We start from the raw sequence: 56,247 nt of genomic DNA, 5'->3' as shown, positions 1-56,247 counted from the left end.
TCTTGCAGCTCGATATGATGGGCCAAAACGAGGGTCATGGCTGTCAGATACATCTGCTGGCCGTGGCAATCAAGATTCGTTCTGAAACGCAATGAACAGGAGGGCGGCACTAGGGATTGCGGTATCAGCCAAAGTCGCGCCTTGATTGGAACCAGAAGGGGCGTCAGACTCGCTGGCAAAAGGGAGCGTTATGAATCCGGACGAACAGATCGAGACCAAAGATGCGCTGGCCGAAAGCACGGCTGAGGCGATTGAGCTGGGGCAGCAGCTGTGGGACTTCCTGACCAATACGGCTGAGGTTCTGCTGCGCCCCTGGAATGCCTATCAGCTCGGGATCGCAGCAGGTCTGCTGGTGTTGGCCGCGGTTTTGGCCAAACCCATCGCAGGGGCTTTTCACGATTGGCTGCGTGGTCGCACTGGCTGGCCGCGTTGGCGTATGCGGGCGGGGCTTGTCTTGCACAAGCGTATTCGCGGCATCCTTTTTGTTTTGCTGATCTGGACCACGGTTCTGATCATGCAGGATATCACCTGGCCCAGCAGATCACGCCTATTGGTGGTGATCGCAAACCTATCCCTGGCCTGGTTGATCGTGTCTTTCGCGACGCGGCTTGTTGCCAATCCGCTCCTGCGAAAGCTGGTAAAATATGGCGCCTGGACCTGGGTCACGCTGCGCATCCTCGGAATTACGGCTGAAGCAACGGCGTTTCTTGACAGCGTGGCGATTGATTTTGGGGATCTGAGGATCTCGTTGTTCTTGATTGTTCAGGCGGTGGTCATTCTCGGTGTCATGCTTACGCTTGCGCGCGCGATTTCATCCGTTGCCGCGAACCGGATCCGTAACAATCCGGACATCTCACCGTCAATGCAGGTTCTGGGCGCCAAGCTGGCGCAGATCCTGCTGCTTGGCGGTGCCTTCTTTATTGGGTTGAAGGCGATCGGAATCGACCTGACGGGTCTCGCGGTCCTGTCTGGTGCCATCGGTGTCGGCCTTGGTTTTGGCCTGCAAAAGGTCGTATCCAATCTGGTGTCGGGCCTCATCATTCTGCTGGATAAATCCATCAAGCCGGGGGATGTAATCTCGCTGGGCGAGACCTTCGGCTGGATCAATTCTCTCGGCGCGCGCTACGTGTCGGTGGTGACCCGTGATGGGCGAGAATATCTGATCCCGAACGAGGATTTCATCACCAATGAGGTGGTCAACTGGTCCCATACGGACCGATTCGTGCGGCTGGATCTGAATTTTGGCACCGGCTACAGCGATGACCCGCATGAGGTGCGCCGGGTTGCAATTGAGGCCGCCAAGACCGTGGGGCGTGTGCTGAGTGGCGGCAATCGCGCGCCCGTCTGTCACATCGTCGGATTTGGGGACAGCAGTGTGGATTATGTTCTGCGGTTCTGGATCAGCGATCCGACAGGCGGGCTCACCAACATCCGCGGCAATGTCTATCTGGCGCTCTGGGATGCCTTCAAAGATGCCGGAATCTCAATCCCCTTCCCGCAGCGGGAGGTGCGCGTGTTGAACGAGGCCCTGCCTGTGGCAATGCAGGACTGAGACGCGTTCTGACAGGGGAGGCGGGTCAGGCACGTCGTTATTTCACGCTGACCTTACGCCTGCACAGCGCGCATAGCAGCCGGCCATCAAGGTTCATTGAAAAACCGCATATGGCTTGCTACATTAAGGCAACCCCAGCGCCGGGGGACCGGCGGCGCGTTACAAGGAGGACAATGTCCTGTCACCCGAACCTCAGGCGGCCCCAGATGCTGGCCGCGGAGTGGCCGTAATGGCTACCAAATCACAGCCAACCAGCGATGAGCTGCTGGCGCGTGTTCTTTCCTCGCTGAATGACGACAAGGCTGAAGACGTCGTGCAGATCGACCTGCGCGGCAAAACGGCTATTGGCGATCACATGGTTATTGCCTCGGGCCGCTCGACCCGTCAGGTGGCGTCTATGGCTGAAAAGCTGGCTGACCGGCTGAAGCAGGAATACGGCATGGTCTGCAAGGTCGAAGGCAAAGACACCGGCGACTGGGTGCTGATCGATACCGGCGATATTATCGTCCATCTGTTCCGCCCGGAAGTGCGCGAATTCTATCAGCTCGAAAAAATGTGGCTGCCTGCGGGCACGTCACCCGCCCAGAGCGAGAACTGATCCCAGACCGGATCCGGTTCCATCAGATCGGCCCGTGCAGAGCGCAGCATGCGCCTGGCGCGGGCCTGTATCGAAAGTGTCCTCATGAAAGTTCATTTCTGTGTGGTCGGGCGCCTACGGGCCAGCCCGGAAAAGCAGCTGATCGACGACTATATTGAGCGCTTCGACCGCAGCGGTCGGGCGCTTGGTCTTGGGCCCTGTCGCATTACCGAAGTCGAGGACAAGAAAAACGCAGGCATGGCCGCCGAGGCGGAACTGCTGCGCAAGGCAATCCCCAAGGGGGCTGTCATCTGCACATTGGACGAACGCGGCAAATTGCTGAGTTCACCTGATTTCTCAAAACGTCTTGCCGATTGGCGCGATACCGGTCGCCAGGATGTTGCCTTTGTGATCGGGGGTGCGGATGGGATTGATCCCAGCCTGCGCGCTGAGGCGGATTTCTCGATCTCTTTGGGAAAGATGGTCTGGCCGCATATGCTGGTGCGGGTGCTTCTGGCGGAACAGATCTACCGCGCCGCGACCATACTAGCAGGCAGCCCGTATCACCGGGTCTAACCTCTGCGCCCCTCCCCGCAAGTCACGCCATTGCTGGCGTCAGCAGGAGGAGCAGGCAAGTGGCAGCACATAGGTTGCTTCGGACCAGCCATCTACATTGCACCGGGCTTGGATCAGAACGGTGTCTATTCCCTTCGGTATTGTCACACCAGCCAATGATCTGGTGAAGGGCTGTTCGTTCACGTGCGGATGGGCCAGCTCGCGCAGGCCCAGCACTTTGCCGTCTGTGTCCAGCACACGCCAGCCATCTGCATAGTGATCCCAGCCGCTGTCCGGATGGGTTAGCGTGACACTTATGCGCCAGCTGTTGCCGGTCTGCTGCGCGGTCGCGTCGCTTATATGGGGATCATCGGCCAGCGCCACCGCAGGCAGCCAAATCAGAGAGAGAAGAGTGATGCATCGGATCATGGCCTGAGTATAGGCGTGAAGCGCATACCGTCGCTGTCACATCTGCGTGTTGCCCCGGTCGGCGCCTGCGGTGACGTCTGGCACAGGTGGGGTCGTATTCGCGGGCACACGCTGCAAAATGCTGCGTGATTGTGAAGCAAACTCGCGGCGGTAGAGCACGGCAAAGGTCACCAGGGCGGCTGCAATCAGCGCCCAGGACCCGATCAGCCAAGCCACGGCGGCAAGGGCGAAATAGGTCGATCGCATGGCGCGGTTGAAACTACGTGCCGCGGTGATGCTGAGATCCGCAGCCTGACTGGCACGGGGGTAGGCTTGCGCGTCTGCGTCAGTGTTGGGCACCGCCGCCATCAGTACAAAACAGTAACCGAACAAACGGTGCGCCCAGACATATTTCAGAAACGCGTTCGACAGCAGCAATAGCACCATCAGGATTTTGACATCCCAGACAAAGGCTGGCGCGCTCTCCAGACTCAGATCTTGTGCGACGCCGGCCAATTGATCTGTATTGCCAATCAGCGCAAGCCCGCCGCCAATTGCGATCATTGAGGCGGAGGCAAAGAACGCACTGCCTTGCCGCAGATTTGAGATCAGCTGCGCGTCAAAGATCCTCGGCTCGCGTTGCACCATCTGAATCATCCAGGCATGCCGGAACTCAGCCATCAGGCCAGAGACTGACGGATACTCTGCCTTGGCATTTTCGATGCGCCATCCAATGCCAAGCCAGCACAGGATCAAAAACACGCAAGCTGCCAGATCAGCAGGTGAAAACAGGGTGATACGGTCGAGCAGGGTCATGTGCTGACCCTAGCTGTGGAACTGCGGACTTGCCAGTTGTGAAAATTGGTAATATTAGTTTACCAAATCATGCATCCACAGGAGAGCCCCATGGAGATGCCCATCCCAGATCAGACAGTGTTGTCACAGAAGACGGAGTTGGCATTGCGGCTTGCGGCGGTCTTGCCGGATGATGCGCTGGTTCAGGACCCGGCGGAGACCCGCGCCTATGAATGCGATGCGCTGACGGCATATAAATGTCCGCCGATGCTGGTTGTCCTGCCGCGCACGACCAAGGAAGTCTCCGATGTGCTGCGAATCTGCCATGCGGCTGGTGTTCCGGTGGTGCCGCGCGGCGCGGGCACGTCACTTGCCGGTGGCGCTCTGCCGACAGCTGATTGCGTGATCCTTGGTGTCGCGCGGATGAATGCTGTGCTGGAGACGGATTACGACAACCGCATTATCCGGGTGCAGACCGGGCGCACCAATCTGAGCGTATCAGGCGCGGTGGAGGAGGAAGAGTTTTTCTATGCGCCGGATCCATCGTCGCAGTTGGCTTGTGCGATTGCGGGCAATATCGCGATGAACTCCGGCGGTGCCCATTGTCTGAAATATGGCGTCACCACCAACAACCTGATGGGGGTGACCATGGTGATGATGGATGGCACCGTGGTGGAAATCGGCGGCGCCCATCTGGATGCTGGTGGGCTGGATCTGCTGGGTGTGATCTGTGGCAGTGAGGGACAGCTGGGGGTGGTGACCGAAGCCACCCTGCGCATTTTGCGCAAACCCGAAGGTGCGCGTCCGGTGCTGATTGGCTATGACAGCAACGAAGTAGCCGGTGCCTGCGTCAGCGACATCATCAAGGCAGGCGTGTTGCCGGTCGCGATTGAGTTCATGGACCGACCTTGCATTGAGGCCTGTGAAGCCTTTGCCAAGGCGGGTTATCCGATGTGCGAAGCCTTGCTGATCGTCGAAGTCGAAGGCAGCGATGCGGAAATCGATCACCAGTTGCGGCTGATCACTGAAATCGCCCGCTCCCACAATCCGGTGGAACTGCGCGAGGCCCGCGACAGCGATGAGGCTGCCCGCATCTGGTTGGGCCGGAAATCGGCCTTTGGTGCGATGGGGCAGATCAATGACTACATGTGTCTGGACGGCACAATTCCGGTCACATCGCTGCCCCATGTGCTGCGCCGCATCGGAGAGATGAGCAAGGAATTTGGTCTGGATGTCGCCAATGTGTTTCACGCGGGCGATGGCAATATGCATCCTTTGATCCTGTTTGATGCCAACAAACCCGGCGATCTGGAAACCTGCGAGGCCTTCGGCGCTGAAATCCTGAAACTCTGTGTGGAGGTCGGTGGCTGCCTGACGGGGGAACATGGTGTCGGGATCGAAAAGCGTGATTTGATGCTGGATCAATATGGCGTTGCGGATATCGAGGCACAGCTGCGGGTGAAGGATGTGTTCGACCCGAAGTGGCTGCTGAACCCGGCCAAGGTCTTCCCCCTCTCGACCACGCAAAGCCGCCGAACCCCGGCAGTGACACCCCTGTAACAGTGGCCATATGGCAGACCCTGTGCGGGTCTGCAGCGGGGGCTTTGCCCCCACGACCCCCAGAGTATTTCGGAAAGGTGAAAGCATGACACCTCAGAGTGAGGCCGAGCTGGCCCAGATCATAGCAGGGGCAACAGCGCCTCTGGCTGTCAGCGGCGGTGGCACCCGCGGTCTGTCGACGGGCGGTGAGACGCTCAGTGTGGCGGGTCTCAACGGCGTCACACTTTATGAGCCCGGGGCCCTGACACTGGTTGTGCAGGCAGGCACATCGGTGGAGGAGGTGCAGGCGCTGTTGGCGGGGGAAAATCAGCGGCTGGCCTTTGAGCCGATGGATCATCGCGGGTTGCTTGGAACCAAAGGAACGCCGACGATAGGCGGGGTGTTTGCGGCCAATGTCTCTGGCCCCCGACGTATCCAATGCGGCGCGGCACGGGATTTCCTGCTGGGGGTGCGCTTTGTCGACGGGCGTGGCGAGGTGCTGAGCAATGGCGGCCGGGTGATGAAGAACGTGACCGGTTACGACCTCGTGAAGCTGATGGCGGGTTCTCATGGCACCCTGGGGGTATTGAGCGAGGTGTCGCTGAAGGTTCTGCCGTGTTCGGAGGCCTGCGCGACGGTGACAGTGCATGTGGCTGATCTGACGTCGGCGGTCGCCGCGATGTCGACGGCGCTCGGCTCGCCCTATGATGTGACCGGCGCGGCCTATGATCCGGCTACAGCTATGGTTCATATTCGGGTTGAGGGGTTTGAGGCCTCCGTCACCTATCGCGCGGAGGCTCTCAAAATGGCGCTTGGTAAATTTGGAGAGGTGAGCCTTGCCCTTGGTGCCGGGGATGCATTGTGGGAAGGGATCCGCGATGTCGCGGCGTTTCATGACCGACCGGGGGATGTCTGGCGAATCTCGGTCAAGCCGTCGGATGCAGTTGCACTGGCGCCTGCGCTGGAGGCGGAGGGTTTGCTGTTCGACTGGGGCGGAGGGCTGATCTGGGCGCTGGTTCCGGCAGGGAGGGATCTGCGGTCCCGGTTGACGGTGCCGGGTTACGCGACTTTGGTGCGCGCCAGCGCGCAGACACGGGCGGAGCTAGGCCAGTTCCAGCCGCAACCGGGGCCACTCGCCGCGATATCGGGGGGGCTGCGACGCCAATTTGACCCGCGTGGCATTCTTAATCCGGGACTGATGGGGTAGACGATGCAGACGACATTCAGTGAAAAGCAGCTGCGCGATCCGGGTACCCAGCGCGCAAATGAAATCCTCAGGTCCTGTGTGCATTGCGGCTTCTGCACGGCGACCTGCCCGACATATCAGGTGCTGGGCGATGAGTTGGACAGCCCACGCGGCCGCATCTACCTGATCAAGGATATGCTGGAAAACGAACGGGTGCCGGATGCCAAAACCGTCAAGCATATTGACCGCTGCCTCAGCTGTCTGGCCTGCATGACCACCTGCCCGTCTGGGGTGCATTACATGCACCTTGTGGATCATGCGCGCGCCTATATCGACAAACACTATAACCGGCCTTGGAGTGATCGTGCCCTGCGCTGGCTTCTGGCGCGGATCCTTCCGTATCCGGGGCGGTTTCGTCTTGCTTTGATCGGGGCCAAGCTGACACAGCCCTTTAAAAGGCTGGTACCTGATGCCCGTTTGCGTGCCATGCTGGATATGGTGCCGAGGCATATCCCACCGGTGAGCCGCAATGATGACCCGCAAAGCTTTGCCGCCAAAGCACCGCGCAGAAAACGCGTTGCCCTGATGACAGGCTGTGCGCAAAAGGCACTCAACACCGATATCAATGACGCCACCATCCGTCTGCTGACCCGGCTGGGGTGTGAGGTGGTTGTCGCCGCGGGGGCGGGCTGCTGCGGCGCGCTGACCCATCACATGGGGCGCGAGGAAGAAAGCCACGCGACCGCTGCGAAGAACATCCGCGCCTGGACCGATGAAATTGACGGGCAGGGGCTGGACGCCATTGTTGTCAACACCTCGGGCTGCGGCACAACAGTCAAGGACTATGGCCATATGTTCCGCAATGACGCACTGGCGGAGGATGCGGCGCGGGTCTCTGCCCTTGCTATGGATATCTCTGAGTTATTGATGCAACTGGACCTGCCCGAGGGTGCGCATAAGGAAACAACGGTGGCCTATCACGCGGCCTGTTCCCTGCAGCATGGGCAGCAGATCAAGACATACCCGAAGACGCTCCTGAAGCGCGCGGGCTTTACGGTGGTAGAGCCCGCTGACAGTCACCTCTGCTGCGGCTCGGCCGGGACCTATAATCTGCTGCAGCCGGAAATTTCGGCTGAGTTGAAGGCACGCAAGGTAAAGACACTGGAAGCCAAGCACCCGGATCTGATCGCCGCGGGCAATATTGGCTGTATGATGCAGATCGGCTCCGCTACGGATATCCCGATCCTGCATACGGTGGAGTTGTTGGATTGGGCAACCGGAGGTCCGAAACCACGGGCGCTGGCGGCGGGTGGGCCGGGTGCAGATCCCCGCGCGGGAGAGATCCCGATCCTGAGATGATGCTGATCGGCAAGAAGTCGCTGCCAACCACCCACAGGCCGGGTGCATTCCGGATCCTGCTGCCGTAATTTTGCCCCAAGCAAAGCATACCCTGAAACGGGAGCGATTGGGACATGGGGCTGGCAAGGCGATGAGCGTAAAGAAACCGATCCGGCAGCGGACGCTGTCACTGGCGGCAGCGCTGCTCTCTGTCGGACTGGCCTGTGTTGCAGCGCCGAAAGGTGCGAGCGCTGATGACAGCCGCCTGCAACGGCTGGAAACCACAGAGGCTGGGCGCGATTGGCAGGCGGTCGGTCGGCTTGACGTTAACGGAGAAGGCTTTTGTACCGGCGCATTGATTGCGCCTGATCTGGTGCTGACAGCGGCGCATTGTCTTTATGACCGCGACAGCCGTACCCGGATCGCACCGCAGACCATCGAATTTCTTGCGGGATGGCGCAACGGGCGCGCCTCGGCCTATCGCAGCATCCGCCAGGCGGTCATCCATCCCAGCTATATCTACGATGGCAAAGTATCGACAGACCGGGTGCGCAACGATATCGCACTGCTGCAGTTGCAACGGCCCATTCGCAATACCACTGTGACACCCTTTGAAACCGACCAACGTCCGCAAAAAGGCGCGCGGATTGGTGTGGTGTCCTATGCACACGACCGCTCGGAGGCTCCGTCGCTGCAGGATGTCTGTGCAGTGATGGCCCGGCAGGAGGGCGTGTTGGTGATGTCCTGCGATGTGGACTATGGCTCTTCCGGGGCGCCGGTGTTTTCCTTTGACGCAGGGCGCCCCAAGATCGTGTCGGTGGTCTCTGCCAAGGCGGAGGTCTCCGGTCAGCAGGTCGCGCTTGGGTCTGCTCTGGCAGAGGAATTGGCGCTGTTGCGTGCGCAGCTCACCGGCAGCCGGATCGGCGGCCAAATGCCCCCCGGAGTTGGTCGCGTGAAAGTGGGTGAACGTCGGAGCAATTCCGGCGCAAAGTTCATCAGCCAATGAGACTTTGCGCGCTTGTCCTGACTGTAGTGACGGCGTTCTATGCGACTGTGGCAGCGGCACAGGAGGCCGGGTTACGTCGTCTAACCGACCGCGATGACCTTCTGGGTTGGGAGGCGGTCGGGCGGCTGGAGCTGAACGGGCAGGGGTTTTGCACCGGAACGCTGATTGCCCCGGATCTGGTGTTGACTGCGGCGCATTGTGTCTATGGTCAGGGCCATACCCTGCGCCCGGCTGACCAGATCACTTTTCGCGCGGGCCTGCGTGACGGGGTGGCAATTGCCGAGCGCCGGGCACTGCAGATTGCAGCGCATCCCGGGTTTCGACCGGGCGGGCGGCTTGATCTTGAGAACATCCGCCACGATGTCGCATTGATCCGTCTGGCGGCCCCTGTGACCAGCGGATCGGCGAATGCCTTCGCGCTGCATTCCGGTCAGAACTATGGCAGCGATATATCGGTGACGTCCTACGGGATGGGCCGTGCCGAGGCTTTGTCGCGCCAGCGCCATTGCAATCTGATGGCTGAGCGCGCGGATGTGATGATGATCGACTGCAACGTCACTTTCGGCTCCTCCGGTGCACCAGTGTTCTCGCAGGTGGGGGGACGCGGGCGTATTCTGGCGCTGATTTCCGGCGGTGGCCTATACGGTGGAAAGCAGGTGGCCTTTGGCATGAAACTGCCGCAGAGGGTGGCCGAGCTGAAAGCACAGCTGCGCCGCAATCCAGTGGCGGCACCGGATCGGCGCATTAAGCGTATCCGCGTGGGCAGCGGTACGTCGGCAGGCGGCGCGAAATTTGTCCGCCCCGGCGGCTAAGCCACCTCTTGAACCGGCAGTTTCAATCCTTATCTCAATTCTGTTCGGGTCGCCGATGATCGGGATCCGACAGTCCAAACGCCTGTCCCTGATGGGAGGGCACGTAGAAATCGCTCACGAATGAGGATGACACATGCGTAGTTTTGATTTTGCACCGCTGCACCGGGCCACCATTGGCTTTGACCAGATTGCCGACCTGATGGATCGCGCCCTGAGCTCTGACGTCGCGCAGCCGAGCTACCCCCCTTACAACATCGAAAAAACCGCCGCAGATGCCTATCGTATCTCGATTGCCGTTGCTGGCTTCTCCGAGGCTGATCTGGGTGTCGAGGTGAAGGAAAACGCGCTGGTCGTTTCGGCGAAGAAGTCCGAAGACGACAGCGACCGCACTTACCTGCATCGCGGCATCGCCACCCGCGCGTTTGAGCGTCGGTTCACTTTGGCCGATCATGTGCGCGTCACCGGTGCAAGCCACTCCGACGGCATGCTGCACATTGATCTGCAGCGCGAGGTGCCCGAGGCACTGAAACCGCGCCGGATTGAAATCTCAACCGGCAAGGCGCCGGAACTGGACGCCAAGACCGTCAACTGATGCTGCGCTGATCTTCCTGATCTGACAGCTTTGAACGCAGCAGCCCCCCGATGCTATCGGGGGGCTGTTTTGATATATGCCTGGCACTCTGAGTGGATGAGATCAGTTGACTGTCGGCGTGTTCATCTGACCGATGGAAAAGAACATCGTCTCGCCGGAGGCATCATCGATCCCATCATTGTCGGTTATGATGAAACCTTCTCCCTCGGCGGTGATAGCCAGCCCTTCGACCTTATCCAGAACATAGCCGCCGGTCGCTTTCAGATCCGACAGCAGATCGCGCACCAGCTCCTTGTTGACCACCGGGAGTGGCCCGCCGAGCGGCGCTGGTGTCATCTCAGCGAGGGAAACGCGGTAGACCTTTTTGGTCACAGCGCGGAAGTCATGCTGGTTGTCGCGCTCAATGACATAGACATAGTCGCCATGGGCCACGATCTCTGACAGGCCGACCCAACCGGTGTCGGGCTCTGCCTTGGGATAGTGAACCGCGCCCCATTCCTTGGTTTCCAAGTTGTAGGACACCAGTTTGACGTGGTTCTTCGGGTCGTCTTTCCATTCGCGCTGAACGGCCATCCAGAGCGTGTCGCCCACTTTGGTGATGCCTTCAAAGCCAAAGCGGCGCTCGACGGCCATCAGCTCGGCTGGCAGACCGATTTCGCCCTTTTTGGCTTTGATCAGCCCATCTTTGTTGACGTGGTAGATCGCATGGGGAACGAGCCGGTCTCTGCGCCCTTCAGAGGCGACGTAAAACCCACCTTTGCCGTCCAGTGTGATGCCTTCCAGATCCAGTTTCTGGGCCGGGTTGCCGTCCTGCCGATGGATGCGGATCACGTCGACGATACGCGCAGGTGTCTGACTGGGGTCAATCTTGAAGATCGAGGGCTGGAAGCCGTAGAAGCTGTCGTTGACCGCATAGATCATACCGTCAGCATCTGCGACCATCCCGGAGAGCGCGCCCCAGCCGATCAGCTCATCCGCGTCGGCAGAAGTCAAATGCGGATAGGTCGGTGCACCGTTCTGCAATTCATACATCATGACATGGGCGCGTGGGCCTTTGTCTTCGATCAGATCCTTCTCATTGGCCGAGACCAGCAGACTGCGTTCCGGGATGACAGCGTATCCTTCTGGCCCAACGCCAGAGGGCAGCAGTTGGGTTAGAACCGGATTGGTGGGGTCTGTAACATCATAGACCCCCACCACTGATGCGCGTTCTGCACCAACGAACACATAGGGCGTGCCGTCAAATTCAGCGAAGGTCACGCTTTCGGGTTCGACGCCTTTGGAATCAGAGCGTTTGTCCGGGTAGTGGCCGATCTGCACGATGGCATGTTCAAAGGAGGTGCCGCTGTCATAAACGACGGTGCCGTCTTTGTTATAGATCGTCCAGCCGCGAGAGCCGCCGTTGTAATCGCCTTCGTTTGCAGTGGCGAAGTGGTTGTCGTCAATCCAAGTGACGGCGTCAGGCTCACGCAGGCGGCCCTTTTGGCTTTCGGTGAAGATCAATGCGCCGCGTTCGTCCGTGGCGTCGATACCTTCAAGATCAACCGCCCCCGCCGAGAAGTGGTTCTGGACCTTGCCATCCTTGGACAGGATCACAAGATGGTTGTTTTCCTGAAGAGTAACAACCGTCTCCCCAAGCCCATTGATGGAGACATACTCCGGCTCGGGATCGTCGCTGGCAATCTCCGCCAGGCCTGTAAGGCCGATTACCTTCATAGAGGCACAATCTAAGCCGCCGTTTGCGGTGTTGATCATCACCAGATTGCCAGCGGGCATTTGCGGCATCAGACCATCGTTCAGATCTTCGTCACGTTCGTTTTCAATCGCAACGGCGAGGAAGGCCCCGTCCTTGGACTTGGCAACAGAATCCGGCTGACCGCCCAGATCGCAAGAGCCGGTCTCGGCGCCAGTGCTGATGTCAAAGGCTTTCAACAGACCGGAGGGCTGTGTGTAGCTCTTGGATGTGTTCACACCGACATAGGCCGTGGTGCCAACAACAGCAACGGAGGTCGGCTCACCCGGCAGCGCGATATTTCCCTTGGGGGCCGGGTTCGCAGGATCGGTGATGTCGATCAGGCCCAGAGCCTCCAGCGGGCTGTCGGTATAGACCAGCGTCATGCCGTCCGCAGTCGCGTCGATGATTTCGGGAGAACTTTCGCGTGTGATGTCTTCACCTGCGGCCATGTTCTGGACCACGGGAAAGGACGCGATACGATTAAATGAAGTGTCTGCCTGCGCGATACCAGCGGTGAGCGCGAGGGCAGAGGTCAGGCACAAAAGGCGCGTGGACATCGGCAGCTCCAATATGGATGAATTGACTGCCTTGCTCCTGACGGGTCTGCATCAAGGTTTTGTGACGCTTTGATGTAGTTTTAATGATGTGGTGGCTGCGGCAGGGAAACCCGCCACAGCCCTTTATCCAGCCTCATACAGACATGCAGATGTATTTCATCTCAAGGTAGTCTTCGATGCCATGGTGGCTGCCTTCACGGCCCAACCCCGACTGCTTTACCCCACCAAATGGGGCTAGCTCGGTTGAGATGATGCCGGTGTTGACCCCGACAATACCGTATTCCAGCGCCTCGGCCACTTTGTAGACCCGGCTCAGATCCTTGGCGTAGAAATAGGAGGCCAGGCCAAAGATCGTGTCATTGGCCATTTCGATCACATCGTCTTCGGTATCAAACTTGAACAGCGGTGCCATCGGGCCAAAGGTCTCATCCTGAGAGAATACCATGTCCTGCGTGGCACCTGTGATGATGGTGGGCTCAAAGAATGTGCCGCCCAGCTCCGATGGATTGCCGCCCAGGATCACTTCGGCGCCTTTTTCTTTTGCATCGGCGATGTGGGATTTGACCTTTTCCACCGCTTTCTCGTTGATCAGCGGGCCAAACTGCACGCCCTCAACCAACCCGTCGCCAACCGTCATCTTGGCGACGGCCTCTTTCAGTTTTTCTGCAAAGGCATCGTAAACACCTGCCTGGACATAGATCCGATTAGCGCAGACGCAGGTCTGGCCGTTATTGCGGAACTTGCACATGATCGCGCCTTCGACTGCGGCGTCGAGGTCGGCATCATCAAACACGATGAACGGCGCGTTGCCGCCGAGTTCCATCGAACATTTCATCACGGTGTCGGCCGCCTGTCGCATCAGGATGCGCCCCACTTCGGTAGATCCGGTAAAGGTCAGCTTGCGCACGGCGTTGTTCTCGCAGAACTCTTTGCCTGTTTCCGAGGCATTGGAAGAGGTCACGACGTTGAAGACGCCCGCCGGAATGCCCGCACGGTCTGCCAGCACGGCCAACGCGGTCGCCGACAGCGGCGTTAATTCGGCAGGCCGCGCAACAAAGGCACAGCCCGCCGCCAGCGCCGGGCCCGCCTTGCGGGTGATCATCGCATTGGGGAAATTCCACGGTGTGATCGAGGCGGCCACACCGATCGGCTGTTTCAGCACCGTGATGCGCTTGTCGCGCTGATGGCCGGGAATGGTCTCGCCATAGATACGTTTGGCTTCTTCTGCAAAGAACTCAATGAAGGACGCGCCATAACCGATCTCACCGCGCGACTCGGCGAGGGGCTTGCCCATCTCGGCGGTCAGGATCACAGCCAGATCCTCTTGGTTCTCCATCATCAGATCAAACCATTTGCGCAGAACATTTGCACGTTCTTTGCCGGTCCATTTGGCCCAATCCTTCTGAGCGACTTCTGCCTGCGCGATGGCGCCGGCCACTTGCGACCGGCTGACATCCGCCACATTGGCAATCACATCGCCACGTGCCGGGTTTTTCACCTCGAATGTGCCGTCCGCGCCATCGACAAACGCCCCGCCGATATAGGCGCGGGGTTCCAGCAGGCTGGGATCGGTGAGCAGTGATTTCAGGTCAGTGGTTGCGTCGAGCATTGCGGGCCTCCCGTATATCATTTGCGAAATGCAAATCAGCTGTGACTTGATATGTCCAGAAAGATAGGTGAGTCCAGAATTTGATCAAATGTAGGGGCAAGGCGGGCACCACATCGACGTTCTGCAGGGACCGGGTCATTTGACATGTGCTGTGCCAGACTGTCAGGTAGCGGTAACAAGAAGAACAGGGAGATTGGGCATGGAGCTCGACGACGCGTATTCAAATGGCGCCTATATCGAAAATGCTGACAGCTATCCGCCGCGCTGGGCGGCCTCTGCCGAGGATTTTCGCAACGCGATGCGTGACCGGTCCCGGCTGGATGTGCCCTACGGCGAGGGGGCCAGGCACCGCTATGATCTGTTTTTTCCCGAAGATGCTGCCAAGGGGCTGATGATCTTTGTCCATGGCGGTTATTGGATGGCGTTCGATAAATCCAGTTGGTCGCATCTTGCTGTGGGGGCGTTGGCGCACGGCTATGCGGTCGCCATGCCCTCCTATGATCTTTGCCCAGAGGTACGGATTGCTGATATCACCCAACAGATCGCCTCAGCTGTCACCGCCATCGCTGCCGAGGTGGAGGGACCGATTTCGCTGGCGGGCCATTCCGCAGGCGGGCATCTGGTGGCGCGCATGTTGGACCGGGATCTTTTGCCGGAGGAGGTGGGTGAACGGATTGCGGCGGTGGTGCCGATCTCACCGCTTGCGGATCTGCGGCCTCTGCTGCGCACCACGATGAACACCAAGTTCAAGCTGGACGCAGCAAGCGCCGCCGCAGAAAGCCCAATTGACATGGAACATCGCTATCCGGCGGATGTCACAGTCTGGGTGGGCGGTGACGAGCGCCCGGCCTTTCTGGATCAGGCCGTCTGGCTGGCCGAAGCCTGGGAGGTGGATCACGTCATTGCGTTCGGCAAACATCATTTCAACGTGATCGAACCCTTGGCCGATCCCGAAAGCGATCTGGTCGCGGTCTTGGTCAAATAACCCGACCCTTCAGAAAAAAACGCACAACGCCGCAGAAATCTGCGGCGTTTGTCGTTTTTTGACCCTCTTGCGGGGATTCAGACTTGTCAGCATTGCAGCTCTGCCGCAATCTCTGCGCCGAGGGCCAGGCGATGGCGTCGCCGCATGGAGTTCATGCTGCCCTAACTCTCAAACCGTCCTGAACGCCGGGACCTTTCTTGTAAGATGGAAGGGTCGACTATGACTTCACGTCCTGAAATGTATCGTTTTCACAATGGTGAAAAGGCGCCGCTGCAATTTGCGGTCTCCGAATATGAGGCGCGGATCGCAGGCCTGCGCAAAATCATGGCAGAGACCGGCGTAACCGCCGCTGTCTTCACTTCGATGCACAATATCTCCTACTATTCGGGCTTTACCTACTGCGCTTTCGGTCGCCCCTATGGCATGGTGGTCACCGCTTCCGAGGCTGTGACCATTTCCGCCGGGATCGACGCAGGCCAGCCCTGGCGCCGGTCGTTCTGCGACAACATTACCTATACCGACTGGCAGCGTGACAACTTCTGGCGTGCGATCAAATCGGTTTCAGGCGATGGCGCGGTTGTCGGCTACGAGAGCGATCACCTGACCTTGCTGCAGAAGGCAAAACTGGAACACTTCCTGACCCCGTCGCAGCTGGTTGATCTGTATGAGCCGACCATGCGCCAGCGCATGGGCAAATCTGCTGCAGAGCTCGATATGATCCGCGCCGGTGCCGCAGTGGCAGACGTCGGCGGCTTTGCGATCCGGGACGCGGTAAAGGAAGGCGCGCGTGAGATTGATGTGGCGATGGCAGGTCGCGATGCGATGGAGCTGGAAATCGCCAAACGTTTCCCGGATGCGGAATACCGCGACAGCTGGGTCTGGTTCCAGTCCGGCATCAACACCGATGGGGCTCATAACCCGGTGACAGCCCGCACCCTGCAGCGTGGCGATATCCTGTCGCTGAACACCTTCCCGATGATCTCCGGCTATTACACTGCGCTGGAACGCACCATGTTCGTCAAGGAAGTGGACGCCGATAGTCTGCGCATCTGGGAGGCCAATGTTGCAGCCCATGAGCTGGGCATCTCGCTGCTGAAACCGGGCGCAAGTTGTGCGGAGATCACCCATCAGATCAATGCCTTCTTTGAAGAGCAGGACCTGCTGCAATACCGCACTTTCGGCTATGGCCATTCATTTGGCGTGCTGTCGCATTATTATGGTCGTGAGGCGGGGCTTGAACTGCGCGAGGACATCGACACGGTGTTGGAGCCGGGGATGGTGATCTCGATGGAGCCGATGCTGACCATCGCCGATGGCCAGCCCGGCGCAGGTGGGTACCGCGAGCATGACATTCTGATTATCCATGAGGATGACAATGAGAACATCACCAAATACCCCTACGGGCCGGAGTTTAACGTCGTCGGCTAAAGGTCTCTATTTGGCGCTATGATCAGCGGCAGGCGGGAGGCTCCCGCCTGCTCTTTGCCTCCCTGGGGGAGGCTGTCCCGGTTGGGCATGGCACCGTGCAATGCACGGTGCTTTCGTTTTTCGCCGAGAGATGTATCTGTCGCCGCGTGATCTGATCGGCAAGCGGTGGTCAGGCCGCGATACCGCCGCCGGGCCCATGTGGCAGGTCGCAAAGATTGCACCGGCGCCCTGGTTGGGGCATATGTGCGCAAAGGCGACACCTTGATCCTGCGATTATACCCCGCTTCGGGACGCTGGGAGTGTGGTGGCTCCCTGCCGTGAACAAGGAAACACCACCGCTATGCACCACCCACCGGAAAAGCGAAAATCCGAATATGCGCTGATCCAGCTGCTGCCGAATATGATGACCATTGCGGCCATCTGTGCCGGACTGTCGGCGATCCGGTTCGGGGTGCAGGGCAACTATACGCTGGCGGTACAGCTGATTCTGGCGGCGGCGATTCTGGATGGCTTTGACGGACGTCTGGCGCGGATCCTGCGTAGCGACAGCAAGATGGGTGCGGAACTCGACTCGCTGGCAGATTTTCTCAACTTCGGAGTCGCCTCGCCACTGGTGATCTACTATTGGGCCCTTCAGGACATGCGCGGTCTGGGATGGCTGGCGGTGCTGGTGTTCTCGGTCTGCTGCGTGGTGCGTCTGGCGCGGTTTAACGTGTCGACCAAGTCCGAGAAGAAAGTCACCGCAAAAAGCGTTTATTTTGAAGGGGTACCATCCCCGGCCGGCGCACTCCTTGCGATGTTGCCGATGTTCATTTCTTTTGCCTTCGCCGATGCGCCGGTCATTCCGGATATTTTGATCTGCCTTCATATGGGTGTCATCGGATTGCTTATGATCAGCCATGTGCCAACCTGGTCGCTGAAGGCAGTCAAAATTTCGCGCGAAAACGTGAAGTATTTTCTGGTCGGTTTTGCCTTTGCGGGGGCAGCTGTCCTGATTTACGCATGGATTACATTGGTGATCCTGTGCCTTGGGTATGCCGCGATGGTGGCCTGGGGATTGGTTAAAAAGAAAACGCCGGAGACCGGCGCATAAAAGAGTAAGGGTGGATAATTGGATATCAAGGCTGTTGAATCGTCGTATGCCCGTTGGGCCCCTGTCTATGACAAAACATTTGGGGCAATTACCAATGTGGGGCGTCGCCGTGCTGTCGGCTACGTCAACGAACATCGCAGCGGTCGGGTGCTGGAGGTGGGTGTCGGCACCGGTCTGTCCTTGCCACTCTATAAATCCCACCTGAAAGTCACCGGTATCGACTTCAGCGAGGATATGCTGAAAAAAGCGATGAAACGGGTGGAGGAAAACGACCTCGACCATGTGGAAACGCTGCGCCAGATGGATGCCCGCGCGCTGGATTTTCCTGATGCCACCTTCGACACTGTTTCAGCTATGCATGTGCTGTCCGTCGTACCAGACCCCGAACAGGTGATGGGTGAGATTGCCCGCGTGCTCAAGCCTGGCGGTAAAGTGGTGATCACCAATCATTTCCTGCGCGAACAGGGCGTGCTGGCGTTCCTCGAACGGGTGTCCGCGCCGTTTGCCAATGTGCTTGGCTGGCACTCGGATTTTGAGATCGACACCGTGCTGGGGGCAGATCACCTCTCGGTGGAGCACCACCAGCCGCTGCCGCCCTTTGGCCTGATGACCTTTCTGGTGCTCTCCAAAATCAAACCCGTCTGAGGCCCGACAGCGTTTCGCTGGTCAATATCTGCGGGCTGTGACCGATCGGGCTGCCGGTCGGTCTTCCCTTTGCATGGCAGCTCTGCAAAACTGCTGGCAACGGACCTGCGCGGTGCTGCGGTATGGCTGCAGTGAAGGCGGGTTTTCTTTACATTGGGGATGTAAATTTCGTTTACATTCCCCATATGACACATAAGACATTGCAGAAAGGGCACTTTATGAGCCAATCACAATTTGACGAGATGGTGCGGGCCTCACAAGCCAAGGTGAGCGAGTCGCAGCAGAAGATCACGGCGCTGACCTCGCGGATCGAAACCGCGCGGGCCAAGATTTCGGCCGGAGAAGACGCCAGCATCGACATTGAGAACGCAACGCTGGACGACGTGCACGCCCATACTGAGGTGATGAATGCCAATATCGCCGAGCTGATCATGGGGCTGGATGATGTGACCACCGCGTTCTCCAAGGATTTCGACGAGATGCGTTCGAAAACCGGCTGGGAGAGCTTTGTTGGCTTTTTCAGCCGTGGCAAATCGGATTCGATGCGCCAAGAACGGATGCGTACGGCCAGTATCGACGACAAGCTGCAGGACCTGATTGCCAAGTCTGACGTGATCGTAAAACTTCTGGAGGGTCAGCTGGCGACGCTGGAAGATCAGCGTGAAAAGGTGCAGGTGAACCTGTCGGCTACATTGGACGACCGCGAATTCACTGTGCAAGAGCTGGAGGCGGTCCGCGCTGAGATTGTGGCCCTGGATCCCCAGATCATTGAGCTGGAAAACAAAATCTCGGTTGAGCAAGACGCGGCCGCGCGCACCAAACTAGAGACCGAGCTGGCGGATCTGAATGCGAAATATAACGCGATGGTGCAGGATGAGCAGGTGAAGCTCGCCAAGTCCCAGACGCTGGAGCGCTATATCGAGAAGGGCAAGACCTGGGTCGACTCCCTGCAAAACCAGGCAGCGACGCAGATGGTGCTGATCAACAAGCTGCAGACGGACACGGCGCAGCGAGTGGTGCTGTATGACGCGCTGACCAAATCGCTGAAGACCGCACAGCAGCAGGATGTGGCGCATCGGATCAACGAGATTGGCGTGCAGACCGACAAGGAAGCCCAGACTGCAATGGCTGCGATCGGCACCGCGACCAACCAGAAAATGGCCGACATGCTGGAAAGCCATGAGGACAACATGGTGTTCGCCCGCGACGTGCTGGAGAAGAAAGCCAAGGCGGATGAACGCTTTGCCCGCCGGTTCGCCGCGATTGTCAAGAAGCACGACAAAAACCTCTATGGGGGGTGAATTTGGATTGGCTTGAGTTCCTGAATATCCCGTGTCCTCTGAACTGGTTCTGGTGGAGCGTGCTGGCGGTTGTTTTTGGAACTTTGGCTGTTCTCTATTTCGCCGTTGGCGGCCCTTATGCCGAATGGGTTGTGGCCGCGGTAGCTGGGATATTCGCAATCTTTGCCTGGGATCTTTCTAAGGACTTGGGTGAATAGCACTTTCAAAGTGGAAGAGCACCTCTAGCTAGCAGGAGCTACATGTTGTCATTGCACCTTTGGAGAAACACAGGACAGCTCCCGGCCGCGGGTTGGGGCGTAGCGCGCGCCGTTTTGCCCGGGGCAAACCTTCGGTTTGATGGGGGCGGCCGGGCGCTGTCCGCGCCGCAAGCGGCACGTCCGGGAAGGGGGAATGTATGACTGATCCCTCCCACGATCACGCCGGCCTCAGTGATACCTTCGCCTCGCGCCGGTATTTCAAGAAGTTCGAGACCATCATCCGGCACCTAACCCGGGTGTCGGCAGCGATGCAGGCGGAGGGGCGGCTGTCGAAATCGGATGTGAAGGTGCTGACTGCTTACCTCATGCGGCTCAATTTCACCTTCCGGGCGCTGTCGATGAAGTACCTGATGGCGGGGCGCGATACCGGGCGGTTTTTTGGCAGCCTGGCGATGGACAAACGCGACAGCGGGTTTCCGGTTGCGGCGGAGCTGATGACCATGGCCAATGACGCCCAGCAGGCGGAGCGGCATCTGGCGAATATGGCCAGCGAAGAACAGCTGAAGGACGATATGGTGCGCACCATCATCTCGGAGCGCACAACGCCATCAAAACTACAGTTCGCTCTGTCGCAACGGCTTTATTATCAGGAGTTGCTGAAGGGGCAGCTGTTCTGGACCCAGAACGACCCGGTCTGCGAGTGGTTAGAGAACATCGGTGAGCGGCGCCGCCGGTTTCTCTTGCATTGGGCGGCCTATGACAGCCAGGTGAACCTGCCGGTGATCTACCTGATGGAGCTGGAAGACAGCGGCAAGGTGGCGTTGCCCAAGGACGAGCGTCGCTGGCCCGAGGTGCAGGCGCATCTGATGGCACAGGCGCTGGCCGGGCTAAAGCTGGTGACCATCGCCAAGGGGTTCGACGAGGATTTTGATAACCTCCACCCCAAGCATCTGCGCCGTTTCCATGTCGGCCCGATGTATTCCTCCGCCTACACCGAACAATCCGGCCCTCTGCACCGGGTGCTGGAGGAGGCGGAGGCCCCAGCGGGTCAGGATTGGGCCCTGGCCTGGACGCTGGAGGAGTTGGAAAGCGAAGAGGTGCGCGAGGAGCGGTCGGGCTGGTTCGGCACCGTGGAGCGGGAGATCTTCGCGCTCGACCCCTTTGGCGGGCGCGGCGCGGATACCGGCGCGACCCGGACCCAGCGCGCCATCATCCTGCCGCAGCGCCCGTTTCAGGTGCTGGCAGAGCTGGACCCGCCGGGGTTCGGCGATGTGCAGAAATTCGTGGTGAGCGAAGCGGGGCAGGTGCTGCGGTACTGACGTCTGTGCTTGTGGCCGGGTGCGGGAGCCTCCGGCGGGGATATTTTTAGCCAGAAGATGGGCGGGCCGGATTTTTCGCCCGCGACGATACGAATTGAGAGGGTGAGATGAGCATTTCAGGGAATCAGATGGAACTGCGGGAAGAGGATATCCGCAAGCACTACGCGGCGGCTGCGGCGATGCTGGAGGGGTTTGACCACACCCCGCGCATTGCCAAGCCTGCGGTCGAGGGCAAGGCGCCAGAGCGATCTGCAGGGATCGGCACGCGGCGGCGATTCCGCTCGACCACGCCAGGGCTGGTCACACGCTCCACCGCGCGCCCTGACGGCGTGCATCTGATCGCCCGGATCGAGGCGGCGGATGACGATGATCCGCTGACCTCGCCGCTGCAGGCGACCCTGCAGCACGCCTTGCGCCGGGCGCTGGCGGTTTCCCTGGCGATGGGAGAGGCTTATGCGGATGTCTCGGGTCTGGGTGATCTGAAACGGGCCAATCTGGCCGGCTCGCTGGATGCGGCGCGCAAGGGCGAGTTCACCGAATTGCTGGCCGCCGAGGCGCTGCTTGCAGCGCATGTGTTTGCCAATGCCGCCGCCTATCTGCTGGCACCGCACGGGTCTGAGGCGCAGGCCGAGGTGGGCGAGGCGGAGGAGCTGCTGACGGATAACGCGCCGCTGGCCCTGCACGGGGCACTGTGGGAGCTGGACCAGAAACTGGCGCTGCATGCCCCCGATGATGTGCATCTGATTGCGGCCACCGCCGCCTATGCCGAACAGCTGATGGAGAAGGCGGCTTTACGCGCTCGATCCGCGCCGCGTCTGGAAGGTTTCACCGCCGCAGACTGGCGGGTGGAGGCGGATGACCTGACCATCAGCGGCTTTGAACCGGCGGCCAAGGCGAAATCCACCACCCTGACGATGGCGTTCAAAAAACCGCATGAGGTGGTCGGCAACCATATCGCCAAATATCAGGCCCTGCGGCTGGCTAAAATGCTGATGGCCTATGATTTCGACCGCCGCCTGAACCCCTTTGCCGAAATGGGCGGGTTCATCTTCACCTTCATGGGGGATGGCAAGCCCGGGACGGGTAAGACCACGCTCATTCAGATGATGGCCGGCCTCATCCATGATTATTGCCAGAATGCGGGTTATGCCTTCCGCTACCAGAATTTCGGCATCGACAATATCGACAGCTATCAGGGCAAATCCGGCCAGAACGCCAAATCGTTCATTCAGAACGTGATTGATCCGGGTGTGATCGGTTTTGGCACCATCGACGACATCGACCAGATCGCAGGCAAGCGCGGCGACCGCCAGTCCAGCGCGGGCCAGCAGGAGGTGACGGCGGTGTTCATGGAGGCCTTTGCCGGGGCGGGTACCGTGGTGCGCGGCAATTGCACATTTGGCATGTTCTCCAACTATCCCGAAAACGTGGATGATGCCCTGCGCCAACGGGCGGGCGCGCGGTTCCTGGTGGACGGGCCGCAGACGCGGGAGGATTACATCGACATTCTGACCCTCCTGATGGGCAAGAACCACGCGATCCCGCTGGGCGACCACGAGCTATACGGCGCGCAGGAGATCAAACAGGCCGTCGCGCGGTCATTTGAGGCGCACAACCGCCCGCAGGAGCCGGGGCTGGCAGAGGTCTTTGGCCGCGTCCATGACCAGATCGGCGAACTGGACAACCTTGCCAAGCTGGGCACCTATCTGAAGGCGATCCAGGCGGCAGATGAACGCTTCACCGGTCGCGCGATTAAGAACATCACCGATGCGGTGAAGGTCCGGGCGATGGATTTCGAGCTGCCGGATGACTGGATGGAGAACCCGGAGCTGTTCCTGTTCAAGGATTACGAGACCAAATCCGCGATGATTGGTGAACTGCGGGTGCCGATCACCATCGACATGGTGGTGCAGGAGATCAACCGCTACGCCGATAGTGAGTTCCGCTATGCCGACAAGTCGGATGAGGTGGCGATTGACAACATGGTGCGCGATTTCGGGCGGCAGGAAGAGGCCAAGCGGCGGTATCTGGAGGGGCAGGGGTGAATAGTAGGCGTTTCATTATTGAGGCTGAGGGCTTTCCTGATCTCCCGGGGATGATGCTTGCGACTGTAGACGCTTTGAAATCAATGGGCGGTTCTGCCTCAATTCACGAGTTGGACGAAAAAGTCGCTGAACTTGAGGGCGTGTCAGAGGCAGAGCAGTCATTCATGATGACCGGCTCCAATAGTAGTCAGCCGCGATTGAACTATTACCTAGCGTGGTCTCGCACGTTTCTAAAACGTGGAGGTGCCCTTGAAAATTCAGCGCGAGGTGTCTGGGCGTTGACCGAGGCGGGTTACGACATTCATAGTTATGACGAGACCAAGAAGATTGTAGACCTCGTAAATGAAGAGGAGAAAGCGCGTGCTCGCGAACGGCGCCGTCAGTCGAAACCTGCTGCAACTTCAGGAGAAAATCTGGAGCGTTTAAGCTCAGAAAATGATGGAGAGGCTACAGATCCTAGTACCGAAAGCTGGAGAGAAACACTTCTCGAAGTGCTAAAGGCGATGGATCCCGCGGCGTTCGAGCGCCTCGCTCAGCGCCTTTTGCGCGAGGCTGGGTTCACCAAAGTTGAGGTTCGCGGTAAATCGGGCGACGGCGGGATAGATGGCGTCGGCGTCCTACGGGTAAATCTTGTGTCTTTTCAAGTGTTTTTCCAATGCAAACGTTGGAAAGGAAGTGTGGGGTCCTCAGAAATTCGGGATTTTCGAGGTGCGATGATGGGAAGGGCGGACAAGGGCCTATTTATCACGACAGGTAATTTTACCGCGCAGGCATCGGATGAGGCGACGAGAGATGGCGCAACCGCCATCGATTTGATCGATGGCTCGAGACTGTGCGAGCTCTTGAAAGACAACAAGTTGGGTGTCGCGACTGAGATGATCGAAAGTGTGAAGATTGATCCCAACTGGTTCGGGACAATTTAGTAATGAAACGCCTCATCCAAAACGGTCTGATGTTCGGCAATCTTTTCCATGTGGCCTCGCCCACGCTGGTGGAGCGGTATAACCGCGCGCTGAAGCATCTGATCGGCAAAACCACAACCCTCACGGATTTCCACGTCGATATCTCCGGCTACTCGCCGGAGGTGGGCGATGAGCTGGGGGATGATCACTATCTGAACCACGCGGGCGTCAACCGGCAGTTCATCCTGCTCAGCACCGAACAGAAACGCTGCCCGCTCCTGAATGTGAAATTCTCTACCAGCCGGGACATTCTGCGCCGGTTCATTGCGGCCAATGAAAACCAGCTTTTTGCGCTGACGGCGACCGATGCAGTGGCGGGTGAGTTGGTCAATTCGGTGTTTGAGGTGGCAACGCCTGTGCAGCTCTTTGACATTCGGCAGGTCAGGGTCGAGGCGGACACCACAAGGGGCACGCTGCGGCAGGCCGACCAGCTGGCCGAACTGGTGGACCGGTTCAAGAGCGAGGAAGACGGTTGGTTTGATGATGCGCTGATCGCCGAGATGATCGAGACGGCGGAAAAAACCGGCGATGTCACCCGCAACCCGGTGCGGCTGAAGCATGAGGTGTTTGAGCAGCAGAATTTCTGGACCGCGCATTTCGGCGGGCTTTATGTGTTTCAGAATGTGGAGCACCCGGCCCTGATCGCCAGTGGGGAAAAACCCGAAGGCGTGCCGCTGGACCGGGTGTTTGACCTAACGCAGGACAATGCGGTTGCGAAGTTTCTGGAACTGAACGGGCTGGTAGAGCCGATCATCCGCGCGCGCGGCGTCGATGGCGCGGCGATCCTGCGTCAGAAGATGGGATTTCTGGCGATCAGTGTGCTGGCGGACAAGGGGATGGATCTGTCAGGTCTGTCGCGCAGCGATCTGCGGCGCATGGCGGCACGTCACGCCAGCGAGTTGCCGACCGAATTCGAAGGCATGGCAGCGATGGTCCGCTGGGCCGAAAGCGGTGGCAAATGGCCCCGGATCAAATCGGATCACCCGGCCTATTTCTACTGCCTGCGGGCCACCAACACGCCGAACCGGGATCTGGTCAATATGCTGCTGGCAGAGCTGACGCCGCTGGATTTCCGCCAGCTGTTCATCTGCCACAAGGAGGCGTTCTATCAGCAGTATCGCAATTGGCCAGAAGCGAAGAAGGACCACGTGGCGGCTTTCCTTGCGCGCGAATATGCAGTGGACAAGGCCGGCGCGCGGGCAGCCCTATTTGGTCATGAACCGGATATGAGCGGGCGCAGCACTAGCGCGCAGGATCGACCGAAGCGGCGTGAAACAGAAAGTCTGGTCGAACGGGTTGGCCCCTGGGGCGCTGTCAGCAGCAGATCTGGCAACAGGGGACGCCGCTGATGTTTGCCTTTCTGCGCCTGATGGCGATCCTTCTGGTGGTGCTGACAGTGATCTACGGCGTTGTCTCGCTCTACTCGCGCGAGGTGCGGCGGGCGAAACTGAAACGCCGCTGGGCCGAGAAGGGGTTGACCGGAGACCGTTCCGCCTTCATCCAGCGCGGGTTGCACCAATATGACAGGTCACTGCGGCGCAGACTGATCCTGTTGGTCTATGTCGTGCCACTGGGGGCCATCGCGCTCCTGGTCTATGTCATGAATTTCATGTGAGGTCGCTGATGCGTTACGTAAAATGGGTGTTCATTCTCACCATCTGGCTGCTGGCAGGGGCCTTTCTGCATTATACACTGCCGCAGAATGATGTGGTGCGCGTGGTCAAGACAGAGGTGCGCCGGGTTGATTTCGGCGAGAACTCGATCTTCTGGGCGCAGCAGGACACCGCGCAGGAAAGCGCCACCAGCGTCAACCGCGATGTGCGCTTCGTAGAGGCGTTTTTTCCCAATGGTCGGCCTATCGTTTATCGCAACGAGGATACCGGCTGGGGCTGGCCGCCGTATTTCAAGCTGGACAGCTCCAACCTGCAAGCCGAGCTGACCGATCTTGCGTCCACCAAGGCCGATCCGCAGTGGGTGCTGCTGCGCCACTATGGTTGGCGCAATGAGTTTATGTCGATCTTCCCGAATGCGGTCGCGGTGAAGCCGGTTGACGGGCCGGAGTATAGCCAGGTGAACTGGTTCAATATCATCTTCCTGACGATGTTGGCGGCTGTGGTCTGGGCGCTTTATGTGCGCTGGCGCCGCTTCCGCCGCGCGCGGATCGATCCGATGGTGGAGAATGTCGAAGACAGCCTTTACGCTGCGGGTGATGCGCTGTCAGAGCGGCGTGGCCGGTTCCGGCGCTGGCTGGATAGCTGGAAACAGAAGTAACAAACCGCGTCCGGACCATAACACCAGACTTGGGCGGCCCGCCGATAAGGTTGCCCTAGTCAGAGAAGAGATGCTCGGTCCGCGCGAGCGTCAGAGCGGCATCATGATCCAAGGCCAGAAACGGCATCAGCTGCTCGGCGATCTGCTCATTGCTGTCGCTTTCGCGGATCAGACTGTGGTGATCAAACCCCACATCACGGATACGGTCGGACTCATGCTGGATGTCATTGCGGATGGTTGGCAGCAATCGTTCCAGCGCGGCGGAGGCTGTCTGCTGCCCGGCCAGCCCGATGCGCTCGGCATGGCCTGTCAGGTAATCATCGCTGAGACTGCATTCGATCTGCAGGATGCGTGTGACGGCCCGATCAGCGCAGAAATCCTGCATCAACTCCAGCGCTGACGGATCAAGGCATATTACCAAACGGTCGGTCTCATAGTAATCAAACAACATCCGCACCAGCGCGCGACGGTGGCGGGTACGCTTCCAAAGCGTTGCCTCGATCCCGCCGAGATCGGGCATATCGGTGCCTTCCTCGTCAAAGAGATAGGCCAGTGCCGGGACGTTGCTTACCTCGCGCAGCCGGTCAATCAGCCGCTTCGCGACATGCCATTTCTTGCAGCTGATGATCAGCAATTCGCGGTTGCGCCCAAGCGTGCTTTCGGTTTCCCAGAAGCGTGGGGCAAAGCGCAGCCCGTTGCGCCCGCGCTTGGTCAAAAAACCATAAAGATTGCGCCCCTCATTGGAGATCTGAAATTCAACGCCCTGCTCGGCATAAAGCGCGCCAAGACGGGATTTCAGCTCCTGCGCCTCGGGGCTGATCTTGCGGGCGAAGAGGAAGTCCTGCCCCATCAGCATGTCGTAGTGATCATTGTAGAACTGCACCGGCATCCCGTAGTCCGAGAACATCAGCAATGTCAGCGTGCGGCTCTCGATTTCCTTCGTGGGGACCAGATGGCGCACCAGGGTCTGAAAGAAGGTTTCATCCGGGATCCAGGTGGTGCGAAAGAACCGCAGCACATCACGCCGCTCGGTCAGGAAGGACAGGATCCATTCGACGGTCCGGCGCCGCAGGCACCACCACTGGCTGCCGATCTGGATCTGCATGTCTTCAGGCAGCGCGCGGGTCAGGCCGAGGCGTTTCTGCAGGCTGTGGCTCAGATCGAACAGGCGTTTGTTTTTGCGTTCGTTGAAGACATGGCGGTAGATCAGCCGATCTTCCTTCATGCCGGTCTTGATCCAGTTGCTTTCAAAGAAATCAAAACTTTCGATATAGTCGCAATCCCGACTATCCAGCAGCTGATGGGCATATTCTGCGGTCTTGATCGCCATGCAGTCGCCTGAGACCATGTAGAAATGTGTCGCTCGCCGGAAGGTCGCAACCGCGCTTTCCAGCGCATAGAGGGTTGCCTGAACCAGCGACCATTCCCCCCAGCCGCATTTGACCCGTTTGCGGGCAAAGCAGATGTTGGGATTGTCCTTCAGGGCCGTGCGGATCTGCTGATAATCACTGGCCGGAGAGCGCCCATCGAAATGGATCGCCATATAGTCACCGGCTGCGGTTAGTCGCTCCGCCTGCTGAATAATCGCCTCTGGGTCCTTATGGCACAGCAGAACATATGCGATTTTTGCCATGACAGCGCCCCGGTGTCGTATTTTGATTGATTGTTTCCTTGATACTGACGAATTCTCACTGAATAAACCGCATTATTTCGCTTTTAACGACTAGAGTAGTACGAGGCGCCAATTGCGGCGCATGGGGACGGGGGAGAGGCAGATGGGATTTCCAGGCACCTGGATGACGGAGAGCGAAAGCGTGGTCTATCGCGTGGTGCCCAAATGTGCCTGCTCCACCATCGGTCAGATCATGTATTATTCCGACCATGGGCAGTTCTTTGACGGCGATATTCACGATGCCACTGGCGGTCTGCACAAATGGGCTCTGCCTGACAGCCAGCCGCTGATCACCAGCAATGTTCAGGCGCAGAAATCCTACGCATTCACCTGCGTGCGAAATCCTTACACCCGGGTGCTGAGTTCCTTCTTCGACAAGATCTGCGGCATCCAGCGCAATGGCAAACGCTACCGGGGCAATCTGGTGCCGCGGCTCACCTATGACTATGGGATTGAGGTGGGCGGGGATGACGGCGAAGAGCCGTTTGATCAGATCAAGAGCTTCCGCCGTTTCCTGCTGTTTGTCCGAGACACGGTGAAGTTTCGCCGCCCGATGGAGCCGGATATCCACTGGTCGGCCACGTCGGGCCATGTCTCGACCTTCATTTGTAATGGCGGCCGATACGACAAGGTGATCTGGACTGAAGCCTTCAACGAGGGCATGCAGGATGTACTGGACGCCATTGAGACGCCGCATCAGGTGGATCTGAACCAGATCCCCCGCTTCAACGAAAGCGAAGGTCACGGCCCCAAACGGGCCCACCCGGTCGAAGACTATTTTGACGATCTGTCGATGCATCTGGTCTATGAGATCTACAAGCGGGATTTCGAAGTTTTCAAATATGACTTTGAAAACCCCGCCAACAAGATGCCGGTGGGCGAGATCGACCTTGATGAGGTGCACGCCAAACTGGGCGAGTAGGCCCAACCCGACCATCGGCTCCCGCCCGGGCTGCAATCATTGACATGATCTTGTCCCGGTTGGGCGTGGCGCCGCTGGCGCGGCGCGCCTCCGGCGGGAGTATTTTGGGAAAGGTGAGGGCTTTGTGCCTTATGCGCGGGCCGGGGATCCCAGATCTTGCAGCTGGGTTTTCAATCGGGCGGGAAACAACTCAATCCCGCCAGCCTCCAGCGCATCAGGATGGAACCATCTGGCGATACATCTCTGGCCGCTGTCATCGGGCACCTCCGCCGCGAGGAAGCGGCCATCGCGCCAGGGCAGACCAATGGTTTTCACGCGAATGGACTGGGCGGGGCGCCAAATGGTCATGTCGGATCTCCTGCGGTGGGTCGACTAGGGCCGGATTTCTATGAAAGAAAAAGCCCCGACATCCAAGATGCCGGGGTCTTCCAAAGCGGACTAACTGACAGCGTCGGTTATTCGTCGTCAGGCAGGGCGCGCACGGCGCCTTTGGCCGCCGATGTGGCCAGCAGCGCATAGGCCTTCAGCGCAGTGGAGACTTTGCGTTTGCGCGGCTTGACGGGTCTCCAGCCCGCCGCGTCCTGGGCGGCACGGCGCGCGGCCAGCTCTTCGTCCGAAACTGCCAGATGGATGGTGCGGTTGGGGATGTCGATCTCGATGGTATCCCCCTGCTGAACCAGCCCGATGGTGCCGCCTTCAGCTGCCTCGGGTGAGACATGGCCAATGGAGAGGCCCGAGGTGCCGCCCGAGAAGCGGCCATCGGTCAAGAGTGCGCAGGCTTTGCCCAGCCCTTTCGACTTCAGATAGGAGGTCGGGTAGAGCATTTCCTGCATACCCGGACCGCCGCGCGGACCCTCGTAGCGGATCACGACGACATCGCCCTCTTTCACCTTGCTGGTCAGGATGTCGTTCACCGCCTGATCCTGGCTTTCGCAGACATAGGCGGAGCCGGTGAATTTCAGGATGTTATCATCCACACCAGCGGTTTTCACAATGCAGCCGTCGCGGGCGATATTGCCGAACAGCACCGCCAGGCCGCCATCCTGACTGAAGGCATGGTCCTTGGACCGGATCACGCCCCCCTCGCGGTCTGTGTCCAGCTCCTTGTAGCGGTTGGACTGCGAGAACGCTTCAGTGGTGCGCACGCCACCGGGGGCCGCTTTGAACAGCGCTTCGGCGTCAGGGTTGTTGGCGACCTTGATGTCCCATTTGGCGATGGCTTCACCCATGGTACTGGAATGCACGGTGCTGCACTCATTGTGCAACAGGCCTGCACGGCTCAGCTCTCCGAGGATGGAGAAGATGCCCCCGGCGCGATGGACGTCCTCCATATGCACATTCTCGATATTCGGCGCGACCTTGCAGAGGCAGGGGACCTTACGGCTGAGGCGGTCCATATCAGTCATGGTGAAATCGACCTTGCCCTCATTGGCGATCGCCAGAAGATGCAGCACGGTATTGGTGGACCCCCCCATCGCGATATCGAGGCTCATGGCGTTCTCAAACGCATCAAAGGTCGCGATTTCACGCGGCAGAAGACCTTTCTCCTCGCCCACATAGTGACGCTTGGTGATGTCAACGATCTTGCGGCCTGCTTCCAGGAACAGATGCTTGCGGTCGGCATGGGTGGCCAGGGTCGAGCCATTGCCCGGCAGCGCCAGACCCAGCGCCTCTGCCAGACAATTCATCGAATTTGCGGTGAACATGCCGGAGCACGACCCACAGGTCGGGCAGGCGTTTTCCTCGATGTGCTGAACCTGTTCGTCGGTCATCGTGTCGCTGGCGGCGGCAACCATGGCGTCCACCAGATCGATTTTTTTCATGTCGAGATCGGCAATGTCGATCTTGCCGGCTTCCATCGGACCACCGGAGACAAAGATCGCCGGAATGTTCAGCCGCATTGCGGCCATCAGCATGCCGGGGGTGATCTTGTCACAGTTGGAGATGCAGACCATGGCGTCCGCACAATGAGCGTTGACCATATATTCGACGCTGTCAGCGATCACCTCGCGGGAGGGCAGGGAATAGAGCATACCGTCATGGCCCATGGCGATGCCGTCATCCACAGCGATGGTGTTGAACTCCTTTGCGACGCCGCCGGCTGCCTCAACCTCGCGGGCGACCATCTGGCCCAGGTCCTTCAGGTGGACGTGGCCGGGCACGAACTGGGTGAAAGAATTGACGATGGCGATGATGGGCTTGCCGAAATCATCGTCTGTCATGCCGGTGGCGCGCCACAGGCCGCGTGCGCCGGCCATGTTGCGGCCATGGGTGGAGGTTCTGGATCGGTACATTGGCATCTGGCTGGTTCCCTTGTCTTTGCCCCTCAGGGACACGATTTGCGCAACAAAGGCAACATGTCGGGGCGGTCTTCGGTAATTATCTGGTGGTTTCTGCGAGATTTTGCAGGCTTTGGCGGGTCATGATCGGGCAGGATCTGCAGCTGTGCCCGCTGTCGCCGTGTTTGGTGGCGGTGGGGTGATCACGTGATTCACGGCAATGCCGACAACAAGCGCCCAGAACGCAGCGCCAATTCCGAAGAAGTTGATACCGGATACGGTGACCATGAAGGTGATCAGTGCGGCTTCGCGCCCCCGTGCATCACTCAGCGCCGCGGAGAGGCTGTTGCCGATGGTCGACAGGAGTGCAAGGCCCGCCACCGTGGCAACCAGCGCCTTGGGTGCGATCAGGAACAGGCTGATGACCGTTGCGCCGCCAAGCCCGACGAAGACGTAGAACACACCCGTCATCACCCCGGCCATATAGCGGGTCTTGGGGTTTTCATCCGCTTCCGGTCCGCAGCCGATGGCAGCGGTGATGGCTGCGAGGTTGAAGGCAAATCCACCAAAGGGCGCCAGCGCGAAAGAGGCGGCACCAGTTACGATCAGACTGGCGGAGACTGGCGGCGCATAGCCTGCGGCCTTGAGCGTGACCACGCCGGGCATATTCTGCGAGGACATGGTGACGATATACAGCGGCAGACCGACCCCGATCAGCACGGGCAGTGAAAAACTCGGCATCATGAAGACCGGCTGGGCCACTGTCAGATCTAATGAAGCAGTATGGGTGAAACTGCCATCACCAAGGCACCACAGGATGCCAACAGCCAGCACGGCCGGGATGGAATAGCGTGCAAACAAACGCCGCCCGGCCACAAAGGTGACCGCCATGGCGGCAACCAGAGCAGTGTCGGATTGAAACGCACTAAAGGCGGCCAGACCAAAGGGGAACAGCAATCCGGCCAGCATGGCATTTGCCAGCGCATCCGGGATCAGCCGAGACAGCGCGGCAAACCAGCCGGTCACCCCGGTCAGGATCAGGAGGGCAGCACAGAACAGAAACGCGCCAATCGCATCGCTCAGGGGCACATCGGCAAGGCTCACGGCCAGCAGGGCGGCCCCAGGTGTGGACCAAGCGGTCAGAATAGGCATTCGGTACGCCAGTGACAAAATGAGGCTGGTCAGCCCCATGCCGAGCCCCAGCGCCAACATCCAGCTGTTGGCCTGTGCCTGACTGGCGCCGGAAGCCTCAATAGCCTGAAAGATGATCGCGACAGATCCGGTGTAGCCCACCAGCACGGCAACCGCGCCTGCAACAATATGCGAGAGTTTCAAGGAACTGAGCATCCGGGTTTTCCTGAGATGGCGGATCCGCTAGAGATCGGAGGGGCGTGCGTTATAGCGCACAGTACTATTTGTGCGTTATAACGCACAAGTGTTTTTTGAGCAGCGGCTTAAAACGCCGTGTGATCGACAGAAGAGCAACGGACAGCACAATGAGCGAAGATGGCATCACTCTGAATTTGCGGGACATTCGTCAGGATGCGGGGCTCAGCCTGTCCAAGGCAGCTGAGGTCACGGGTGTCAGCAAGGCGATGCTGGGCCAGATTGAGCGGGGCGAATCAAGTCCGACGATTGCGACGCTGTGGAAGATTGCCAAAGGGTTTCACCTGCCTCTGACAGCGCTGATCGGTGAAGCCTCGCAGCCCGAAGGCAGTGGTGGCCGCAGCTTCCGCTCAGTGCAGTTCCCCGGCTCCATCGCGGTAAAAATGGTGTTCCCCTTCGATCCGGTGCTGGGGGCAGAAACTTTCCATGTCAGCCTGCGACCCGGTCAGTCGCACCAATCGCAGCCCCATGATACCGGCGTCACCGAAGAGGTCTTTGTGCTGGAAGGCGCCATGGAAGTGCTGCGAGATGGCAGTTGGGTACCGCTGGAGACCGGCCAGGGGTTGCGGTTCGCGGCCGATCAGCCGCATGGCTACCGCAGCGGCGATCGCGGGGCGGCCTTCCTCAACATGCATCACTATCGTCGTGTGGGCACGGCTGAATAGGCTGTTCTGGCGGATCAATTCGCCGCAGGCGGGCGGCTTGTCCCTCAGCCGCGGCCTGCCTAATGCTTGCATTGTTACGCAGTGCCGTTGCCGCCTTGGGGAACGTGCGAATACCGACCTTTTATGACCCATCGCCGGGGTATTTTCCGGCTCACAGGAAAGCGATCTGATCCATGGATACACTGCGCGGCAGCCTCCTGATGGTGCTGGCCATGGCGGCCTTTGCGCTGGAAGATATGTTCATCAAATCCGCTGCCCGCAGCCTGCCAGTGGGTCAGATCCTGATCCTGTTCGGCGCCGGTGGCATGGTGATTTTTGCAATCGTGGCGCGTGCGCAAGGGCATCGCCTGTGGAACCCTGTGTTCTGCACGCGCGCCTTGCTGGTGCGCTCGGTTGCCGAGGTTGCGGGGCGGCTTTGCTTCACGCTGGCAATTGCACTGACACCGTTGTCCTCAGCCTCTGCTATTCTGCAGGCGACGCCGCTGGTGGTTTCCGCCGGGGCGGTGGTGTTTTTTGGTGAGCATGTGGGCCTGCGCCGCTGGCTGGCGATTGCGGTGGGGTTCATCGGGGTGCTGATGATCCTGCGCCCGGGTGCGAGCGGGTTTGAACTCGCCTCACTCTTTGCGGTGGCGGGAACGCTGGGGTTTGCCGGGCGCGATCTGGCCACGCGGGCGGCACCAGCGGGGCTGTCGAATGCGCATCTCGGGCTTGCAGGCTTTGCCATGCTGGTGGTGGCCGGGCTGATCGCGCTGCCCTTTGGTGCGCCGATGAAGACACCGGATGCGGCGACCACCATCGATTTGGCTGCCGCAACGCTGGTGGGGGTGGTGGCCTATCAGGCTCTGACCGGAGCCATGCGGGTTGGTGAAATTTCTGTCGTTGCCCCGTTTCGCTATACCCGGTTGATCTTTGCGATGGTGCTGGGGGTGGTGGTCTTCCACGAGCGTCCGGATATGTGGACCCTGATCGGCAGCGCTGTCATCGTGATCAGCGGCGGCTTCACCCTGATGCGCAGCAACCGCCGCCAAGTGACCTGAGGCAGGCGCCTCATCTGCATCACCATCTTGCACCTCGGTCTCCGGCACCTTACATCTGCGCCCCATGGCCAAGCAAAAATCAGACCCGAATTACAAAGTCATCGCAGAAAACCGCCGCGCGCGGTTCGACTACGCGATTGAAGACGATCTGGAATGCGGGATCCTTCTGGAAGGGTCCGAGGTCAAATCCCTGCGCGTGGGCGGCACCAATATCGCCGAAAGCTATGCCACGGTTGATGCTGGCGAGCTTTGGTTGGTGAATTCCTACATCGCGCCTTATGAACAGGCGAAGATGTTCAGACATGAAGAGCGCCGCCGCCGTAAGCTTTTGGTGTCCCGCAAGGAGCTGTCGAACCTATGGAATGCAACCCAGCGCAAGGGCATGACCCTGGTGCCGCTGGTGATGTATTTCAACCATCGCGGCCTGGCCAAGATCAAGATTGGTATCGCCAAGGGCAAGAAGAACCACGACAAACGCGAGACGGAGGCCAAACGCGATTGGTCACGTCAGAAGCAGCGTTTGCTGAAAGACCACAGCTGATCCGCGAACAGCCGACAACGTTTGGTATATCTGCCGCGCGGTGCCGTCACGGCGGCATGAGTGATACGCGCGGCCGAGGTCTCGCAGCGGCAGACACTGCAAGAAACAGCAGAGCGTTGCAATATCTGACTGAATAAGTCAGATAAGCTGCACCCAGCAGACTCATCCCTCAGTCAGGCCCGGCATCCTTCGTGTTCCTGTTTGAAAGAGGACGACGCCCGTGCCAATTTCTGAGCCACAGACCCCCGACCGGTCACTATCCGCTGCCCCCGCCGCTCCGACTGTATCACCAGAAGAGGTCGCGCTGGCGGATCTGGGACTTGATACGTTTGAGGGGGCTCTCTTGCCGCAGCTGCGCCACTTCACCACCTGTCTGCAAACGCCGCAGAGCCAGGCCTGGCAGCTGGCCTATCGCAGTGCCTCGGAGCGCTGGGGGGAAACATTCGGGCTGGCGGTTGCTCATGCGCTGTTTAAGGTGGTGCGCTGCCTGCACGACCTGCGTGGTGATCACTACCGGGGACATGACGCGCTGACCCTTGCGACGCGCGCAGTGGTGACTGCGGATGAGGCGGCGTTTCTGCGCATGCTGCACCACATGCGCCGTGATGACACCCCGGCGGCGCGGGACGCGGTTGCGGATCTGACCGGTGGCTGGATGGACCCGCATGTGATCCGCGCCGCGTTGTCCTTTGCTGATCGGTTCCCGGCTGGCAAGGCGAACCCGGCGCAGAGGCCGCAGGCCAGCGCCCAGCCTGATCAGCCGCCGCGCCTGCGGGTCGTCCGCTGAAACACCCCGATGCAGGCCCTGCAGGGGAACAGACACTGGCCAGTGGGACAGATTATTGCGCTGCGACTTCGGCGTCCCTTGCGACTCTGTCCGCACGGTTGTACGGATGCCTCAGCACATATGAGGGGAGACGGAAACGTTGGACGATCCTAAAACGCTTGTGTCGACAGACTGGCTTGCTGCGCATTTAAAGGACCCGGATCTGCGGCTCCTTGATGCATCCTGGTATATGCCGCATGAGGGCCGCGACCCCAAGGCTGAATATGACGCCGTTCATATCCCCGGCGCGCGCTTCTTTGACATTGATGATATCGCCGACAATCGCTCCGACCTGCCGCATATGGTCCCGCCGGTGGAGAAATTCATGTCCCGCTTGCGCGCGATGGGGGTTGGTGACGGCCATCAGGTCGTGGTCTATGACGGCACCGGGTTGCGCTCTGCGGCGCGGGTGTGGTGGCTGTTCCGCCTGATGGGGCAGACCAATATCGCGGTTCTGGATGGTGGTTTGCCGAAATGGCAGGCCGAGGGCAATCCGGTTGAGGATCTGCCGCCAGTGATCCGCGATCGCCATATGACCGTGCGGGTGCAGAACCACCTCTTGCGGGATGTGACACAGGTCTCCTCTGCAGCCAAGCTTGGCGATCACGAGATTATCGACGCCCGCGCAGCGGAGCGCTTTCAGGGTGCCGTGGCCGAACCCCGCGAAGGCCTGCGTGCGGGCCATATTCCCGGGTCCCGGAACGTACCTTATACGGAGCTTTTGAACGCCGATCAGACCATGAAATCGCCGGACGCTCTGCGCGCGGTGTTTGAGAAGGCCGGCGTCGATCTCAGCAAACCAGCCATCACCACCTGTGGGTCAGGTGTCACCGCTGCTGTCCTCAGCCTCGCCATGGAGCGTTTCGGAAAGACCGATCATGCGCTTTATGACGGCTCCTGGACCGAGTGGGGCGCCTTCCCGACATTGCCCGTTGCAACCGGAGAAGCCTGATGTTCGAAACCCTCAAACCCCAGCCAGCGGATAAGATCCTGGCGCTGATGCAGATGTATCGCGACGATCCGCGCGACAGCAAAATCGACCTCGGCGTCGGCGTCTACAAGAATGCTGAAGGGGTGACCCCGGTCATGCGCGCCATCAAGGCGGCAGAGCATAAGCTCTGGGAAGAGCAGACGTCCAAATCCTATGTGGGTCTGGCCGGGGATCCGGCTTATTCCGACGCCATGATCAAACTGATCCTCTCCGACAGTGTCGCGCGCGCCAATGTTGCCGCCGCAGCCACGCCCGGCGGCACCGGCGCTGTGCGTCAGGCGTTTGAACTGATCAAGATGGCCAATCCCGGCGCGCGTGTTTTCGTGTCGAACCCAACCTGGCCGAACCACATTTCAATCCTGAACTATCTGAACATCGAAACCGTCGCCTATCGCTATTTTGATCGCGAGACCTGCGGCGTCGATTTCGACGGCATGATCGCGGACCTGAAGACGGCGAACAAGGGTGACGTGGTGCTGCTGCATGGGTGCTGCCACAACCCGACCGGTGCCAACCTCAACATGGTGCAGTGGCAGGAAGTCGTGGCCATCCTGAACGAGCGTGGTCTGATCCCGATGATCGACATTGCCTATCAGGGCTTTGGCGACGGTCTGGAAGAGGACGCACAGGGGGTGCGCTACGTGGCAGCGAATACGCCCGAATGCCTGATTGCGGCCAGCTGCTCCAAGAACTTTGGCATCTACCGCGAGCGTACCGGTCTGTTGATGGCGGTCTCTCAGGACAGCGGCGCACAGGCGCTGAACCAGGGCACGCTGGCCTTCCTCAACCGTCAGAACTACTCCTTCCCGCCGGATCACGGCGCGCGTCTGGTGTCGATGATCCTCAACGATGACGCCCTGCGCGCCGATTGGGCAGCGGAGCTGGAAGAGACCCGCCTGGGCATGCTGGCGCTGCGTCAGCAACTCGCGGATGAGCTGCAGCGCCTGACCGGCTCTGACCGCTTTGGCTTCCTTGCCCAGCATCGTGGCATGTTCTCGCTGCTCGGCACCACGCCGGAAATGGTCGAGAAAATGCGCGCAGACAGCGGCATCTACATGGTGGGCGACAGCCGCATGAATATCGCAGGCCTGAACACCCAGACCGTGCCGATCCTGGCTCAGGCGATTGTCGACGCAGGCGTCTGATAAAGCGAACCGTCTGAGGCAAGCCCTCTGACCCAACTGAAACGCCCCGCTTTGACGGGGCGTTTTTTATGGCGAGCCACCAGACTTTTGAGTGTGATCGGAAGATGGGCGGCACAGAGAAAGGCGGCCCCCGTTTCCGGGAGCCGCCTCAATGTTTCAGGATCGGGCCGGATCAGCTGGGGGAAAATTCGGGATAGGCTTCCATCCCCAGCTCCGACATATCCAACCCGTTCACTTCATCTTCTTCGCCAACCCGGATCCCTGTCACAGCACGCAGGATCAGCCAGACCACAGCGGAGGAAATCACGACGAAGAGCGCGATCACCACAATACCGGTCAGCTGGGTGACGAGGCTCGCTTCCGGGTTGGTCAGAACCACCGCGATGGTGCCCCAGATCCCGGCAACCAGGTGAACCGGGATGGCGCCGACCACGTCATCGATCTTCATCTTGTCCAGCATAGGCACCACGAAGACCACGATGACACCGCCGGCAGCACCGATCAGGGTCGCCATACCAAGGGTTGGGGTCAGCGGCTCAGCCGTGATAGAGACCAGACCTGCCAGCGCGCCGTTCAGCACCATAGTGAGATCCGGTTTCTTGAACAGCAGCTGCGTCAGCAGCAGGGCGGCAACCGCTCCACCCGCCGCAGCGGCGTTGGTGTTGGCAAAGATACGGCTCACATCGGCGACATCTCCCACGGTGCCCATGGCCAGCTGCGATCCACCGTTAAAGCCGAACCAGCCGAGCCACAGGATGAACGTACCCAATGTGGCCAGTGCCAGATTGGAGCCCGGCATCGGGATGGTTTTGCCCGCTTTGTATTTGCCCAGACGCGGGCCAAGGATCAGCGCGCCGGTCAGCGCAGCCCAGCCGCCTACGGAATGCACCACAGTGGAGCCGGCAAAGTCGAGGAAACCCATCTCATCCAGGAAGCCACCGCCCCATTTCCAGCTGGCCTGCAACGGGTAGATGACCGCAGTCAGCACGATCACAAAGGCGAGGAACGGCCAGAGCTTCACCCGTTCTGCCATTGTGCCGGACACGATCGAGGCGGTCGTGGCGCAGAACATTAGCTGAAAGAAGAAATCGGATCCCGTTGAGGCATAGGAGTAATCATCCGCCTGCTCTGAGGTGATGCCGACCGCTTCCAGCACGCCCGGCCCCCAGACACCCGACAGCACGCCTTCAATCGACCAAGTGCCCAGCGGATACATCAGGTTGTAGCCAATCAGGTAGTAAAAGATCGCCGCGAGCGAGAACAGCGCAACGTTTTTGGTCAGCTGCATGGTGACGTTCTTGGATCGGACAAGCCCTGCCTCCAACATGGCAAAACCGGCCGCCATCCAGAACACGAGGAAGCCGCCGACCAGAAACAGCAGTGAGTTGAGGATAAACACGGTATCGGTTGCCGCAGCACCGGCAGGGGCCGCAGCGGCGGTCTCTTGGGCGAGGGCGAGGCCGGGCACGGCCAGCGTCGCCACCGCTGCAAGGGAAAGGGTTGATTTACGCATAAGTGATTTCCTTCCTTTGCGCGTCTTCACAGCGCGTCGTGATTGGTTTCGCCGGTGCGCACGCGGATTGCCTGCTCAACGTCGAGAACAAAGATCTTGCCGTCACCGATTTTGCCGGTGCGGGCGGTCTGGGTGATGGTGTCGACCACTTGGTCAGCGAGCCCGGAAGGCACCACCAGATCCAGCCGCACCTTGGGTACGAAATTCACCTCGTATTCCGCACCGCGATAGATTTCCGTGTGGCCTGACTGGGCGCCGAACCCCTTGATTTCCGTGACCATCAGCCCGGACACGCCGATGGATGTCAGTGCTTCACGGACCTCCTCCAGCTTGAACGGCTTGATGGTTGCTATGATCATTTTCATCCCCGAACCCCTGTCATGATGACGGCGCGTGATGAGAGCGCCTGAACTGTTTGCAGGTGCAGCAAATCCGCAGAACCGAGTCGGTGGAACGTTTTGAGGGCGGTTTCAGGGGGGTGTCGCAGCGGGACGGTGAAAAAATAGGCGGTCTTTTGCTGCTGCGCTTAAAAAACACCCGGCTTGCAGAGGGGAATTGCGGTCAATCTGCCCCTCAACAAAGCAGAGCAGACGGGGTATTGTCCGCAAAACGGGCAAACCGGGCAGGATCTGGAAGATGGCACAAGGAACGCGGCGCCGACCTCTGGTCGCAGACAAGCGCTACGCGACAGCGGGGCGCGGCACGCAGGGCAAAGCATCTGCGCGCAAGGCCAAACCACGGCCAAAATCTGCGCCCAAAGCGCGGAAATCGGGCTGGTTCACTCTGTTCAGCGGCGGAGGGAAAACCGGTGGCAAAGCTGGCAGCACAAGGGGCGGCAGCGGGGGCGGCGGCAGAGGACCACGCAAACCGCGAAAGCCCAAGACCCTGTTGGGCCGCCTCTTGGCGCTGATCCTGGCGCCATTTCGCTGGGCGTTCCGGCTCGCCTGGGGATTTACCTGGCGCGTGGGCATGATCTCCACCGCGCTGGTGGCGCTGGCTGTGGGCTATCACTACATGAAACTGCCCGAGGTCGCCGAACTGCTGGACGGGCGTGCGCGGGGGTCCGTTACCCTGACCGACCGCAATGGCGAGGTGTTCGCCTGGCGCGGAGATCAATTTGGTGGCGTGGTCACCAGCGAAACCGTGTCGCCCTACCTCAAAAACGCCATCGTCGCGACCGAGGACAAGCGGTTCTATCGCCACTTCGGGGTGTCGCCACGCGGTGTCGCCAGTGCCGTGCGCATCAACTTGCGTGAGGGACGCGGGCCGCTATCCGGACATGGTGGCTCCACCATTACCCAGCAGACCGCCAAACTGCTCTGTCTTGGTGTGGTTTACGACCCGACGGAATGGGAAAGCGAGCGCGCTTATGAGCGCGATTGCCGCCAGGGCTCACTTTGGCGCAAGGCCAAGGAAGCCATCTTTGCGATGGCGATGGAGGCCAAATACACCAAGGATGAGATCCTCTCGATCTATATGAACCGCGCGTATCTGGGCGGTGGTGCTTACGGTGCAGAGGCGGCAGCGCAGCGCTATTTCGGCAAATCCGCCAATCAGGTTGATGCGTCTGAGGCGGCGATGCTGGCGGGTCTGCTGACTGCACCATCGACGCTGGCACCGACCAACAATCTGCAACGCTCGCAGGATCGCGCCGCCACCGTGCTGCGGCTGATGCAGGAGCAGGGCTATCTGACGACGTCTGAAATGCGTTCGGCACAAAACAGCCCCGCCGTGCTGAGCGAGGCCGCCGCCGCCCGCGCCGGGGGGTATTTCGCCGATTGGGTGATGGATACGATTCCTGATTTCTTTGGCAGTGAGACAACCGAAGATGTGGTGATCCGCACCACCATTGACCAGCGCCTGCAACGCGCGGCCGAGGATGCGCTGAACCATGTCTTTGATACCAAGGTCCGCGAAGGCTCCAAGGCGCAGGCCGCCATCGTGGTGATGAGCGCGGATGGTGCCGTGCGTGCCATGGTTGGCGGGCGCAAGTCTCGTGTCTCTGGTGTGTTCAACCGCGCCACACAGGCCAAGCGTCAGACCGGTTCGGCCTTCAAACCCTTTGTCTATGCCACGGCGCTGGAGCTGGGGTATTCGCCGCTCGACCGGGTGCTGGACGCGCAATATTGCTTGGATGTACCGGGCTCCGGCCAGTGGTGCCCCAAGAACTACACCCGGAAATTCTATGGCGAGGTGACCTTGGCGCGGGCTTTGCGCGACTCGCTGAATGTTCCGGCGGTGAAAGTGTCCGAGGCCGTGGGCCGTGATCTGGTGCGCCGTGTCGCCGGCGACTTCGGGCTCGACAGTGAATTGGCCGCTGGCCCGGCGCTGGCGCTTGGCGCATCGGAAAGCACACTGCTTGAGATGACAGGGGCCTACGCCGGTATTCTGAATGGCGGTTCATCTGTGACGCCCTATGGTGTCACCGAACTGACGTTGATCGGTGACAATACACCTATGATGGGGGCAAGTGGCGGTCTTGGTGAGCGGGTGATCCAGACCAAGGCGGCGCGAGAACTGATCTGGATGATGGAGCAGGTGGTCTCACAAGGCAGCGGTCGCCGCGCCCAGATTCCCGGCTGGCAGGCCGCCGGTAAGACCGGCACCACCCAGGCCGCGCGCGATGCCTGGTTTGTGGGCTTCACCGCAGATTACGTGGCCGGTGTCTGGATGGGCTATGACGACAACACGCCGCTTTCCGGTGTGACGGGTGGTGGTTTGCCCGCTGATATCTGGCGCGAGGTCATGGTCCGGGTGCATGACGGGCTGCCGCCCAAACCCCTGCCGATGATCGCGCCCAAACCCATCGCCCCGCCGCCGCAACCACAACCCCAACGCCGTCAGCGACCAAACGTCGGGCAGGAGCTGGGCCGTGCCGTGGACGGGTTGCTGCGCGATATTTTCGGGAATTGATCTGGCATGGCCCTTGCTGATCCCTTGGCCATAAGGTCTGCGCGCCCCGGTGACGAAACCGGGATGAGCTCTGTACTGACGGAAGTGCTGCGCGATTGGAACAGCGCCCGGCCCGGTGACCCGCAGCATGTATTGGGCGCCTATGTCAGCCATCCTGACCGGATCGAGTGCGCGGTTTGCGAAGGTCCTGACGGGATTGTCGGTTTTCAGTCTCTCAGACTCGCGGTTCCCGGCAACGCCTATGAGGTTGAGCCGGGGTGGGGGATCATCGGAACCTATGTGCGGCTCGATATGGGGCGGCAGGGAATCGGTCAGGCACTTTTCGACCACAACCTGCGCGCTGCTCAAGCAGCCGGGCTGCGCTGGATCGAGGCGACCATCGGCGCTGACAATCTCAGGGCGCAGGCGTATTATGATGCCATGGGGTTCCAGACCTACCGAACAGATGACGGCGCGGTGCGCAAACGCTGTGCGGTGTCGCCTCTGACGTAAAATCTGACATGAAAAAAGGGGCCGCTTGGCCCCTTTATGACTCTAATCTGCGCGTGAGGCGTCAGCCTCTCAGCTCAACCGTTTCAGCTCGGCGATCAGCTTGTTGATGTCGCCCTTGTTGCGGTCAAGGATAGCACCAATTTCGGTGCGCTCGGTCAAAAGCAGGTTCACGCCTTCGATGAACATGTTGTAAAACTTGTCACGCCCGGATTTGTCCGACACGAGGAAGGTGACCTCGAACGGTGCCTGACCTTTCAGCTTGGCCAGCGATTTGATCTCATAGCCTGCTTTGATCTTGCGGGCTGATTGAACCTCGACAGATCCACCAATGAATTCACGGAACCGCTTGCCGTATTTGCGCGAGATATAGCTCTGAAAGGCACCGGTAAAGGCGCGCAGTTCTGAAGCACTGGCGCGGCGGGCTTCGACACCCAGCGCATAGCGGGCCATGATGTTTACATCGGCATATCGCACAAAAATTTTCTCGAAGTCGCGGATCATCGCGCTTTCGGACTTTCCGGAGGCGATGACCTTGTTGATATCGCCCACGACGCTGCCAACGAGGTTGCGTGCACCAGCTTCGGTCAGGGCGAGCAGTTTGCCCGGCAGGGCCGCCAAACCAAGAAAGGCAACGCCAGTGGCCAGAAAACTGCGACGGGTCAGAAAATTACTCGGCATAGATGTCCTCATACGGATCTGAATAAGGGTCGCCATAGACCCCTTCGTATTCGCTTTGATCGCCGCCCAACTCAAAACGGCGGTTCTGCAGGTAGATCAGCCGCGCCTGCGCGTAGCTGTCTGCACTCTCATATAAAATCGAGTCGATGGTGTCGGAATATGTGCCACGATCCCCCAGACGACGCACCACCTCGGCATAAACGCCGATGTTGTCGGCTGGATTATGCCGAGCGTAACTGATCGGGTTGGTGAAGAAATCGACCAGAATGCCGGTGCCGTCGCGGGCCGTCGACGGGCCAAAGAATGGCAGCTCAACATAAGCCCCTTCGCCAACACCCCAGACATGCAGGGTCTCGCCGAAATTCGTATCCACCCGCGGCATATTGAAATCAGAGGCCGGATCACCGAGGCCACCAATGCCAAAGATCGTGTTGACCACAAATCGCGACATCGCAATGCCGGATTCCTTCAGGTTGCCTTGCAGCAGCGCGTTCACCGCCTGGCCCGGCATCGACAGGTTTTCAGCGAAGTTGTTAAAACTCCTGACCATGTCTGGCGGAACAATCGCCACGTAGCCCTTTGCAGCCGGGCGAAAGGCAAAACGGTCGACACCGCGGTTGAAGTTATGGATCGACCGGTTGGTGTTCTCATAGGGATCAAACACCTCACCCGAGTTGCGCGAGACGCTATCTTGGGTTGCACAGCCTGCCAGTGCCGACGTAACAGTTACCAGGGCCATCAATACAAAAGGTCGCAGCGGGAAGGTCATGCGCTTCGGTGTCCAATCTGTCTGCTGTGGGCATATGCGGACCCACTTATAATGTTTCTCGTCTCTGCCTAGTCAGGGGCTGAGCTTGTTTACACTTTTGTTGCAGATTTGGAACATGTGAAGATCCAGTTTTCTGCGCGCGTGGCTGATACATAGGGCATATCGATAGGGAATTGCAGACCTCTCATGATGAAAACCTCTCATAAATCCGGATTGGAGGAGCTGCGCGCGCATCGTCGCCGCAGTCGCGGCCTCTATTGGTCGGTCGGCATTTTCAGTTTCTTTGTGAACATGCTGATGCTGACAGGCCCTCTTTATATGATGCAGGTCTATGACCGCGTTCTTGGCAGCCGGTCGGTGGCGACCCTTATTGCGCTCTCGCTGTTGGTGGTGTTCCTCTACGGCACCATGGGGGTTCTGGACTACGCGCGGGGCCGCATTCTGGCGCGTGTCGGGGCGCGGTTTCAGGCCGGGCTCGATCAGCGGGTGTTTGATGCGATGATCCGCCGTTCTGCTGTGGCTCAGGATCCGGTGGCCCAGACCGGCCTCAGTGATCTTGAGTCCGTACAGCGTTTGATCGCCTCGCCGGTGCTTGGGGCCGCATTCGACCTGCCCTGGACGCCGATCTTTCTCTTTGGCATTGCTCTGTTTCACCCGTGGTTGGGGATGCTTGCGCTTGGTGGCGGCGCGGTTCTGATTGCCATCGCGGTGCTGAACCAGTTCCTGTCGCGCCGCCCGCAGATGCAGGCCGGCATGTCCGGCCACCGCGCCAATCTGATGTCCGAGGAAATCCGCACCGAGGCGGAGATGATTCAGTCGATGGGAATGCGCCGCGCCGCCTTTCAACGCTGGAAGGCGGGCCGTGATGCGGCCCTTGTCGACAGTGTCACCGCCAGTGATGTCGGCGGTGGCTTCACCACGCTGACCAAGACCCTGCGCCTGTTCCTGCAATCGGCGATGCTGGGTCTGGGCGCCTATCTGGTGCTGCAGAACGAGGTGACGGCCGGGGCGATGATCGCAGGCTCAATCCTGATGGGTCGGGCGCTGGCGCCCATCGAACTGGCGCTTGGCCAATGGGCAATGGTGCAGCGCGCCCTCAAAGGCTGGCGCAACCTCGCCGAGCTGCTCGACAAGGTGCCGGAGGAGGCCGAGCGCACCGAACTTCCCAAGCCCACCGCCAATCTGGAGGTGCAGGCGCTGGCCGTGGTGCCCCCCGGTGACAACCGCCCGCAGCTGCGCAATGTCAGCTTCCGCGTGCAGCCGGGGCAGGCGATTGGCGTGATTGGTCCGTCCGGTTCCGGTAAGTCCACGCTGGCACGGGCGCTCACCGGGGCCTGGCGCCCGGCGGCGGGCACTGTCCGGCTCGACGGGGCCTCATTGGATCAATACGCGCCGGAGGTGCTGGGTCAGAACATCGGGTATCTGCCGCAACGGGTGCAACTGTTCGAAGGCACCATCGCGCAGAATATCGCCCGGCTGTCGCCTAACCCGGATTCCGAAAAAGTGGTCGCCGCCGCGAAGAAAGCCGCCGCGCATGACATGATCGTGCATCTGCCCGATGGCTACGACACGCATATTACGGCCGGGGGCGGGCGGCTATCCGGTGGTCAGATGCAACGGGTCGCCCTGGCGCGTGCCCTATATGATGATCCGGTGATCGTCATTCTGGATGAGCCGAACTCAAACCTCGACAATGACGGGTCGGTGGCGCTGAACCGGGCGATCAAGCAGCTGAAGGCCGATGGCCACTCGGTGCTGATCATGGCCCATCGCCCTGCCGCCATTCAGGAATGTGACCTGCTGTTGGTGATTGATCAGGGGGTTCAGACCGCCTTCGGGCCCAAGGATAAAGTCCTGCGAGAGATGGTCTCCAACCATCAGAGCATTCAACAGGCAGCGCCGGGAGGTGTGCGATGAACCAGAGCAAAACCGAGACCAATTCCTGGTCCGCCCGCCGCCCGCTGATAATCGGACTGATCGGGGTGATCATCCTGCTTGGCGGTTTTGGCACATGGTCGGTGGCGACGTCGATTGCCGGCGCGGTTGTGGCGTCAGGCCGGATTGAGGTCGACCGCAACCGACAGGTCGTCCAGCATCTGGACGGCGGCATCGTGCAGGAAATTCTGGTGGAGGAGGGTGACACCGTCGCCGAGGGTGCGGTTCTCCTGCGTCTGGATGCCAAGGAATTGCGCTCGCAGCTGGTCATCACCGAAGGGCAGCTGTTTGAGCTGATGGCCCGCCGTGCCCGCCTTGATGCGGAGCGCGATAGCGCCGAGACGGTAGAATTCGACACTGAACTGCACGACCTGTCCGAGACCCGGCCAGAGGTGGCCGATCTGATGCAGGGGCAGGTCCGCCTGTTTGAGGCCCGCAAAGATTCCGTCGCGCGCGAGATTGACCAGTTAGAAAAACGACGTACCCAGATCCAGGATCAGATCATCGGCGTCCGTGCCCAGCAGGCCTCGCGGCGCACCCAGCTTGACCTGATTGAAGAGGAACTGGCCAATCAGCAATCGCTGCTGGATCGTGGCTTGGCGCAGGCAGGCACCGTTCTGAACCTGCGTCGGACCGAGGCCGATCTGCAGGGCTCGCTGGGCGAGCTGATCGCCACCGAAGCGCAGGCCGAGGGGCGCATCACCGAGATTGATATCGAGATCCTGAAACTCGGCACCCAGCAACGCGAAGAGGCGATCACCCGCCTGCGGGATCTGCGCTATCAGGAGTTGGAACTGGCCGAGACCCGCCGGGCGCTGAAGGATCGTCTGGCGCGGCTCGATATCACTGCGCCGGTCTCCGGCATCGTCTATGGCCTACAGGTCCACACGCCCCGCTCAGTGATCCGGGCGGCGGATCCGGTGCTGTATCTGGTACCGCAGGATCGACCGCTGGTGATTGCCGCGCAGGTGGCACCCACGGATGTCGATCAGATCTTTGTTGGTCAGGCGGTAACCCTGCGCTTCCCGGCGCTGGATCAACGTTCGACACCGGAACTGTTCGGCTCGGTGAAACAGATCTCGGCTGATGCGTTTGAGGATCAGGCCAGCAAACTCTCCTACTACCGGACTGAAATCGAACTGAACCCGGGCCAGCTGGAGACCCTGCCAGAGGGCACCGTTCTCATCCCCGGTATGCCGGTTGAGGGCTATATCCGCACCGCTGATCGAACCCCGCTTGGCTATCTGGTCAAACCGCTTGCGGACTACTTTGTCCGCGCCTTCCGGGAAAGCTGAACCGCAAGGCACCGCGCAGTGCGCGTCACGTCACAAAACCGTCCCTTCGGGGGCGGTTTTTTGCTTTCCGCCCTGCCGCTTCCCGGTTAGCGTTCCGCAAAACCTGACGTAAAGGACCACACCCATGGATATCGAAGCCAAACTCAAAGACCTGGGCATTCAGCTGCCAAGCGCACCAGCCCCCGCAGCCAATTATGTGCCCTATGTGGTCGTGGACAATATGGTCTATATCTCCGGCCAGATTTCTGCCGGGCCTGAGGGTCTGATCACCGGCAAACTGGGCGCTGATATGGATGTGGCCGCCGGTCAGAAGGCTGCCCGCCAATGCGCCATCGCCCTGCTGGCGCAGCTGAAAGCCGCCTGTGACGGCGACCTCAATCGTCTGAAGCGCGTCGTCAAACTGGGGGCATTTGTCAATTCCACCGACAGTTTCACCGACCAGCCGCAGGTGGTGAACGGGGCGTCTGACCTCATGGTCGAGGTGCTGGGCGATGCCGGTCGTCATGCCCGCGCTGCGGTCAGCTCGCCCTCGCTGCCGCTGGGCGTGGCAGTGGAAATCGACGGCGTGTTCCAGATCTCATGACCTCTGATCTGCCTGCCGCATTCCTGCGCCAGCCCATCACCCATCGCGCGCTGCACGACGTGCGCGATGGCCGCCCGGAAAACAGCCGGGCCGCCATCCTCGCGGCGATTGAGGCCGGGTATGGCATTGAAATGGATCTGCAACTGTCCTCCGATGGGTGCGCCATGGTGTTCCACGACTACAATCTGGAACGGCTGGCCGAGGGTACGGGGCTTGTTGCTGATCACACCCGCGACCAGCTGCGCGCCATCCCTCTCAAGGGCGGTGATGGCGAGTGCATTCCCGATCTGGCCGAGATCCTCGATCTGGTTGATGGGCGCGTGCCACTCTTGATCGAGCTGAAGGATCAGGATGGCAATATGGGGCCAAACATCGGCGCGCTGGAGGCCGATACTGCAGACCAGTTGAAAAACTATACCGGCGAGGTCGCGCTGATGTCTTTCAACCCGCATTCCGTGGTCGAACTGGCGCGCTTGGCGCCCGAGCGGCCCCGGGGCCTCACCACCAGCAGCTACAGGGTTGAGCATTGGCCCGAGCTGACGGCGGAGGTCTGCGACCATCTGCGCGCAATCCCGGATTTTGACCGCTCTGGCTCCTGTTTCATCAGCCATGAGGTTGCGGATCTCGCCAGCCCGCGTGTTGGCGAACTGCGCGCCCAGGGGGTGCCGGTTCTATGCTGGACCGTGACCTCCGCCGCGATGGAAAAAGAGGCCCGCAAAATCGCGCATAATGTCACCTTTGAGCGGTATCTTTCTGATATCCCGGCTTGATCCCATCCACGGCGGACCCAGATACTGTCTGTCGTGGAGGAACTGAATGGAACAGGCGCAGATTGAAATCGAAGTGCTCGGCGCGCTGTCGCAGCTATCGGCCGAGGAATGGGACGCCTGCGCCTGTCCCGAAGCGGCGGATGGCAGCGCCCCGCTGGATCCCTTCACCACGCACCGGTTTTTGAGCGCGCTGGAGGACAGTGGCTCCGTCGGGCGCGGCACCGGCTGGCAGCCGCAGTATCTGACCGCGCGCCGCGACGGTGTGTTGATTGCCTGTGCGCCGATGTACGCCAAATCCCACAGCCAGGGCGAATATATCTTCGATCACAACTGGGCCCATGCCTATGAGCAGGCGGGCGGGCGCTATTACCCCAAACTGCAGATCGCAGCCCCCTTCACCCCTGCCACCGGACGGCGTTTTCTGGTGAAGCCGGAATTCGAAGGTCTGGGCCAGTCAGCACTGGTGCAAGGGGCTGTACAGCTGGCGGCAGACAACCGCGTCTCCTCCCTGCATGTGACCTTCTGCACAGAGGATGAGGCGAAGATGGGCGCCGAGATGGGGCTGATGGCCCGTGTTACGCAACAGTTCCATTGGCTGAACGAGGGCTACCGCAGTTTTGACGATTTCCTCGGTGCACTCTCGTCGCGCAAGCGCAAGACCATCCGCAAGGAACGCGCGCAGGCGCAGGGCTTTGGCGGGGAGATCCGCGCCTATCACGGCAGCGATCTGCACCCCGAACACTGGGATGCCTTCTGGACCTTTTATCAGGACACAGGCGCGCGCAAATGGGGGTCGCCCTATCTCAGCCGCGCCTTCTTTGACATCGCCCATGACACCATGGCCGACGATATGGTGCTGATTCTCGCCGAACGTGACGGGATACCGGTCGCGGGTGCGTTGAATTTCCTAGGCCGCGAGACACTTTACGGGCGCTATTGGGGCTGCCGCGAACACCACCCCTGCCTGCATTTCGAACTGTGTTACTATCAGGCCATCGACCAGGCGATTGCCCGCGGGCTGAACCGGGTCGAAGCGGGCGCGCAGGGGGAACACAAACTGGCGCGCGGCTATCTGCCGGCGCAAACGCATAGTCTGCATTGGGTGGGCGATCCGGGATTTGCCGATGCCATTGCCCGCTATCTGGAAGCCGAACGCGGCGCCATCGAAGAAGAAATCGAGATCCTGACGGACTATGGTCCGTTCCGCAAACCCCATGTGGAGGAGCAACAATGACGGAAAAACTCTCAGACGCCACCCGTGGCCCACTGCTGGATCCGCTGTTCAGCGCCGGTTGGCAGGTGGTTGACGGCCGTGATGCTATCACCAAGACCTATAAATTCGATAGTTTTGTCGATGCCTTCGGCTGGATGACCCGCGCTGCGATCTGGGCCGAAAAATGGGATCACCACCCGGAATGGAGCAATGTCTACAACACCGTGACCGTGACCCTGACCACTCATGATGTGGGTGGCATCAGTGCGCTGGATGCAAAACTCGCCCGCAAGATGGAGAGCCTGTTTTAGGGCAAGGTTCCCGGCAGATAAGACCAGAAAAGGCGCGGAATTGTCCGCGCCTTTTGCGTTTCAACTGATGGGGATCAGCCCATCGCCTCAAGCAGCGCTTCGCCCGCAGACAGCTCGCATTGGCCGGGATTGTCTTCGGCGTTCATGATTTCGACCTTGCCATCGCGTGCCAGCATCGCATAGCGCAGCGACCGCCCGATCAGACCCGCCGCAGGCGCGTCCAGCCGCATCCCGATCGCATCGGTGAAGCCGCATTCGGCGTCCGATAACATGGTGATACCGGCAGCACCGGCCCCGGTCGCCTCTGACCAGGCCTTCATCACAAAGGGATCGTTGCCCGCAATGCAGATGATCTCATCCACGCCTTTGGCTGCCAGCGCGTCCTTGTTGCGGATGAAACTGGGCACATGGGCCGAATGGCAGGTCGGGGTAAACGCGCCCGGCACCGCAAAAATGGCAACTGTGCGCCCTTTGGTCAGCTCGGCCATGCTCACCTGTTCAGGGCCCTCGTCTCCCATGCGGGTCAGTATCGCCTCTGGCAGGGTTTCTCCAACGGAAATCATGATCTGTTCCTCTCCCGTGATTGTGTTTTATATTCTCACACATATAGGGTCGGGCAGCAGGCATGCCAGTGGGATGTAACAGCCACCAGCCGCAGACCGGGACAGCAGAAAGATAGGGGGAACCATGACCCATTTTGTCGTGATCGGGGCAGGGCAGGCCGGCGCCTCGCTGGTGGCTCAGCTGCGCAAGCAGGGCTTTGAGGGCGAGATTACGCTGATCGGCAGTGAACCTGTCGTACCCTATCAGCGTCCGCCTTTGTCGAAGGCCTATCTGCTGGGCGAGTTGGAGCTGGAGCGGCTCTATCTGCGCCCTGAGAGTTTCTACGCCGATAGCAATATCACCCTGAAGCTGGGGCAGCAGGTGCAGGCAATTGATCCTGCCGCCAAGACCGTGACCCTCGCGGATGAGGTGCTGCACTACGATCAGCTGGCGCTCACCACCGGGTCCAGCCCGCGCCGTCTGCCTGCCGCCATTGGTGGCGATCTGGACGGCGTCTACGTGCTGCGCGATCTGGCGGATGTCGATGCCATGGCCCCGGTGGTCAAGGAGGGCGCGCGTACCCTGATTGTGGGCGGCGGGTACATCGGGCTGGAGGCCGCCGCCGTCTGTGCCAAACGCGGGGTATCCGTCAGGCTGGTCGAGATGGCCGACCGTATCCTGCAACGGGTGGCAGCCCCCGAAACCTCGGATTACTTCCGTGCGCTTCACACGGGCCACGGTGTCGATATCCGCGAAGGCATCGGGCTGGAGCGGCTGGAGGGCGAGAATGGCACCGTCAGCCGCGCCGTGCTCAGCGACGGCTCAACAGTTGGGGTGGATTTTGTAGTTGTCGGTGTTGGCATCACCCCCGCAAGTGATCTGGCAGAGGCTGCGGGCCTGACGCTTGAGAACGGGATCAAGGTGGATGCGCAGGGCCGTACCTCGGATCCGTCCATATGGGCCGCCGGGGATTGCGCATCTTTCCCCTATTGCGGCAGTCGTATCCGGTTGGAAAGCGTGCCCAACGCCATTGATCAGGCAGAGGTCGCCGCCCGCAATATGCTTGGCGCGAATGAGACTTATGTGGCCAAGCCGTGGTTCTGGTCCGATCAATACGACGTCAAACTGCAGATCGCGGGCCTCAACACCGGCTACGACAACGTCGTCACCCGGGCGGGGCAGGATGGCACCATGTCCTTCTGGTATTACACTGGCGATCAACTGGTTGCGGTGGATGCAATGAATGACCCGCGCGCCTATATGGTGGCCAAACGCCTGATTGAGGCTGGGCGCACCGCCGACAAGGCCGTGGTGGCGGACGTCGAGGCGGATCTGAAACCGCTCCTGCGCGCATGAGGATCATCGCCGGAGATTTTCGCGGCCGCGCGCTCACCAGCGTGGGCAAGGGCGATGCGGGCGCCCACCTGCGCCCCACCACTGACCGGGTGCGCGAAAGCCTGTTCAATGTGCTGTCGCATCTGGTCGATTTCGACGGGTTGCGGGTGCTGGATCTGTTCGCAGGTACCGGTGCCCTGGGGCTTGAGGCGCTATCGCGCGGCGCGGCTGAGGCGGTGTTTGTGGATGATGGCCGGGTGTCGCAGGGGCTGATCACCAAAAATATTGATCTGCTGCGCATCAAGGACCGCGCCCGTCTCATCCGCCGCGATGCCACCCGCCTGCCGGTCAATGAGGGTGTGCCCTGTGATGTGATCTTCCTCGATCCGCCCTATGGCAAATCGCTGGGGCAAAAGGCGCTGGCCGCCGCGACCAAGGGCGGTTGGCTGGCCGAGGATGCGTTGGTCGTCTGGGAAGAAAGCAGCCCCATGCAGCCCGCCGAAGGATTCACTCTGCACGACAGCCGCAAATACGGTGACACGCATGTCACCCTTCTGTGGCGCGAGAGCTGAGCATCAGCACAAGAGGACAGCACCATGCCGATCACATATCCCACGCCGAAACTTGTGATTTTTGATTGCGACGGTGTGCTGGTCGATAGCGAAACACTTAGCAATCAGGTGCTTGTCGAAAACCTTGGCCGCCACGGTCTGCAGCTGTCGCTTGCGGACTGCATGGATCTATTTGTTGGCGGCACCATGCAGGGCGTCATGAAAAAGGCGCAGGAACTCGGCGCGGACCTGCCCGCAAACTGGGTGGATGAGGTCTACGGAGAAACCTACGCCCGTCTGCGGCAGGGCGTGGACCTGGTTCCCGGCATTCCTGATCTTCTGGCGCTCTTGCAAGCGCGGGGCATTGTCTTTTGCGTGGCCTCCAACGGCAGCGAGGACAAGATGCGCATCACCCTTGGCCAGAACGGGCTCTGGGATCAGTTTCATCCCCAGGCGATGTTCTCTGCCCATACGCTCAAGACCGGTAAGCCCGATCCGGATCTGTTCCTTGCAGCGGCCTGTCATTTCGACGTGCAGGCCCGCGACTGTCTGGTGGTTGAGGACAGCGAAAACGGCGCCATCGCCGCCGCCCGCGCAGGCATGCGCTGCCTCGGCTTCGACCCCCACGGCAAGGGCATGCGCCTGAAGCGACACAATGCCGAGCATATCACCGCCATGTCAGAGGTGCCGCGCCTGATAGGCCTGCGTCCCTGACGGCACTCTCAGGTAGAGTGCGACATTTTCACAGCAATCTATACGCTTTGTTCAGCGGAACTCCCAACAGTCCAACCGCAGGATTTACAAGGTCCCATGTTGGACATATTCGGCCTGTGAAACGGACGATCTATCGTTCCGTTCAGCATCTCATTTCAGATGCCCAGAATTGAAGTAGGACATGATATGAAAATTAATCTCCGCATTGGCCTGGCCCTTGCCAGCGCCTTGGCCCTGTCGGCCTGCGTGTCGCCTGATGTTGTCACCAAAACGCAGGTGGGGGATGCCAAGCTGACCTGCACCGAAATCGCGGTGCAGCTGAATCAGCTGGAAGAGATCCGCAAAGAAGCCAAGAAGGGCAAGAGCATGTCCGGCGAGAATATCGCAGCCGCGCTGTTGTTCTGGCCGGCGGTTATCGGCAACCATTCCAACGCCAAGCAGGCACTTGAAGCCGCGAACGAGCGTCACGAGGTTCTGGTGGCCCTGGCAGAGCGCAAACGCTGCAAGCTCTGATACCGGTACGGGGCAAACCGTATCGCAGAACGACAAAGGGGCGCGCCAGATGGCACGCCCCTTTTTTGTGGAATGATACTGTATCAGCCGTAGGTCGGGTGAAACGTCCCGCCGGGCGACAGGGTAAATATCTCAGCGCCATCAGCCGTCACCCCAACCGAATGTTCAAACTGCGCCGACAGCGACTTGTCGCGGGTCACAGCGGTCCATTCGTCCGCCAGGATCTTGGTTTCCGGACGGCCAAGGTTTACCATCGGCTCAATGGTGAAGAACATGCCTTCCTCAAGCACCGGGCCAGAGCCTGCGCGACCATAGTGCAGCACGTTGGGCGGTGCATGGAACACCTGACCCAGACCATGGCCACAGAAATCCCGCACCACGCTCATACGCTGCGCTTCCACATAGGACTGGATCGCATGGCCAATGTCGCCAAAGGTATTGCCGGGTTTCACCGCCTCGATCCCCTTCATCAGGGAGTCATGGGTGACCTGGATCAGCCGCTCGGTTTTGCGCGACAGCTTGCCAGCCACATACATGCGGCTGGTGTCGCCAAACCAGCCATCGACGATGACGGTGACGTCGATATTCAGGATGTCGCCATCCTTCAGTTTCTTGTCGCCGGGAATCCCGTGACAGACGACATGGTTCACGCTGATACAGCTGGCGTGCTGATAGCCCTTGTAGCCGATGGTGGCCGAGGTCGCGCCTGCGTCCTCCACCATTTGGGTGATCAGCCGGTCCAGCTCGCCAGTGGATTGCCCCGGCACGACATGGGCTGCAATATCGTCAAGGATCCGGGCCGCCAGCGCCCCGGCCGCGTGCATTCCCGCGAAATCACCGGGTTCATAGATACGGATGCCGTCTTTTGTGGTGCGGCCGTCTTTCGATCTCATCAGATGAGGCTCCATCGGGTGTCTTTGACATAGCTATGTAAGCGGTTCGCGCGAAAAGGGCCAGAGCCGGCACGGCCGCCTGCCGGGAACTTTTTCCCACATAGGCGCGTTTCCCTCCCTGACGAATTGCAATCGCACGACGGAGGACCCCGCAGCCATGGACAGCATGAATGCCCTGATGGAGACTGAAATCTACAACGGAAAATCGCTGGCGGATTTGGTCACGCTGGAATTTCTCGCCCAGGCCATGGGCAGCGTGCTTGCAGCCATCGTGATCCTGCTGGCCGGGTTCATCGTCGCGAGCTGGGTCAAACGCCGGATTGTGCAGATCGGCGACAGCCATGCCAGCCTTGATGTGACGCTGTTCCACTTCCTCGGCAATCTGGCGCGCTATGTGATCTTGGCCTTTGCGGTGCTGTTTGTGCTGAACACATTTGGGGTGCAGACCACCTCTATAATTGCCGCCATCGGTGCGGCGGGTCTGGCCATTGGTCTGGCCATGCAGGGCGCGCTGTCCAATGTCGCGGCAGGCATCATGCTGATCCTGTTCCGTCCGTTCAAACTGGGTGATTTCATCGAAGTGGACGGTGAAATGGGCACGGTGAAGGAGATCACCCTGAACAACACCGTGATCGCCAGCCTGTCCAACCTGAAGGTGATCATCCCCAACTCCGAGGTTTGGGGCAACACGATCACCAATTATTCCGAGTTTGACACCCGCCGGGCTGAATGGAATTTCGGTGTTGGCTATGGCGCGAACCTCGCCACCGCCGAACAGGTGATCCGCGACACCATCATGTCCGACAGCCGCTCGCACGCAGAGCCGGAACCGTTCATTCAGGTCAACAATCTCAACAGCAGCTCGGTGGATTTCCTGGTGCGCGTCTGGGTCGATGCGGCGGAGTATTTCCAGTATCAGGCCGATATGAAACGCCGGGTGAAGGAAGCACTGGACGCGGCCGGGATTGATATTCCCTTCCCAACCCGCACGCTGGTTCAGGCATCATCGGATGCGTCGCAGCAAGCCGCAGAAGAGGGCGACCAGCAGGACAGCGCAGTAAACCGCAACGAGGCGGCAGCCTGAGCGCTCAGCCGGGGATCGGGCCTGCGATCTCCACGCTTTCCGGGCTGACGCGGGTGGTGATCACCACCCGTTCGACACCGGCAGCAGCCGCCGCGTCCCAGGCGGCGGCATAGGTCGGGTCGATGTCGCGGGCAATCTCAAACCGGTCACAATCACCGCGCTGCACCAGAT

Annotated in this window: 57 protein-coding genes (2 of these 57 cut by a window edge); 41 read left to right on the top strand and 16 right to left on the bottom strand. The window is 60.0% G+C overall.

Features of this window, described 5'->3' with window-relative positions:
* Window positions 1–53, bottom strand: partial view of a hypothetical protein gene (locus J4721_RS11065; protein ID WP_027248644.1) — the 5' end (the start) only. 61 nt of this gene lie to the left of the window's left edge; 53 of the gene's 114 nt are visible here — the first part of the coding sequence; the start codon lies at window positions 51–53; its stop codon lies off the left edge, out of view.
* A 137-nt stretch (window positions 54–190) separates the two neighbouring features.
* On the opposite strand from J4721_RS11065, the gene J4721_RS11060 reads away from it, so the two are divergent.
* The 3 genes from J4721_RS11060 to rlmH all read left to right on the top strand — a co-directional run bounded on the left by J4721_RS11060 (window position 191) and on the right by rlmH (window position 2,705).
* Entirely contained in the window at window positions 191–1,552 is a 1,362-nt protein-coding gene (locus J4721_RS11060) for a mechanosensitive ion channel family protein (protein ID WP_102914483.1), read from the top strand.
* A 229-nt stretch (window positions 1,553–1,781) separates the two neighbouring features.
* On the top strand, window positions 1,782–2,150 hold the full coding sequence (rsfS, locus tag J4721_RS11055) for a ribosome silencing factor (protein ID WP_014875857.1): 369 nt from the start codon (window positions 1,782–1,784) through the stop codon (window positions 2,148–2,150).
* Window positions 2,151–2,234: 84 nt separating this feature from the next.
* Complete coding sequence (gene rlmH, locus J4721_RS11050) at window positions 2,235–2,705, top strand: 23S rRNA (pseudouridine(1915)-N(3))-methyltransferase RlmH (RefSeq protein WP_027248645.1); 471 nt, start codon at window positions 2,235–2,237, stop codon at window positions 2,703–2,705.
* A gap of 39 nt (window positions 2,706–2,744) precedes the next feature.
* Here rlmH and J4721_RS11045 read toward each other — a convergent pair whose 3' ends face one another.
* Window positions 2,745–3,113 carry a hypothetical protein gene (locus J4721_RS11045; protein WP_014875855.1) on the bottom strand — a complete coding sequence of 123 codons (369 nt, stop codon included), beginning with the start codon at window positions 3,111–3,113 and terminating at the stop codon, window positions 2,745–2,747.
* A 36-nt stretch (window positions 3,114–3,149) separates the two neighbouring features.
* The gene (locus tag J4721_RS11040) at window positions 3,150–3,908 is read right to left on the bottom strand and encodes a DUF599 domain-containing protein (RefSeq protein WP_014881128.1); all 759 of its coding nucleotides are present in this window, start codon (window positions 3,906–3,908) and stop codon (window positions 3,150–3,152) included.
* A gap of 90 nt (window positions 3,909–3,998) precedes the next feature.
* On the opposite strand from J4721_RS11040, the gene J4721_RS11035 reads away from it, so the two are divergent.
* From J4721_RS11035 to J4721_RS11010, 6 genes are all read left to right on the top strand, one after another.
* Window positions 3,999–5,447 (top strand): FAD-linked oxidase C-terminal domain-containing protein, encoded by a 1,449-nt coding sequence (locus J4721_RS11035; protein WP_014881127.1) that lies wholly within the window; start codon window positions 3,999–4,001, stop codon window positions 5,445–5,447.
* Window positions 5,448–5,532: 85 nt separating this feature from the next.
* Window positions 5,533–6,633, top strand: coding sequence for an FAD-binding protein (locus J4721_RS11030; protein ID WP_102873535.1), 1,101 nt, complete (start codon window positions 5,533–5,535; stop codon window positions 6,631–6,633).
* Window positions 6,634–6,636: 3 nt separating this feature from the next.
* A complete protein-coding gene (gene glcF / locus J4721_RS11025; protein WP_102859283.1) occupies window positions 6,637–7,971 on the top strand; it encodes a glycolate oxidase subunit GlcF in 1,335 nt (444 codons plus the stop codon).
* Between the two features lie 130 nt (window positions 7,972–8,101).
* Window positions 8,102–8,956 carry a serine protease gene (locus tag J4721_RS11020; protein ID WP_102873537.1) on the top strand — a complete coding sequence of 285 codons (855 nt, stop codon included), beginning with the start codon at window positions 8,102–8,104 and terminating at the stop codon, window positions 8,954–8,956.
* Window positions 8,953–9,768 (top strand): serine protease, encoded by an 816-nt coding sequence (locus J4721_RS11015; RefSeq protein ID WP_102855427.1) that lies wholly within the window; start codon window positions 8,953–8,955, stop codon window positions 9,766–9,768. The genes J4721_RS11020 and J4721_RS11015 overlap by 4 nt, the downstream gene beginning before the upstream one ends.
* Before the next feature lie 133 nt (window positions 9,769–9,901).
* Window positions 9,902–10,360 (top strand): Hsp20 family protein, encoded by a 459-nt coding sequence (locus tag J4721_RS11010; protein ID WP_014875848.1) that lies wholly within the window; start codon window positions 9,902–9,904, stop codon window positions 10,358–10,360.
* Window positions 10,361–10,462: 102 nt separating this feature from the next.
* Here J4721_RS11010 and J4721_RS11005 read toward each other — a convergent pair whose 3' ends face one another.
* Complete coding sequence (locus J4721_RS11005; RefSeq protein ID WP_211002691.1) at window positions 10,463–12,652, bottom strand: esterase-like activity of phytase family protein; 2,190 nt, start codon at window positions 12,650–12,652, stop codon at window positions 10,463–10,465.
* 133 nt (window positions 12,653–12,785) lie between these two features.
* On the bottom strand, window positions 12,786–14,261 hold the full coding sequence (locus J4721_RS11000) for an NAD-dependent succinate-semialdehyde dehydrogenase (RefSeq protein WP_211002690.1): 1,476 nt from the start codon (window positions 14,259–14,261) through the stop codon (window positions 12,786–12,788).
* Between the two features lie 199 nt (window positions 14,262–14,460).
* Here J4721_RS11000 and J4721_RS10995 point away from each other — a divergent pair, with 199 nt between their 5' ends.
* The 12 genes from J4721_RS10995 to J4721_RS10940 all read left to right on the top strand — a co-directional run bounded on the left by J4721_RS10995 (window position 14,461) and on the right by J4721_RS10940 (window position 26,507).
* On the top strand, window positions 14,461–15,246 hold the full coding sequence (locus J4721_RS10995; RefSeq protein ID WP_211002689.1) for an alpha/beta hydrolase: 786 nt from the start codon (window positions 14,461–14,463) through the stop codon (window positions 15,244–15,246).
* A gap of 219 nt (window positions 15,247–15,465) precedes the next feature.
* Window positions 15,466–16,674 carry an aminopeptidase P family protein gene (locus tag J4721_RS10990; protein WP_076617326.1) on the top strand — a complete coding sequence of 403 codons (1,209 nt, stop codon included), beginning with the start codon at window positions 15,466–15,468 and terminating at the stop codon, window positions 16,672–16,674.
* Between the two features lie 340 nt (window positions 16,675–17,014).
* Window positions 17,015–17,767 (top strand): phosphatidylcholine/phosphatidylserine synthase, encoded by a 753-nt coding sequence (locus tag J4721_RS10985; protein ID WP_014881118.1) that lies wholly within the window; start codon window positions 17,015–17,017, stop codon window positions 17,765–17,767.
* 18 nt (window positions 17,768–17,785) lie between these two features.
* Window positions 17,786–18,412 (top strand): class I SAM-dependent methyltransferase, encoded by a 627-nt coding sequence (locus J4721_RS10980; RefSeq protein ID WP_076617319.1) that lies wholly within the window; start codon window positions 17,786–17,788, stop codon window positions 18,410–18,412.
* Window positions 18,413–18,630: 218 nt separating this feature from the next.
* The gene (locus J4721_RS10975; protein WP_102859278.1) at window positions 18,631–19,713 is read left to right on the top strand and encodes a hypothetical protein; all 1,083 of its coding nucleotides are present in this window, start codon (window positions 18,631–18,633) and stop codon (window positions 19,711–19,713) included.
* Between the two features lie 2 nt (window positions 19,714–19,715).
* Window positions 19,716–19,910, top strand: a complete 195-nt coding sequence (locus J4721_RS10970; RefSeq protein WP_014881115.1) for a hypothetical protein — start codon at window positions 19,716–19,718, stop codon at window positions 19,908–19,910.
* Between the two features lie 197 nt (window positions 19,911–20,107).
* A complete protein-coding gene (locus tag J4721_RS10965; protein ID WP_014875840.1) occupies window positions 20,108–21,229 on the top strand; it encodes a hypothetical protein in 1,122 nt (373 codons plus the stop codon).
* A 107-nt stretch (window positions 21,230–21,336) separates the two neighbouring features.
* Window positions 21,337–23,274 (top strand): ATP-binding protein, encoded by a 1,938-nt coding sequence (locus J4721_RS10960; RefSeq protein WP_211002688.1) that lies wholly within the window; start codon window positions 21,337–21,339, stop codon window positions 23,272–23,274.
* Window positions 23,271–24,197, top strand: coding sequence for a restriction endonuclease (locus tag J4721_RS10955; protein WP_217621346.1), 927 nt, complete (start codon window positions 23,271–23,273; stop codon window positions 24,195–24,197). Before J4721_RS10960 ends, J4721_RS10955 begins: the two co-directional genes overlap by 4 nt.
* A 2-nt stretch (window positions 24,198–24,199) precedes the next feature.
* Entirely contained in the window at window positions 24,200–25,585 is a 1,386-nt protein-coding gene (locus J4721_RS10950) for a DUF6638 family protein (RefSeq protein ID WP_211002687.1), read from the top strand.
* Window positions 25,585–25,851 carry a hypothetical protein gene (locus J4721_RS10945; protein WP_014881110.1) on the top strand — a complete coding sequence of 89 codons (267 nt, stop codon included), beginning with the start codon at window positions 25,585–25,587 and terminating at the stop codon, window positions 25,849–25,851. The genes J4721_RS10950 and J4721_RS10945 overlap by 1 nt, the downstream gene beginning before the upstream one ends.
* Before the next feature lie 8 nt (window positions 25,852–25,859).
* Window positions 25,860–26,507 (top strand): DUF1523 family protein, encoded by a 648-nt coding sequence (locus tag J4721_RS10940; protein ID WP_014875835.1) that lies wholly within the window; start codon window positions 25,860–25,862, stop codon window positions 26,505–26,507.
* A gap of 55 nt (window positions 26,508–26,562) precedes the next feature.
* On the opposite strand, the gene J4721_RS10935 is transcribed toward J4721_RS10940, so the two are convergent.
* Complete coding sequence (locus J4721_RS10935) at window positions 26,563–28,140, bottom strand: DUF5928 domain-containing protein (protein ID WP_014875834.1); 1,578 nt, start codon at window positions 28,138–28,140, stop codon at window positions 26,563–26,565.
* 142 nt (window positions 28,141–28,282) lie between these two features.
* On the opposite strand from J4721_RS10935, the gene J4721_RS10930 reads away from it, so the two are divergent.
* Window positions 28,283–29,101, top strand: coding sequence for a sulfotransferase family protein (locus tag J4721_RS10930; RefSeq protein WP_211002686.1), 819 nt, complete (start codon window positions 28,283–28,285; stop codon window positions 29,099–29,101).
* A 129-nt stretch (window positions 29,102–29,230) separates the two neighbouring features.
* On the opposite strand, the gene J4721_RS10925 is transcribed toward J4721_RS10930, so the two are convergent.
* The 3 genes from J4721_RS10925 to J4721_RS10915 form a co-directional block, all read right to left on the bottom strand.
* Window positions 29,231–29,449, bottom strand: a complete 219-nt coding sequence (locus J4721_RS10925; RefSeq protein WP_211002685.1) for a hypothetical protein — start codon at window positions 29,447–29,449, stop codon at window positions 29,231–29,233.
* Window positions 29,450–29,556: 107 nt separating this feature from the next.
* Complete coding sequence (ilvD, locus tag J4721_RS10920) at window positions 29,557–31,401, bottom strand: dihydroxy-acid dehydratase (RefSeq protein ID WP_014875831.1); 1,845 nt, start codon at window positions 31,399–31,401, stop codon at window positions 29,557–29,559.
* A gap of 120 nt (window positions 31,402–31,521) precedes the next feature.
* Window positions 31,522–32,727 (bottom strand): benzoate/H(+) symporter BenE family transporter, encoded by a 1,206-nt coding sequence (locus tag J4721_RS10915; protein WP_102873546.1) that lies wholly within the window; start codon window positions 32,725–32,727, stop codon window positions 31,522–31,524.
* Between the two features lie 149 nt (window positions 32,728–32,876).
* On the opposite strand from J4721_RS10915, the gene J4721_RS10910 reads away from it, so the two are divergent.
* The 6 genes from J4721_RS10910 to J4721_RS10885 all read left to right on the top strand — a co-directional run bounded on the left by J4721_RS10910 (window position 32,877) and on the right by J4721_RS10885 (window position 37,971).
* Entirely contained in the window at window positions 32,877–33,431 is a 555-nt protein-coding gene (locus J4721_RS10910) for a helix-turn-helix domain-containing protein (RefSeq protein WP_014875829.1), read from the top strand.
* Window positions 33,432–33,604: 173 nt separating this feature from the next.
* Entirely contained in the window at window positions 33,605–34,468 is an 864-nt protein-coding gene (locus J4721_RS10905) for a DMT family transporter (RefSeq protein ID WP_211002684.1), read from the top strand.
* A 64-nt stretch (window positions 34,469–34,532) separates the two neighbouring features.
* Complete coding sequence (smpB, locus tag J4721_RS10900; protein ID WP_211002683.1) at window positions 34,533–35,009, top strand: SsrA-binding protein SmpB; 477 nt, start codon at window positions 34,533–34,535, stop codon at window positions 35,007–35,009.
* A gap of 220 nt (window positions 35,010–35,229) precedes the next feature.
* Window positions 35,230–35,796: a hypothetical protein gene (locus tag J4721_RS10895; protein WP_211002682.1), complete on the top strand. Its 567-nt coding sequence runs from the start codon at window positions 35,230–35,232 to the stop codon at window positions 35,794–35,796.
* Window positions 35,797–35,935: 139 nt separating this feature from the next.
* Window positions 35,936–36,787, top strand: coding sequence for a 3-mercaptopyruvate sulfurtransferase (gene sseA, locus J4721_RS10890; RefSeq protein ID WP_102877256.1), 852 nt, complete (start codon window positions 35,936–35,938; stop codon window positions 36,785–36,787).
* On the top strand, window positions 36,787–37,971 hold the full coding sequence (locus tag J4721_RS10885) for an amino acid aminotransferase (RefSeq protein ID WP_076617280.1): 1,185 nt from the start codon (window positions 36,787–36,789) through the stop codon (window positions 37,969–37,971). The genes sseA and J4721_RS10885 overlap by 1 nt, the downstream gene beginning before the upstream one ends.
* A 172-nt stretch (window positions 37,972–38,143) precedes the next feature.
* Here the strand turns inward: J4721_RS10885 and J4721_RS10880 are convergent, their stop codons facing one another.
* Entirely contained in the window at window positions 38,144–39,484 is a 1,341-nt protein-coding gene (locus tag J4721_RS10880; RefSeq protein ID WP_211002681.1) for an ammonium transporter, read from the bottom strand.
* Window positions 39,485–39,510: 26 nt separating this feature from the next.
* Window positions 39,511–39,849, bottom strand: a complete 339-nt coding sequence (locus tag J4721_RS10875; RefSeq protein ID WP_014875822.1) for a P-II family nitrogen regulator — start codon at window positions 39,847–39,849, stop codon at window positions 39,511–39,513.
* Between the two features lie 271 nt (window positions 39,850–40,120).
* Between J4721_RS10875 and J4721_RS10870 the strand changes: the two genes are divergently transcribed.
* Together J4721_RS10870 and J4721_RS10865 are read left to right on the top strand one after the other, a co-directional pair.
* Entirely contained in the window at window positions 40,121–42,397 is a 2,277-nt protein-coding gene (locus J4721_RS10870; protein WP_211002680.1) for a transglycosylase domain-containing protein, read from the top strand.
* 63 nt (window positions 42,398–42,460) lie between these two features.
* Entirely contained in the window at window positions 42,461–42,889 is a 429-nt protein-coding gene (locus tag J4721_RS10865) for a GNAT family N-acetyltransferase (protein ID WP_247656077.1), read from the top strand.
* 69 nt (window positions 42,890–42,958) lie between these two features.
* Here the strand turns inward: J4721_RS10865 and J4721_RS10860 are convergent, their stop codons facing one another.
* Entirely contained in the window at window positions 42,959–43,567 is a 609-nt protein-coding gene (locus J4721_RS10860) for a phospholipid-binding protein MlaC (RefSeq protein ID WP_014875819.1), read from the bottom strand.
* A complete protein-coding gene (locus J4721_RS10855) occupies window positions 43,557–44,336 on the bottom strand; it encodes a VacJ family lipoprotein (protein ID WP_014875818.1) in 780 nt (259 codons plus the stop codon). Before J4721_RS10855 ends, J4721_RS10860 begins: the two co-directional genes overlap by 11 nt.
* 186 nt (window positions 44,337–44,522) lie before the next feature.
* Here J4721_RS10855 and J4721_RS10850 point away from each other — a divergent pair, with 186 nt between their 5' ends.
* The 6 genes from J4721_RS10850 to J4721_RS10825 all read left to right on the top strand — a co-directional run bounded on the left by J4721_RS10850 (window position 44,523) and on the right by J4721_RS10825 (window position 50,443).
* The gene (locus J4721_RS10850; protein ID WP_014875817.1) at window positions 44,523–46,253 is read left to right on the top strand and encodes a type I secretion system permease/ATPase; all 1,731 of its coding nucleotides are present in this window, start codon (window positions 44,523–44,525) and stop codon (window positions 46,251–46,253) included.
* Window positions 46,250–47,566: an HlyD family type I secretion periplasmic adaptor subunit gene (locus J4721_RS10845; protein ID WP_102873552.1), complete on the top strand. Its 1,317-nt coding sequence runs from the start codon at window positions 46,250–46,252 to the stop codon at window positions 47,564–47,566. The genes J4721_RS10850 and J4721_RS10845 overlap by 4 nt, the downstream gene beginning before the upstream one ends.
* A 124-nt stretch (window positions 47,567–47,690) precedes the next feature.
* Window positions 47,691–48,149, top strand: coding sequence for a RidA family protein (locus J4721_RS10840; RefSeq protein ID WP_014875815.1), 459 nt, complete (start codon window positions 47,691–47,693; stop codon window positions 48,147–48,149).
* Window positions 48,146–48,919 carry a glycerophosphodiester phosphodiesterase family protein gene (locus J4721_RS10835; protein WP_211002678.1) on the top strand — a complete coding sequence of 258 codons (774 nt, stop codon included), beginning with the start codon at window positions 48,146–48,148 and terminating at the stop codon, window positions 48,917–48,919. Before J4721_RS10840 ends, J4721_RS10835 begins: the two co-directional genes overlap by 4 nt.
* A 46-nt stretch (window positions 48,920–48,965) precedes the next feature.
* On the top strand, window positions 48,966–50,153 hold the full coding sequence (locus tag J4721_RS10830) for a GNAT family N-acetyltransferase (RefSeq protein WP_102884039.1): 1,188 nt from the start codon (window positions 48,966–48,968) through the stop codon (window positions 50,151–50,153).
* The gene (locus tag J4721_RS10825) at window positions 50,150–50,443 is read left to right on the top strand and encodes a 4a-hydroxytetrahydrobiopterin dehydratase (protein WP_014875812.1); all 294 of its coding nucleotides are present in this window, start codon (window positions 50,150–50,152) and stop codon (window positions 50,441–50,443) included. The genes J4721_RS10830 and J4721_RS10825 overlap by 4 nt, the downstream gene beginning before the upstream one ends.
* A 74-nt stretch (window positions 50,444–50,517) precedes the next feature.
* Here the strand turns inward: J4721_RS10825 and J4721_RS10820 are convergent, their stop codons facing one another.
* Window positions 50,518–51,006 carry a peroxiredoxin gene (locus J4721_RS10820; RefSeq protein ID WP_076617263.1) on the bottom strand — a complete coding sequence of 163 codons (489 nt, stop codon included), beginning with the start codon at window positions 51,004–51,006 and terminating at the stop codon, window positions 50,518–50,520.
* A 124-nt stretch (window positions 51,007–51,130) separates the two neighbouring features.
* On the opposite strand from J4721_RS10820, the gene J4721_RS10815 reads away from it, so the two are divergent.
* The 4 genes from J4721_RS10815 to J4721_RS10800 all read left to right on the top strand — a co-directional run bounded on the left by J4721_RS10815 (window position 51,131) and on the right by J4721_RS10800 (window position 54,099).
* Window positions 51,131–52,342, top strand: coding sequence for an NAD(P)/FAD-dependent oxidoreductase (locus J4721_RS10815; RefSeq protein ID WP_211002677.1), 1,212 nt, complete (start codon window positions 51,131–51,133; stop codon window positions 52,340–52,342).
* Complete coding sequence (gene rsmD / locus J4721_RS10810; protein WP_102855411.1) at window positions 52,339–52,893, top strand: 16S rRNA (guanine(966)-N(2))-methyltransferase RsmD; 555 nt, start codon at window positions 52,339–52,341, stop codon at window positions 52,891–52,893. The genes J4721_RS10815 and rsmD overlap by 4 nt, the downstream gene beginning before the upstream one ends.
* Window positions 52,894–52,917: 24 nt before the next feature.
* The gene (locus J4721_RS10805) at window positions 52,918–53,586 is read left to right on the top strand and encodes an HAD family phosphatase (RefSeq protein WP_211002676.1); all 669 of its coding nucleotides are present in this window, start codon (window positions 52,918–52,920) and stop codon (window positions 53,584–53,586) included.
* A 186-nt stretch (window positions 53,587–53,772) separates the two neighbouring features.
* A complete protein-coding gene (locus tag J4721_RS10800; RefSeq protein ID WP_014881089.1) occupies window positions 53,773–54,099 on the top strand; it encodes a hypothetical protein in 327 nt (108 codons plus the stop codon).
* A gap of 83 nt (window positions 54,100–54,182) precedes the next feature.
* Here the strand turns inward: J4721_RS10800 and map are convergent, their stop codons facing one another.
* Window positions 54,183–54,992: a type I methionyl aminopeptidase gene (gene map / locus J4721_RS10795; protein ID WP_014875806.1), complete on the bottom strand. Its 810-nt coding sequence runs from the start codon at window positions 54,990–54,992 to the stop codon at window positions 54,183–54,185.
* Between the two features lie 157 nt (window positions 54,993–55,149).
* On the opposite strand from map, the gene J4721_RS10790 reads away from it, so the two are divergent.
* Window positions 55,150–56,076, top strand: a complete 927-nt coding sequence (locus J4721_RS10790; protein WP_102855409.1) for a mechanosensitive ion channel family protein — start codon at window positions 55,150–55,152, stop codon at window positions 56,074–56,076.
* A 4-nt stretch (window positions 56,077–56,080) separates the two neighbouring features.
* Here J4721_RS10790 and sfsA read toward each other — a convergent pair whose 3' ends face one another.
* A protein-coding gene (gene sfsA, locus J4721_RS10785; protein WP_102914506.1) for a DNA/RNA nuclease SfsA crosses the window boundary here: on the bottom strand, window positions 56,081–56,247 show its 3' portion. It continues 532 nt past the right edge of the window; only the last 167 of its 699 coding nucleotides appear in the window; its start codon lies beyond the right edge, outside the window; its stop codon occupies window positions 56,081–56,083.

Origin of the sequence: Phaeobacter sp. HS011 (assembly GCF_018101215.1) — a bacterium.
GTDB lineage: Bacteria > Pseudomonadota > Alphaproteobacteria > Rhodobacterales > Rhodobacteraceae > Phaeobacter > Phaeobacter inhibens.
The sequence above is the reverse complement of the archived record's forward strand: the minus strand, read 5'-3'. Positions and strand labels throughout refer to the sequence as shown.

Coding starts and splice junctions, on each gene's coding strand:
- J4721_RS10870 (WP_211002680.1), top strand. CDS start 40,121: ATGGCACAAGGAACGCGGCGCCGACCTCTGGTCGCAGACAAGCGCTAC.
- J4721_RS10940 (WP_014875835.1), top strand. CDS start 25,860: ATGCGTTACGTAAAATGGGTGTTCATTCTCACCATCTGGCTGCTGGCA.
- rsfS (WP_014875857.1), top strand. CDS start 1,782: ATGGCTACCAAATCACAGCCAACCAGCGATGAGCTGCTGGCGCGTGTT.
- J4721_RS10935 (WP_014875834.1), bottom strand. CDS start 28,140: ATGGCAAAAATCGCATATGTTCTGCTGTGCCATAAGGACCCAGAGGCG.
- J4721_RS10975 (WP_102859278.1), top strand. CDS start 18,631: ATGAGCCAATCACAATTTGACGAGATGGTGCGGGCCTCACAAGCCAAG.
- J4721_RS10885 (WP_076617280.1), top strand. CDS start 36,787: ATGTTCGAAACCCTCAAACCCCAGCCAGCGGATAAGATCCTGGCGCTG.
- J4721_RS10905 (WP_211002684.1), top strand. CDS start 33,605: ATGGATACACTGCGCGGCAGCCTCCTGATGGTGCTGGCCATGGCGGCC.
- J4721_RS10835 (WP_211002678.1), top strand. CDS start 48,146: ATGACCTCTGATCTGCCTGCCGCATTCCTGCGCCAGCCCATCACCCAT.
- J4721_RS11015 (WP_102855427.1), top strand. CDS start 8,953: ATGAGACTTTGCGCGCTTGTCCTGACTGTAGTGACGGCGTTCTATGCG.
- J4721_RS11035 (WP_014881127.1), top strand. CDS start 3,999: ATGGAGATGCCCATCCCAGATCAGACAGTGTTGTCACAGAAGACGGAG.
- J4721_RS10995 (WP_211002689.1), top strand. CDS start 14,461: ATGGAGCTCGACGACGCGTATTCAAATGGCGCCTATATCGAAAATGCT.
- J4721_RS10860 (WP_014875819.1), bottom strand. CDS start 43,567: ATGCCGAGTAATTTTCTGACCCGTCGCAGTTTTCTGGCCACTGGCGTT.
- J4721_RS10930 (WP_211002686.1), top strand. CDS start 28,283: ATGGGATTTCCAGGCACCTGGATGACGGAGAGCGAAAGCGTGGTCTAT.
- ilvD (WP_014875831.1), bottom strand. CDS start 31,401: ATGCCAATGTACCGATCCAGAACCTCCACCCATGGCCGCAACATGGCC.
- map (WP_014875806.1), bottom strand. CDS start 54,992: ATGAGATCGAAAGACGGCCGCACCACAAAAGACGGCATCCGTATCTAT.
- J4721_RS10815 (WP_211002677.1), top strand. CDS start 51,131: ATGACCCATTTTGTCGTGATCGGGGCAGGGCAGGCCGGCGCCTCGCTG.
- J4721_RS10850 (WP_014875817.1), top strand. CDS start 44,523: ATGATGAAAACCTCTCATAAATCCGGATTGGAGGAGCTGCGCGCGCAT.
- glcF (WP_102859283.1), top strand. CDS start 6,637: ATGCAGACGACATTCAGTGAAAAGCAGCTGCGCGATCCGGGTACCCAG.
- J4721_RS10865 (WP_247656077.1), top strand. CDS start 42,461: ATGAGCTCTGTACTGACGGAAGTGCTGCGCGATTGGAACAGCGCCCGG.
- J4721_RS10845 (WP_102873552.1), top strand. CDS start 46,250: ATGAACCAGAGCAAAACCGAGACCAATTCCTGGTCCGCCCGCCGCCCG.
- J4721_RS10805 (WP_211002676.1), top strand. CDS start 52,918: ATGCCGATCACATATCCCACGCCGAAACTTGTGATTTTTGATTGCGAC.
- J4721_RS10965 (WP_014875840.1), top strand. CDS start 20,108: ATGACTGATCCCTCCCACGATCACGCCGGCCTCAGTGATACCTTCGCC.
- J4721_RS10875 (WP_014875822.1), bottom strand. CDS start 39,849: ATGAAAATGATCATAGCAACCATCAAGCCGTTCAAGCTGGAGGAGGTC.
- J4721_RS11045 (WP_014875855.1), bottom strand. CDS start 3,113: ATGATCCGATGCATCACTCTTCTCTCTCTGATTTGGCTGCCTGCGGTG.
- J4721_RS11030 (WP_102873535.1), top strand. CDS start 5,533: ATGACACCTCAGAGTGAGGCCGAGCTGGCCCAGATCATAGCAGGGGCA.
- J4721_RS10910 (WP_014875829.1), top strand. CDS start 32,877: ATGAGCGAAGATGGCATCACTCTGAATTTGCGGGACATTCGTCAGGAT.
- J4721_RS11020 (WP_102873537.1), top strand. CDS start 8,102: ATGAGCGTAAAGAAACCGATCCGGCAGCGGACGCTGTCACTGGCGGCA.
- J4721_RS10840 (WP_014875815.1), top strand. CDS start 47,691: ATGGATATCGAAGCCAAACTCAAAGACCTGGGCATTCAGCTGCCAAGC.
- J4721_RS10990 (WP_076617326.1), top strand. CDS start 15,466: ATGACTTCACGTCCTGAAATGTATCGTTTTCACAATGGTGAAAAGGCG.
- rsmD (WP_102855411.1), top strand. CDS start 52,339: ATGAGGATCATCGCCGGAGATTTTCGCGGCCGCGCGCTCACCAGCGTG.
- J4721_RS10880 (WP_211002681.1), bottom strand. CDS start 39,484: ATGCGTAAATCAACCCTTTCCCTTGCAGCGGTGGCGACGCTGGCCGTG.
- J4721_RS10830 (WP_102884039.1), top strand. CDS start 48,966: ATGGAACAGGCGCAGATTGAAATCGAAGTGCTCGGCGCGCTGTCGCAG.
- smpB (WP_211002683.1), top strand. CDS start 34,533: ATGGCCAAGCAAAAATCAGACCCGAATTACAAAGTCATCGCAGAAAAC.
- J4721_RS10820 (WP_076617263.1), bottom strand. CDS start 51,006: ATGATTTCCGTTGGAGAAACCCTGCCAGAGGCGATACTGACCCGCATG.
- J4721_RS10945 (WP_014881110.1), top strand. CDS start 25,585: ATGTTTGCCTTTCTGCGCCTGATGGCGATCCTTCTGGTGGTGCTGACA.
- J4721_RS11040 (WP_014881128.1), bottom strand. CDS start 3,908: ATGACCCTGCTCGACCGTATCACCCTGTTTTCACCTGCTGATCTGGCA.
- J4721_RS10985 (WP_014881118.1), top strand. CDS start 17,015: ATGCACCACCCACCGGAAAAGCGAAAATCCGAATATGCGCTGATCCAG.
- J4721_RS11060 (WP_102914483.1), top strand. CDS start 191: ATGAATCCGGACGAACAGATCGAGACCAAAGATGCGCTGGCCGAAAGC.
- J4721_RS10855 (WP_014875818.1), bottom strand. CDS start 44,336: ATGACCTTCCCGCTGCGACCTTTTGTATTGATGGCCCTGGTAACTGTT.
- J4721_RS11000 (WP_211002690.1), bottom strand. CDS start 14,261: ATGCTCGACGCAACCACTGACCTGAAATCACTGCTCACCGATCCCAGC.
- J4721_RS11005 (WP_211002691.1), bottom strand. CDS start 12,652: ATGTCCACGCGCCTTTTGTGCCTGACCTCTGCCCTCGCGCTCACCGCT.
- J4721_RS10800 (WP_014881089.1), top strand. CDS start 53,773: ATGAAAATTAATCTCCGCATTGGCCTGGCCCTTGCCAGCGCCTTGGCC.
- J4721_RS10825 (WP_014875812.1), top strand. CDS start 50,150: ATGACGGAAAAACTCTCAGACGCCACCCGTGGCCCACTGCTGGATCCG.
- J4721_RS10790 (WP_102855409.1), top strand. CDS start 55,150: ATGGACAGCATGAATGCCCTGATGGAGACTGAAATCTACAACGGAAAA.
- J4721_RS10915 (WP_102873546.1), bottom strand. CDS start 32,727: ATGCTCAGTTCCTTGAAACTCTCGCATATTGTTGCAGGCGCGGTTGCC.
- J4721_RS10925 (WP_211002685.1), bottom strand. CDS start 29,449: ATGACCATTTGGCGCCCCGCCCAGTCCATTCGCGTGAAAACCATTGGT.
- rlmH (WP_027248645.1), top strand. CDS start 2,235: ATGAAAGTTCATTTCTGTGTGGTCGGGCGCCTACGGGCCAGCCCGGAA.
- J4721_RS11010 (WP_014875848.1), top strand. CDS start 9,902: ATGCGTAGTTTTGATTTTGCACCGCTGCACCGGGCCACCATTGGCTTT.
- J4721_RS10960 (WP_211002688.1), top strand. CDS start 21,337: ATGAGCATTTCAGGGAATCAGATGGAACTGCGGGAAGAGGATATCCGC.
- J4721_RS10950 (WP_211002687.1), top strand. CDS start 24,200: ATGAAACGCCTCATCCAAAACGGTCTGATGTTCGGCAATCTTTTCCAT.